Genomic DNA, 55943 nt, shown 5'->3' with positions numbered 1-55943 from the left:
TGTACATGAGCTCGATGGTGCGGGAGCTGCGCAAGAACGCGACGTTCAGCCACCCCAACCGGCTGCGCTCGCTCGCCGAGGAGGCGACGAAGGCGCTGCACGTCGACGAGGGCCTGAACACCGTCAAGAAGCTGTACGACCTGAGCAACGAGCTGAAGAAGCCCAGCCCCGGCCGGATCACGATGACGACGATGCCGTTCGTGTACGTGGGGGCGCGCGTCGCGCCGAAGGAGGGCGCGGCCGAGGCACTGTTCCGGCTGGTCAGGGATGACGTCGCGCTCGACGGCAAGGACAAGAAGAAGAAGGCGGAGGACGAGGTCTCGGACGATCCGGCCGCGGCCGACGCCGAGATCGCGGTGCAGGTACGCAACGGGACGCGGACGGCGACGCTGGCCGCGGTGCCGGGGCGGGCCTCGGCGGTGGCGCAGGTGCTCACGGGCAAGGGCTTCACGCAGACCGTGGCGGACCAGGCGCAGTCGCAGATCGAGGACGAGACGGTGATCCGCTATCCGTCGGCCGATCTGGAGGGCGACGCCCAGGCGGTCGCCAAGTCCCTCGGCATTCCGCTGAGTTCGGTGAAGAAGTCGACGGACGTGACCGGGGTGACGCTCGTCGTGGGCGCCGACTGGCGGACGGGCAACGCCTATCCGAAGAAGTCCGTCGACGAGGACAAGGTGCTGGACAAGGAGCAGACGCAGAACGGCGCGGACGACTCCAAGTGCATGAAGGTCGAGCAGGGCTACAGCTGGTAGCCGGGCCCGGCTGGGCGGCGTGGGCGCGGGAGGTGAACTCCCGCGCCCCGCACGTCAGTTGGAGGCGAGCACCGCGGGCCGACGGGACGCGATGACCTTCTTCGCGAGCGCCTTGGGGCTCGTCAGGAAGCCCCAGCCCCACGACATGTGCATGGTGGCCAGCGCGACGGGGATCCGGACGCGCGCCTTGAGCGGCAGCCCCTTGCCCGCCGGGACGGAGCCCGCGACGATCGCCGCGAGATAGCCGGCGGGGATCACGAAGCCCCACGGGGTGAGGGCGGCACCGACCACGATGCCCGCCGCGATCGCGGCGACGGCGGTCGGCGGGGCGAGGTAGCGCAGGTTGATGGAGCCCGAGTGGTAGCGGGCGACGACGTGCCGCCAGCGGCCGTAGTCCTTGTACTGCTTGGCGAGCGCCTTGATGCTCGGCCGCGGCCGGTAGGAGACCTTCAGCTCGGGCGAGAACCAGATCAGTCCGCCGGCCTCACGGATCCGGAAGTTCAGCTCCCAGTCCTGAGCGCGGATGAACTCCTCGTTGTAGCCGCCCTGTTGCTCCAGCGCCGCGCGCCGGAAGACACCCAGGTAGACCGTCTCGGCCTGCTGCGCCTCGCCGCCCGTGTGGAAGGCGGCGTTGCCGACACCGATCTTGGAGGTCATCGCGGCGGCGACGGCCTTCTCCCAGTCGTTGGTGCCCTCGGCGAACATGATGCCGCCGACGTTCATCGCGCCGGTCTCCTCCAGGAGGCGGACGGCGGTCGCGATGTAGCCGCGCGACAGGGCCGCGTGGCCGTCGACGCGCACGACGATCGGGTGGCGGGAGGCCTTGATCGCGGCGTTCAGGGCGGCGGGGGTGCGGCCGGTCGGGTTCGGCACCGTGTGCACGCGCTTGTCACGGGAGGCGGTCTCGGCGACCAGCTGCGCGGCGATCTCGTCCGTACGGTCGGCGGACGGGCCGAGAGCGAGCACGACCTCCATCTCGCCGTCGTACTCCTGCGCGAGGATCGCCTCGACGGCCTCGCGCAGGTGCCGCTCCTCGTTGAGGATCGGCATGATCACGGATACGGCCGGCAGCTGCCCGGACGTGTTGGCTGTGGCGTTCATCAGGCGTCACGTTACCGCTAATGGGGGACACGGGCGCGCGCCGCCCGCCTCGCTACCGCGGGCAGGAGATCGTATCGGCCTACGGTGCTCACGATCCCACGCCCGCCCGCCTTCGCGGAGGTGTCCCCCGTGCCCACACCGCCCCGCTCCCCCGCCCGCCCGCAGCGTCCCCCACGGCCCGGGCAGGGCCGCCGACCGGCCGCTCCCCTGCGGCGGAAGAAGCCACGCTGGGCGATGCGGGTGGCGACCACGTTCTCCGTGACGGTGCTCGCGGCCGCCGGGATCGGCCACGCGCTCGTCACCGGCCTGGACACGGGCATCGACCGCATCGACCCCTTCAAGGACATGAAGAACCGTCCGGCGGCCGGGCACGGCATGAACGTCCTCCTCGTCGGCACCGACGGCCGCGACAAGATCACCGAGGAGGAGCGCAGGAAGTACCGGCTCGGCGGTGCGCCCTGCCACTGCACGGACACGCTGATGATCGTGCACATCTCGGACGACCACGAGCGCGCGTCCGTCGTCTCCCTCCCCCGCGACTCGTACGCCGAGATGCCCCCGCACACCGACCAGAACAGCGGAGAGAAGCACCACGGGCACCCGGTCAAGATCAACGCCGCGTACGCGGAGGGCGGGCCGCAGCTGACCGTGCGGACCGTCGAGAACATGACGCACGTGAAGATCGACCACTACCTGGAGGTCGACTTCACCAGCTTCATGAAGACGGTCGACGTGCTGGGCGGGGTGGAGGTCTGCACGGCCCGCCCGCTCAAGGACCCCAACACCGGCCTCGACCTGAGCGTCGGCACGCACGAGCTGGACGGCGGGCAGGCCCTGCAGTACGTACGGGCCCGGCACGTCGACGGCGCGGGCGACCTCGGCCGGATGCAGCGCCAGCAGCGCTTCCTGGCCTCCCTCATCGCGAAGACCACGTCGTCCGGGGTGCTGCTCAACCCGGTCAGGTTCCGGGACGTCGCCCGGACGCTGCTCGGTTCGGTACGGGCCGACAAGGGGTTCGGGACGGACGAGATGGTCGACCTGGCCCGTGCCATGCGCGGGTTCACGCCGTCCTCGTCGGAGTTCACGACCGTGCCGATCGGGAACATCAGCTTCCCCGTGAAGGGCATCGGCTCGACGGTGAAGTGGGACGAGAAGAAGTCCGAGAAGCTGTTCCAGGCGCTGCGCGACGACAAGCCGCTCGCGCCGCACCGCAAGAAGCGCAAGGCGACGGTCGTCGGTGTCTCGCCGCAGCAGATCCGCGTCCAGGTGGAGAACGGGACGATGACGGCGGGCCTCGGCAGGAAGGTCGACACGGCGTTGCGGGGGACCGGGTTCCGTACGACGCGGGCGCCGGTCAACGCGGTGGACCGCTCCGTGAAGCGGACCGTGGTGCTGTACGACCCGCGGTGGGACCGCTCGGCGAAGGCACTGGCCACGGCGCTGCCCGGGGCCCTGATGAAGCCGGTGAAGGGCCAGGGCTCCTTGCTCAAGGTCGTCGCCGGGCCCGATTATCAGGGGGTCAGGGCGGTGCGGGCGGAGGATGCGTACCAGGGTGAGTACGGGGCGATCACGGGTGACCAGGTGGTCTGCCCCTGAGCGTCCCCGGCTGCGGGCCGGTGGGGCTTCTCGCGCAGTTCCCCGCGCCCCTGAACAACGACTTCGCCTGCGGGTCCGGTGGGGCTTCTCGCGCCGTTCCCCGCGCCCCTGAACAACGACTTCATCCGCGGGCCGGTGGGGCTTCTCGCGCAGTTCCCCGCGCCCCTGGAGGCCTGCGGCCTCCTGGAGGCGCACGGAGTGTGCCTTTCAGGAGCGCGGGGAACTGCGCGACCAGCCACGACGAGAGTCGCGGACGGCCCCCGCTCCTCAGTCTCCGGAGGGGGCCGACTGGGCCCTCAGTTCCTTGATCGCGCGGCGCCGCGCCAAGCGGTGCTGGCGGCGGATCTGGGCCTCCTGGTAGCGGCGCCGGTCCCGATCGGTCTCCGGAAGAACCGGCGGCACCGACCGCGGCTTGCCGTCCGCGTCGACCGCGGCGAACACCAGGTAGGCGGAGCCCACCTGCTGCGCGGGCGTCGACTCGTTCCACCGCTCCGCGAGGACCCGTACGCCGACCTCCATGGACGTCCGGCCGGTCCAGTTGACCTGGGCCTTCACATGGACGAGGTCACCCACCCTGACCGGCTCCAGGAACGCCATCTCGTCCATGGACGCGGTGACCGCGGGCCCACCGGAGTGCCGGCCGGCCACCGCACCCGCCGCGTCGTCCACCAATTTCATGATCACGCCACCGTGCACCGTGCCGAGGAGGTTGGTGTCGTTGTGCGTCATGATATGCGACAACGTCGTGCGGGAAGCGGAAGTCGGCTTGCCCGGAATATCTGATTCCGCGCCGTGGGCCTGGTCTGTCATGCCACCCACCATATGCGGGGCGCGATTGTGTCAGCTCTGCAACAGCCCTGGTCCGATTCCACACACGCCCTTGTGGGGCACACAGCAGCGCCCTGCACACTGGTGCAATGAATGACTGGCCCGACGGGTGGAGCGACAGGCAGGGCGGCGGCGGCCGCGGCGGCTACGGCCGCGGCAGCGGCAACGCACGCCCTGAAGGTGCGCGGGTGATGCGGCACGTCCAGCGCCCCGTTCCCCAGCAGCAGCCGCCGTCCTCGTACGACGACGGCTACGACGACGGGTACCGCCAGGAGCCGACGTACGACAGCGGCTACAACACGGGCCAGGTCTACGGCCAGCCCCACCAGCGCGGTGGCGGCGGTGACGACTACGGGCCGCCGTCCGGTCCCCCGACGCGCGCCCCGAACTGGGGCAAGCGCATCAAGTGGACGGTCCTGACGCTGGTCGTCGTGTTCGCCGTCACCAGCATCGCCACGTACTTCTGGGCCGACTCCAAGCTCAACCGGGACGTCGACCTGTCCAAGGTGATCGAGCGTCCCGAGGCGGGCGACGGCACCAACTACCTGATCGTCGGCACCGACAGCCGTGAGGGCATGTCCGCCGAGGAGAAGAAGAAGCTGCACACCGGCTCCGCCGAGGGCAAGCGCACGGACACGATGATGATCCTGCACGTCGGCGACAACGGGGACACCCTCGTCTCGCTGCCGCGTGACTCGAACGTCACGATCCCGAGCTTCAAGGGCGCCGAGTCCGGCAAGCTCTACCCGAACACGGGCCGCCAGACGAAGCTGAACGCCGCTTACGCGGAGGACGGCCCCGAGCTGCTCGTGCGCACGGTCGAGTACAACACCGGCCTGCACATCGACCACTACGCGGAGATCGGCTTCGGCGGCTTCGCGAGCATCGTGGACGCGGTCGGCGGCGTCGAGATGAACCTGAAGGACGGCTTCAAGGACAAGTGGTCCGGCGCCGACTTCAAGGCGGGCAAGCAGACCCTGAACGGCCAGCAGGCCCTCGCCTTCGTCCGCACCCGGCACGCCTTCGCGCAGAGCGACCTGCAGCGCACCAAGAACCAGCAGGCGTTCCTCGCGGCGCTGGCCCACAAGGTGGCGTCCCCGTCGACCGTCATCAACCCGTTCAAGCTGTACCCGACGATGGGCGCCGGCCTGGACTCGCTCGTCGTCGACAAGGACATGAGCCTGTGGGACCTCGGGTCGATGTTCCTGGCGATGAAGTCGGTCTCCGGCAAGGACGGTGACGGCACGTCCATGAACATGCCGACCAGCGGCTCCGTCGGCGGCAACCTGGTCTGGGACAAGGCCAAGGTCAAGCAGCTCGTCGAGCAGTTCAACAACGACGAGAAGGTGACCGTGACGAGCGACTAGCGTCGCGCGTCGTCCACGACGCCGATGGGGCCCCGCCGATTCGCTCGGCGGGGCCCCATCGGCGTACGGGCGGGGGTTACGGCAGGTTGCGCGCCATGACGATGCGCTGGACCTGGTTCGTGCCCTCGTAGATCTGGGTGATCTTGGCGTCGCGCATCATGCGCTCGACCGGGTAGTCACGGGTGTAGCCGTAGCCGCCGAGCAGCTGGACGGCGTCCGTGGTGACCTCCATGGCGACGTCCGAGGCGAAGCACTTGGCGGCGGCGCCCTGGAAGGTGAGGTCCTTGTCGCCGCGCTCGGAGGCGGCGGCGGCCGCGTACGTGAGCTGGCGCGCGGCGGCGATCTTCATCGCCATGTCCGCGAGCATGAACTGGATGCCCTGGAAGTCGGCGATCGCCTTGCCGAACTGCTTGCGCTCCTGGACGTAGCCCTTGGCGTAGTCGAGGGCGCCCTGCGCGACACCGAGCGCCTGCGCGGCGATCGTGATGCGGGTGTGGTCGAGGGTCTTCATCGCCGTGGCGAAGCCGGTGCCCTCGGCGCCGATCATGCGGTCGGCGGGGATGCGCACGTTGTCGAGGTAGACCTCGCGGGTCGGCGAGCCCTTGATGCCGAGCTTCTTCTCCGGGGCGCCGAAGGAGACGCCCTCGTCGGACTTCTCGACGACGAAGGCGGAGATGCCCTTCGAGCGCTTCTCGGGGTCGGTGACGGCCATCACCGTGTAGTACTCGGAGACGCCGGCGTTGGTGATCCAGCGCTTCACGCCGTTCAGGACCCAGTCGTCGCCGTCGCGCACCGCGCGGGTCTTCATGCCCGCCGCGTCCGATCCTGCGTCCGGCTCGCTCAGGCAGTACGAGAACATCGCCTCGCCCTTGGCCAGCGGCGTCAGGTACTTCTTCTTCAGCTCCTCGGAGCCGGAGAGGATGACGGGCAGCGAGCCCAGCTTGTTCACGGCCGGGATGAGGGAGGACGAGACGCAGGCGCGGGCGACCTCCTCGATCACGATGACCGTGGCGAGCGCGTCGGCGCCCGCGCCGCCGTACGACTCGGGAACGTGCACCGCCGCCAGGTCGGCCGCGACGAGCGCGTCCAGCGCCTCCTGCGGGAAGCGGGCCTCCTCGTCGACCGCGGCGGCGTACGGGGCGATCTTCGCCTCGGCCAGCGAACGGATCGTGTCGCGGAGCATGTCGTGCTCCTCGGACGGGCGGTACAGGTCGAAGTCAGCCGATCCGGCCAAGGTCTCTCACTCCAAGCGACGCTAATTACCGTTAAGTAACCCGAATTTTAGGTGTCTGCCCACCAGACGGATACGTGAGCTACGCGACAGCGGGAATCGTGCCCGGTGAGAGCCCCCGGCACGCGCTCGGCACGCCCGACTATGCTCGGTCAGCGCTGTCCAAGCCCCCCGACCTCCGGAGCACCGCAATGGCCCTCAAGATCACCGTGATCGGCACCGGCTACCTCGGCGCCACGCACGCCGCCGCCATGGCCGAACTCGGCTTCGAGGTGCTCGGTCTGGACGTCGTGCCGGAGAAGATCGAGATGCTCACGCGGGGCGAGGTCCCGATGTACGAGCCCGGTCTCGAGGAGCTGCTGCGCAAGCACGTCGCCGGGATCGAGGGGTCGAGCGGGCGACTGCGCTTCACCATGGACTTCGCGGAGGTCGCGGACTTCGGCGACGTGCACTTCGTCTGCGTGAACACGCCGCAGAAGCACGGCGAGTACGCCTGCGACATGTCGTACGTGGACGCCGCGTTCGCCTCGCTCGCGCCGCACCTGAAGCCGGGGGCGCTCGTCGTCGGCAAGTCGACCGTGCCGGTCGGCTCGGCCGAGCGGCTGGCCCGGCTGCTGCCCGAGGGCACGGAGCTGGCGTGGAACCCGGAGTTCCTGCGCGAGGGCTTCGCCGTGAACGACACGCTGCACCCGGACCGGATCGTGGTCGGCGTGGGCAGCGAGCGGGCCGAGAAGCTGCTGCGGGACGTGTACGCGACGCCGGTCGGCGAGGGGACGCCGTTCGTGGTGACGGACTTCCCGACGGCCGAGCTCGTGAAGACGTCGGCGAACTCCTTCCTCGCCACGAAGATCTCCTTCATCAACGCCATGGCCGAGGTGTGCGAGGCCGCCGGCGGCGACGTCGCGAAGCTCGCCGAGGCGATCGGCTACGACGAGCGGATCGGGCACAAGTTCCTGCGGGCCGGGATCGGGTTCGGCGGCGGGTGCCTGCCCAAGGACATCCGGGCGTTCATGGCGCGGGCCGGTGAGCTCGGTGCGGACCAGGCGCTGACGTTCCTGCGCGAGATCGACTCCATCAACATGCGGCGGCGCGGGGCGATGGTCGAGATGGCGCGCGAGGCGCTCGGGGGCGGGGCGTTCCTGGGCAAGCGGGTCGCTGTGCTGGGTGCGGCGTTCAAGCCGGACTCGGACGACGTGCGGGACTCGCCCGCGCTGAACGTGGCCGGGCAGATCCACCTCCAGGGCGGTCAGGTGACCGTGTACGACCCCAAGGGCATGGACAACGCCCGTCGTCTCTTCCCCACGCTCGGGTACGCGGAGTCGGCGCTCGAGGCGGTGCGGGGGGCCGATGTGGTGCTGCACCTGACGGAGTGGCGGGAGTTCCGGGAGCTGGATCCTGCGGAGCTGGGGGGTGTCGTGGCGGGGCGGGTCGTGTTGGACGGGCGCAATGCGTTGGACGCTTCGCTGTGGCGGGAGGCCGGGTGGACGTATCGCGCGATGGGGCGGCCTGCCGCGTAGCGGGGTGCGTCGTGCGCGTGGTTGCTCGTGCGCTGCCGGGTGCGGGTCGGTGGGGCTTCTCGCGCCGTTCCCCGCGCCCCTGAGCGGGGCCTCATCTGCCTGGTTGGGCCTTTGTTGCCGGGGGCCGGTTGGTGGGGGTTGCTCGCGCAGTTCCTCGCGCCCCTGAGCGGGGCCTCATCTGCCTGGTTGGGCTTTTGTTGCCGGGGGCCGGTTGGTGGGGGTTCTCGCGCCGTTCCTCGCGCCCCTGACGGGGCGCTACTTGGAGCGGTAGCGGCGCATTTTGGCTCTGGCGCCGCAGGTTTTCATGTCGCACCAGCGGCCCTTTCCCGCGGGGCTGCGGTCGTAGTAGGCCCAGTGGCAGTCAGGGGCCTCGCAGGCCTTGAGGCGGGGCCAGGTGCCGTCCGTGCGGGCCTCGGCGATGGCCGTCGCCACCCGGGCCACCAGTGCGGAGCCGTCCAGCGGCACCAGGGTCGCCGAACCGTCCCGTGCGTCGATCTCCACCCGTAGCGGCGCCTGTGCCAGCAGCTCGCCGAGCGGTGTCACCTCGCGGTGCGGCGGATGGCCCGCGTGGGCCAGGCAGGCCGCTCGCAGCGCCTCGCGCAGTTCCCGGGCCTCCGCGGCCCCGTCCGCCGTGATGCCGAAGGCCGCCCGGCCCTCCGGCGTGTCCAGCGCGTCCTCGCCCGTGGTGATGTCCCGGAGCGTGTTCACCAGCTCCTCGATCAGGGCCAGGCCACCGGGTGCGGGCGCGCGGTCAGTCATGGATGCGACGTTACCTCTTGCGGGGGTCCTTCCGGTAACCCATGCTGGCGCTGTTCGTTGTTACCCGTTGGCGTTGCCTAGAGGTAACGCCGTCGTTCTGGATCCTGGAGGGATCATGGCCATCGCGAAACTCGGCGTCGTCGTGCTCGACTGTCCCGAGCCGCGGGCGCTCGCGGACTTCTACGCGGCCGTCCTCGGCGCCACCGTCACGGGCGACGACGGCGAATGGGTCGACCTGGACGTGCCGGGCGGGCAGCCGCTGGCGTTCCAGAAGGCGCCGGGGTTCGTGGCGCCGGCCTGGCCCGCGCCCGACACCTCGCAGCAGTTCCACCTCGACCTGACCGTCGAGGACCTGGACGTGGCCGAGAAGGAGGTCGTCGCGCTGGGCGCCAAGGTCCTCGACGCGGACGACCGCAAGCGGAGCTGGCGGGTTTACGCGGACCCGGCTGGGCACCCGTTCTGTCTCTGCGCCTGCTGAGACCCCCGAGAGGTGAGTGGTCACCCATGGCTTTCGCGAGGATCTGCACCGTCGCCGTCGACTGCCCGGACCCGGCCTCGCTCGCCGAGTTCTACGCGGCCGTGCTCGGCGGCGAGATCCGCAACTACCAGGGCAAGGGCGACTGGTACGACCTGCACGTGCCGGACGGGCGGCGGATGTCGTTCCAGCGCGTGCCCGGGCACAAGCCGCCGGACTGGCCGGCCGCCGACCACGACTCCCAGCAGCTCCACCTCGACCTCGACGTCGACGACATAGAGGCCGCGCAGGAGCAGGTGCTCGCCCTGGGCGCCACCGCCCTCGACCTGGCGGACGAGGGCGGGGCACGGGACTTCCGGGTGTACGCCGATCCGGCGGGGCACCCGTTCTGCCTGATCCGGCCCGACTCGGCCTAGGCGGTGGCCGGCCCTCGGCGGTGCCGGGTGGCGCGGGCGGTGAACTCGGCGCCGCGCAGCACCCGCTGGACGTTGCCCCAGGTGAGCAGCGCCAGGTCGGCCTCGGACCAGCCCCGGTCGAGGAGCTCGGCGACGAGGGCCGGGTAGTCGGTGACGCTCGTGAGCCCTTCGGGGTGGGCGTCCCCGGTGTCGTACATGCCGGAGAGCCCGACGGACTCCGGGCCCGCGACCCGGTGGACGTGGTCGATGTGGTCGGCGACGTCGCGCAGGGCCGGTCCGGTGCGCGCCGCCGAGCAGGGCACGAGGCACAGGCCCTTGCTCGCGCCGAGCGCGGCGAGCAGTTCGTCGGAGAGGTTGTCCGGGTGGCCGTTCAGGGCGCGGGCGCCGGAGCGGGTGAGCATCGTCGGGGCCTTGGACACGGCGAGGGCGCGGGTGGCCGTCGCCTCGGAGGCGCCGGTGAGGTCGACGAGCATGCCGAGCCGGTTCATCTCCCGGACGACCTCCTCGCCGAACGGGGTCAGCCCGGTGTCGGGCGCCCATGACGTGCCGCTCAGGGTGAGGGCGCGCAGCCCGAGTCCGTGCAGGGCGCGCAGCGTGCCGAGGGAGTCGCCCACCGCGGCGCCCGGGGCCGGGCCGATGAGCACGGCGATCCGGCCGTGCGCGCGGGCGTCCGCGGTCTCGGAGGCGGAGCGGGCCAGCCGCAGGCCCTCCGGATAGCGGGCGACGACGTGGTTGACGAGGTCGATCTGCTCCAGCGCGGAGGTGACCGGCCGGTCGGCGGACACGTCGACGGCCCAGAGCAGGGCCCCGGTGCCGCCGGCCCGCAGCCGCGGCAGATCGGCCTCGACGGAGCTCTCGCCCAGTTCCAGGTCGTAGTAGGGCAGGGTGCGCAGGGCGCCGGGCAGGCCGCAGTAGCCGTCGGCGACGGGGTGCAGGGCCAGCAGGTCACGGGCGGCGGCCGGCTCGGGGGTGTCGGTGGCCGAGGGCGACGACGATGGCGAGGACGCTGGGGACGAGGACGACGGGGACGACGGGGACGGGGGCGACGGGGGTGCGGGGTATTCGGCGAACGAGGCGGGCCGGTCGAGCTCGCCCGCTTCCGTCGGGGCGTTCAGTTGATCCTGCAGGTCTGCCATGGCACTGCTCCGGCCAAAATGTGGGGACAAGCGTTCGGACCACCGTGGCACGGGTGTACGAGGGACACGCGGCGGGCGACTCCGTTCGGGGGACCCCTGGGCCGATCGGGGGACGCCGGAACGGGCGCCGGGCGAACGACTGAGGGGCGCCCCGCGGGGCGCCCCTCAAGCCGTCGTCCGTGCCGGCCGGCCGTCCGAGCCGGTCAGCCGTCCAGCTGCGCCAGCGTCGCGTTCGACGGACCGCGGCTGCCCTGGATGTCGCGGGCGACCGCTTCCGCGTCGCCGAGCACCCGCACCGCGTTGTGCCACGTCAGCTTCGCCACGTCGTCCCGGGACCAGCCCCGGTCGACCAGTTCGGCGATCAGGTTCGGGTAGCCGGAGACGTCGTCGAGGCCGTCCGGCGTGAAGGCCGTGCCGTCGTAGTCGCCGCCGATGCCGATGTGGTCGATGCCCGCGACCTCGCGCATGTGGTCGAGGTGGTCCGCCACCGTGGACGCCGTCGCGACGGGCCGGGGCCGCGCCTCCTCGAAGGCGCGGTGCAGCTTCATCGCCTCCGGGGACGTGTCGAGGTGGTGGAAGCCGTGCGAGCGCAGGTTCTCGTCGGCCGCGGCCGTCCAGTCGACCGCCGCCTGGAGGACGAACTTCGGCACGAAGGTCGCCATCGCCACTCCCCCGTTCGCGGGGAGCCGCTCCAGCACGTCGTCCGGGATGTTGCGCGGGTGGTCGCACACGGCCCGCGACGAGGAGTGCGAGAAGATCACCGGCGCCGTCGACACGTCGAGCGCCGCGCGCATCGTGGTCGCCGCCACGTGCGACAGGTCGACGAGCATGCCCTCGCGGTTCATCTCGCGCACGACCTCGCGGCCGAACGCCGACAGTCCGCCCACGCCCGGCTCGTCCGTCGCCGAGTCCGCCCACGCGATGTTGTCGTTGTGGGTGAGCGTCATGTAGCGCACGCCCAGCGCGTACAGCGCCCGCAGCGTGGCGAGGGAGTTGTTGATCGAGTGGCCGCCCTCGGCGCCCTTCAGCGACGCGATGCGGCCCTCGGCGCGCGCCGCCGCCATGTCGGCCGCCGTCGTCGCGGCGCGCAGATCGCCGGCGTACCGGGCGACCAACTGGTCGACGCAGTCGATCTGTTCGAGCGTGGCGCTGACCGCCGCGTCGCCCGTCAGGTCCGTGCGCACGTAGACGGACCAGAACTGCGCGCCGACCCCGCCGGCCCGCAGCCGCGCGAGGTCGGTGTGCAGGTGGGCGCTCTGGTCGGCGGCGATGTCACGGGCGTCGATGTCGTACGTGACCTGCTCGCGCAGCGCCCACGGAAGGTCGTTGTGCCCGTCGACGACCGGGAACTCGGCGAGGATCGCGCGAGCCTGCTCCAGGGAGTCCGGCACGCCGCTCACTTCCCCGAGCCGAAGCCGAAGCCCGAGCCGGCGCCCTCGACCTTGGTGCGCAGGCGCTTGCCCTTCTCGGTGGCCTGGTCGTTCAGGTCCTGCTGGAACTCCCGCATGCGGACGAGGAGGTCCTCGTCGTGGGCGGCGAGGATGCGGGCCGCGAGCAGGCCCGCGTTGCGCGCGCCGCCGACCGACACCGTGGCGACCGGGACGCCGGCCGGCATCTGCACGATCGACAGCAGCGAGTCCATGCCGTCCAGGTACTTCAGCGGCACCGGCACGCCGATCACCGGCAGCGGCGTCACCGAGGCGAGCATGCCGGGCAGGTGGGCGGCGCCGCCCGCACCCGCGATGATCGCCTTGAGCCCGCGCTCGGCGGCCTGCTCGCCGTAGGTGATCATCTCGCGCGGCATCCGGTGCGCGGAGACGACGTCCACCTCGTAGGGGATCTCGAACTCGTCGAGGGCCTTCGCGGCGCCCTCCATGACGGGCCAGTCGGAGTCGGACCCCATCACAATGCCAATCACAGGGCTCATTCGGTGATCGTGCCTCTCAGGTATCCGGCTGCGTGACGGGCGCGGTCGAGGACCTCGTCCAGATCGTCGCCGTAGGTGTTCACGTGACCGACCTTGCGGCCGGGCTTCACGTCCTTGCCGTACATGTGGATCTTGAGCTGGGGGTCGCGGGCCATGCAGTGCAGGTACGCGCTGTACATGTCCGGGTAGTCGCCGCCCAGGACGTTGCACATGACCGTCCACGTGGCGCGCGGGCGCGGGTCGCCCAGCGGGAGGTCGAGGACCGCGCGCACGTGGTTCGCGAACTGGGACGTGACCGCCCCGTCCTGCGTCCAGTGGCCGGAGTTGTGCGGGCGCATCGCCAGTTCGTTGACCAGAATCCGCCCGTCGCGGGTCTCGAAGAGTTCGACCGCGAGGTGGCCGACGACGCCGAGTTCCTTGGCGACGCGCAGCGCCAGCTCCTGGGCCTCGCCCGCGAGCTGTTCGTCGAGGTCGGGGGCCGGGGCGATCACCGTGTCGCAGACGCCGTCGACCTGCTGGGACTCGACGACGGGGTACGCGACCGCCTGGCCGTGCGGGGAGCGGACCACGTTGGCCGCCAGCTCCCGGACGAAATCGACCTTCTCCTCCGCCAGGACCGCCACGCCCGCCTTGAACGGCTCGGCGGCGTCGGCCTCGGAGCGCACGAACCACACGCCCTTGCCGTCGTAGCCGCCGCGCACCGTCTTGAGGATGACGGGGAAGCCGTCGCCCTCCTCGGCGAAGGCGACCACGTCCGCCACGTCGCGCACGATGCGGTGCCGCGGGCACGGGACGCCGAGCGAGCTGAGCTTCGCGCGCATCTCGCCCTTGTCCTGGGCGTAGAGCAGCGCGTCGGGTCCCGGGCGGACGGGGATGCCGTCCGCCTCCAGGGCCCGCAGGTGCTCGGTCGGCACGTGCTCGTGATCGAAGGTGATCACGTCACAGCCGCGCGCGAACTCGCGCAGCGTGTCCAGGTCGCGGTAGTCGCCGACGACGACATCACCGACGACCTGCGCCGCGGAATCCTGAGGAGTGTCACTGAGGAGCTTGAACCTGATGCCGAGCGGGATGCCTGCCTCGTGTGTCATACGAGCGAGCTGGCCACCGCCGACCATGCCGACTACGGGGAACGTCACACCCTCAGGGTATCGGCCATATGACCGGTACCCGTACGACCCTCTCCTTGTACGAACCTCCATGTGCGCCGTCCACAGGCGACGGAGAGGCCCCGTGGTTAGCATGGCTGGGTCGGTTCTCACGGGAGCCGCACGACCACACCACGGGGACAAACGGGGGCCGAGGCGAGATCATGACAGGGACGACCAGCCGACAGACCGGCTCCGGCCTGGGCGCTTTGCGGCAGCGCTTCGACGCGCTCGCCCGGGAGATCGCCAAGTTCGGAGTCGTCGGAGCGCTGGGCGTGCTCGTGAACTTCGGCGTGTTCAACCTCATGCGGCACGGCACCGACCTGCAGGTCGTGCGCGCCAGCGTGATCGCCACGGTCGTCGCCATCGCCTTCAACTACGTGGGGTTCCGCTACTTCACCTACCGCGACCGCGACAAGACCGGCCGCGCGAAGGAACTCACGCTGTTCCTGCTGTTCAGCGTGGTCGGCCTGGTGATCGAGAACGGCGTCCTGTACGCGGCGACGTACGGCTTCGGCTGGGACAGCTCGCTGCAGAGCAACTTCTTCAAGTTCCTCGGCATGGGCCTCGCGACCCTGTTCCGCTTCTGGTCGTACCGGACGTGGGTGTTCAAGGCGCTGCCCGCGCGGGAGGCCGTCGCCAGTGCGGAATCGTTCCTTGAGGGCCGGCCGGCCGCCGCGCCCCCGGTCCACCGCGTGAAGTGACCGCGTGACCGCTACCTGATCGTCGGCAGCTCCGGGTCGTCGTCCGACTGCTTCTTCATCGGCGTACGGGACAGGAACAGACCGAAGACGGGCGGGCTCGCCTGGAGCATTTCCAGTCGTCCTCCGTCGGCCTCGGCGAGATCCCGGGCGACGGCGAGGCCGATGCCCGTCGAGTTCCGGCCGCTGATGGTGCGCTCGAAGATCCGCGAGCCCAGTTCCGAGGGGACGCCCGGGCCCTCGTCCGTGACCTCGATGACGGCCTGGTTGCCGGTGACACGGGTGCGCAGGGCGACCGTGCCGCCGCCGTGCATGAGCGAGTTCTCGATGAGCGCCGCGAGCACCTGGGCGACCGCGCCCGGCGTGCCGACCGCCGTGAGGTGCCGCTTCCCGGAGGAGACGATGGCCCGCCCGGCGCTGCGGTAGGCCGGCCGCCACTCCTCCAGCTGCTGCTTGATCACCTCGTCCAGGTCGAAGGTGACGGCCGAACCGGTGCGCGGGTCACGGGAGTTGGTGAGCAGCCGCTCCACGACGTCGGTCAGCCGCTCGACCTGCGCGAGGGCGATGGTCGCCTCCTCCTTCACCTCGTCCAGGTCGTCGGTCATGGTGATCTCCTCCAGCCGCATGGAGAGCGCCGTGAGGGGCGTGCGCAGCTGGTGCGAGGCGTCGGCCGCGAGCCGCCGCTCGGCCGTCAGCATCCGGGCGATCCGCTCGGCCGACCCGTCGAGGACGTCGGCGACCCGGTCCAGCTCGGGCACCCCGTACCGCTTGTGCCGCGGCCGCGGGTCGCCCGAGCCGAGGCGCTCCGCGGTGGACGCCAGGTCCGTGAGCGGGGAGGCGAGCCGGTTGGCCTGGCGTACGGCGAGCAGGACGGCGGCGACGATGGCGAGCAGCGCCACCCCGGCGATGAGCAGGAACGTCCGGCCGACCTCGCGGGTCACGGCCGAGCGGGGCTCCTCGACGGTGACCTTCTCGCCCTGCTCCCCCGGCGCGGTGTACCGGATGACGTCGCCCTCGGGCTTGGCGCCGATGTGGATGGGGGCGCGGCCCGGCATCCGGATCACCGCGTACCGGTCGCCCGCCACCTGGTCCCGGAGGATGTCGCCGGTGACCTGTTCCTCGCTGAGGAGGCGGCTGTCCACGATCGAGGCGAGGCGGACGGCCTCGGACTCCACGCGCTCCTGGGCGCTGTTCGTGATGGTGCGGGTCTCCACGATGACGAGGGAGACCCCGAACACGGCGATCACGACCAGGACGACGGCCAGGGTGGAATTGATGAGTCGGCGGCGCATGACTCTCAGTGTCCCGGATCGGTGCGCCGCAGCGGGGTTACGGTCCCGGGGCTCCGCCCCGGTCCCCGCTGCTCAATCGCCGCACGGGCTCGATCGGTCAGCTCTTCTCGAAGCGGAAGCCGACGCCGCGCACGGTCGCGATGTACCGGGGGTTCGCCGCGTCGTCGCCGAGCTTCTTGCGCAGCCACGAGATGTGCATGTCGAGCGTCTTGGTGGACGACCACCAGGTGGTGTCCCACACCTCGCGCATCAGCTGGTCGCGCGTCACGACCCGGCCCGCGTCGCGCACGAGCACTCGCAGCAGGTCGAACTCCTTCGCGGTGAGCTGGAGCTCCTCGTCGCCCATCCAGGCGCGGTGCGACTCGACGTCGATCCGCACGCCGTGGGTGGCCGGGGCCTCCTTGGGCTCGGCGGAGCCGCGCCGCAGCAGGGCCCGGACCCGGGCGAGCAGCTCGGCGAGGCGGAACGGCTTGGTGACGTAGTCGTCGGCACCGGCGTCCAGGCCGACGACCGTGTCGACCTCGTCGGCGCGCGCGGTGAGGATGAGGATCGGCACCGTGTGCCCCTCGGCGCGCAGCCGGCGGGCCACCTCCAGGCCGTCCATCCCTGGCAGGCCCAGGTCGAGTACGACGAGGTCGATGCTTCCCTGCAGTCCGGCGTCGAGGGCGGTGGGTCCGTCCTCGCGGACCTCGACCTCGTAACCCTCCCTGCGCAGGGCGCGGGCCAGCGGCTCCGAGATGGACGCGTCGTCCTCGGCGAGCAGTACACGGGTCATGGAGTGATGGTAGTCCGCGCCGGACGACGGTCGTGGGGTGATCGGCAACAGCGGGCCGCCGGACGGAACGGAACCCCCACCTCCGCGTTCGCGTCCTCCACCTGTGGGATGCGAACCTGGAAAGCGCCTTCGAATCAGCGAGTTGGTTCCATGGTCACCTGTGATCCATCTCTCAAGTCCTTCCATATGCCGCACTGTCGTGTCGTAAGGTGACCCAACGCCTGATGCACTACTGGGGGACTTTCGGAGCGTATTGCCACCGAAAGTCCCTTTTGTGTGTGGCTGACGAACGTCAGCACCGAAGCAATGACCTGCGGCCGGGCCCCGCGCGTAACGAAGCGCGCCGGGGCGTGGATCCCGGGTCCGCCGTACCAACTCCCCGCGGGCGTGGGGAGGACGGCAGGACTCCGGTGCCGGCCGACCCCCACCGGGCGCACGCTTTACCCCCACAAAGGAAGCGGCGGCGTCCCGAGCTAGCAAGGAACCACCATGGCGTCCACCATGACGAAGGCTTCCACCGTGCCTCCGGCCGGTGAGAGGACCTTCCTCGGCCACCCCAGCGGCCTGGCCTTCCTGTTTCTGACGGAGATGTGGGAGCGCTTCAGCTTCTACGGCATGCGCGCGCTGCTCGTGCTCTACCTGTCGGCCGCCGTGGTCGACGGCGGTCTCGGTCTCAACGTCGCCACGGCGACCGCGATCTACTCCGTCTACAACGCCCTGGTGTACCTGCTCGCCCTCCCGGGCGGCTGGCTCGGTGACCGCGTCTGGGGTCCGCGCAAGACCACCGCGGTCGGCGCCGCGATCATCATGGTGGGCCACTTCACACTGGCTCTGCCGTGGTCCGGCACGTTCTACCTCGGCCTCGGCTTCATCGCCGCCGGTTCGGGTCTGCTGAAGGCCAACATCTCGACGATGGTCGGCCACCTGTACCCGGACAAGAACGACCCGCGCCGTGACGGTGGCTTCTCGATCTTCTACATCGCGATCAACGTCGGCGCCTTCTTCGCGCCGCTGGCCATCGGCACCGTCGGCCAGAAGGTCGACTGGCACCTCGGCTTCGCCATGGCCGGTGTCGGCATGGCGATCGGCCTGATGTTCTTCCTCTTCGGCTTCCGCCACCTGTCGCCGGAGTCCAGCGTGACGCCGTCGCCGATGAGCGGCGCCGAGAAGGCCGCGCTCTGGAAGAAGGCCGCCTTCTGGGCCGCCCTGGCCGTCGTCTTCTACGGGATCGTCCTGGTCGGCAGCTGGTTCACCGTGAACTGGGTGCTGTGGCCGCTGACCGTCCTCGGGCTGGTCCTGCCGGTCTGGTACCTGGTCAAGATGAAGCGTGACCGCGACCTGTCCGACACCGAGCAGTCCCGGGTCTCCGCGTACATCTGGTTCTTCGTCGTCGCCGCCATGTTCTGGGGCATCTTCGACCAGTCCGGTTCCACGCTGAACCTGTTCGCCAACGACAACACGGCCAACACGCTCTTCGGCTTCGACTTCCCGTCCAGCTGGTTCCAGTCCCTGAACTCGCTGTACGTCATGGCGTTCGCGCCGGTCTTCGCCTGGCTGTGGCTCGCCCTCAACCGGCGCGGCAAGGAGCCCAGCTCCATCACCAAGTTCGCCAACGGCGTCTTCCTGATCGGCCTGTCCTTCTTCGTGATGATGCTCGCCCAGGCCGCGGCCTCCGGCGACGCCAAGGTGACCCCGCTGTGGCTGTGCGCGGTCTACCTGATCCAGACCATCGGTGAGCTCACCCTCTCCCCGGTCGGCCTCTCCCTCACCACGAAGCTGGCGCCGGAGAAGTACGGCTCGCAGATGATGGGTGTCTGGTTCCTGGCCGTCACCGCCGGTGACTCGGTCATCGCCCTGCTCCAGCTGATCGGCGCGCCGACCGACTCCGAGTACTGGTTCGCCTCGCAGGGCCTGATCGCCGTCCTCGCCGGCGTCGCGGTCTTCATGTTCCGCCGCAAGGTCAAGCCGCTCATGAGTGGCGTGCACTGACCCGCTCCGCGTGACAGGGGCCCCGCGACACCGTCAGGTGTCGCGGGGCCCCTTCGCCGTTCGGCCCGTCGGCCTTCCCGCGTGCGGGACCTACCGCCTGACGACCCGCCGCGCCTTCGGCAGGAACGTGAAGACCGCTCCGCCCAGCAGGATCACCGTGCCGGCCACCAGGCCCAGCGCGCGCAGGGCGCCGTCGTTCGAGGCGCCCGTCTCGGCGAGGCCGCCGCTCGTGGAGTCCGAGCCGCCCGCGGAGCCGCCGGCCGAACCGGAGCCCGAGCCCGAGGCGCCGCCCTCGACGGCCGTCGTGTCGATCTCCAGGGAGACCTCCGTCCTGGTCGGTGTGCAGGTGGTCGTCGTGCCGAGGGCCTTCACCGTCAGGACGCCCGGCGAGAGCGTCGACTTGCCGTCGGCGCCCGGCTTGTAGGTGCCCGTCAGGTCGGGGATGGTCATCGGGTCGCCGGACTTGATGGGCTCCTTGTTGGTCGGGCCCTCGACGTGGACCGTGCCCTTGTCGGCGCCGCCCAGCTTCACCTCCATCGACGGCTTGACCGAGTCGGCCGGGATGTCGGCGGGGCTGTCCATGACGGATTTCTTGAACTGGACGGTGAGCGCGTAGTTCCCGCCGTCCTTCTTCGCGTCGATCTGCACCGGGGACGTGGCGTTCTTGTCGCCGATGGGGGTCTTGCAGGCGTAGGGAATGCTGACTTCCTTGCCCTTGAAGTCGCTCTGGCCGCCACCGCCGCCACCGCTGCCGGTACCGCCGGAGTCGCTGCCGCCCGCGTTGCCGCCCGTCGCGCCGCCGGTGGGCAGGGCCGTCGGCAGGCCCGTGGGCAGACCGGTGGGCGCGGTCGTCGGCAGGCCGCCGATGGCGCCGCCGCTGCCCGAACCGCCGCCCGAGACCTTGATGGTCGCGCCGGGCTTCACGGTCTCCTTGGGCGTGCACTTGGTGTCCGTCGAGATCGGCTTGCTGACGTTGATGTTGTACTTGTCCGGCGTCAGGGTCACGTCCCCGGCCGTCGTCAGCTTCACCTTCCCCTTCATCGTGGACAGCTGCATCGGGCTGTTCTTGGGGATCTTCGGGTTCTCCCGCGGGCCGGACATCGCGATGTCCCCGGTCTGCGCGCCGGCCGCCTTGAGGGTGCCGGTGGGCTGCACGGTGTTCGCGTCGAGGTCGAGGACGTCCGGGTTCTTGGAGGCGGCCTGGACGAACTTCCAGGTGATCTCCACCTCGTCGCCGACCTTCGCCTCCGCCGGCGCCGTGATCTCCACCTTCGTCGTGCCCTCGACGGGCGGCAGGTTGGAGATCGCCGGGGGGACGCACTCGGTCCGGTACGAGACTTCGGCGGCCTGCGCGGGGGATGCGACGAGGAGCAGTCCCGCCCCGCCGAGCATCAGGGCGACGCCGGCCGCGCTCACTCTCCGTTGCGTGCTCACGTGTTTCCTTTCGTCGTCGGACTGTCGGGCGGTGCGGAGAGCTGACCGGCCGCGGGCAGCCCCGGATCGGTGTCCGGGGTGAACCAGGGCAGGGTGGTCGTGGTGTCGGACGCGGGGCCGGTGCCGTTCGCGGGCGGCCCGGCGGGTTTCGGCTCCTGCTGCGGGAGCTTCAGCCTCGGCATCCGTACGGTGAGTTCGGCCAGGCGCTGGGAGCCGCGGTGGCGGCCCGGCGCGTGCCGGTCGCGCGGGCGCAGGCGGTCCACGACCGCCATGCCGATCCGGAAGACGGCGGCCGGCACGACGACGCACAGCAGGATCCAGAAGAGGGTGACGCCCCAGGGACGGCCGACGCCCCAGGGCTGTTCGGCCAGGACCTTGCCGCCGTACTTCAGCGACACCAGGTAGCTGCCGTGGGCGCCCGCCGTCAGTTCGACCGGCAGCTCGATCCGCGCCTTGCGGCCCGGACCGATCGTGCCGCGCCACTGCTGTTCCTCCCACTGCGGCGCGAACACGCCGTGGGAGGTGCCGACCTGGAAGACGGGGTTCTTGACGGGGGCCGAGCCGACGTTGCCCACGGTGAAGGTGAAGGTGCGCGACGGCGGGGCGCCGAACCAGGTCAGCAGGCCACTGGAGCCGTCGAGGCGGGTGTCGGTGACCATGGACAGCTGTCCGTCGCCGGAGGACCGCGGGAGCGGCTTCACGGGGTGGCCCGCCACCTTGAACTCGGCGTCGACCTGCGCCTTCTCCCCGGTCACCGTCGCGACGTGGACGACGCAGGGGCACGCCTTGGGCGGTTCGGCGACGGCGAGCTTCTTGCTGAACGTCCCGTCCGCGCCGGTGGTGACGGCGAGGCCGTCGGCGTTCGCGCAGGAGTTGGTGCCGCCGATCACGCCGCGCGCGGGGCTCGACTGGCCGCAGATCAGCATCATCAGCAGGGCGTTCGGACGCCAGTCCGCGCCCTTGACGGTGATCGAACCGCCCGTTCCCGCCTGGGACTTGGAGAGGGTGACGGTGGGTTTGCCGGCGGCCGCGGCCGGACCTGCCCAGGGGGCGGTGCCCGCGAGGAGCGCGGCCGCCAGAGCCAGGACGGTCAGCAGCCGCGGGGCGCGGGCGCTGCGGCGATTCATGGCGTACTCCTTCGGTTCCCGGGTCGGCGGCGGACGTACCAGAAGGCGGCGCAGGCCGCGCCGGCGAGCACGGCCAGGGCGCCGCCGACCGCGCCCCACGGCACGAACCGGGCGGTGGCCGTCGCCGAGTCCGCCGCGCCGCCGCCCGCCGTGACCGTCACCTTCACGTCGACCGCGTCGAGCGCGGGGGCGTCCCGCCAGGGCTCGGTGAGGGTGACCCGGCGCCCGGGGAGCAGGTCGACGGGGAGGGTGCGGGGGCTCTTGCGCAGGACGGTGCCGAAGACGCCGTCGGCCCGGACCGCGAGGCGGGGCGTGAGCGTCGTGTTGCCGCGGTTCACCACGTCGTACGCGATGGAGTCGCCGTGCTCCACCCGTACGTGCTCGACCGTGAGCGCGGAGAGCGTGGGGCCGCTGATCCGCAGGTGGACGCTGACCCCGGCGTCCCGCCCGGCCGCGCTCGCCACGACCGCGCCCGGGTGGTCGCCCGGTGTCGCGCCGGGCGGCACGGTCACCGTGAACGGGACCTCGGCGCGGGTGCGGGCCGGGACCCGCACCGTCCGCTCGGCGAACGTGATCCAGGCTCCGGTGTCCTTCGCCTTCTCGCGGACGTCCAGGGAGCCGTCGCTGAGGTTGTCCGCGTCGGCGCCGCGGAGGCTGATTCTGATCGGTCGGGTGGTCGGGTTCGTGACGGCCACCTTGTCCTCCAGGACGGTGCCGGGGGCGCCCTCCGCGTAGATGTACGGACGGCCGTCCGACGCGGCGGGCCGGGACCCGCCGCCCGCGGAGGGGGCGATCGTCCAGGCCGGCGGGGCCGCTTGTGCCGGGGTGCCGCCCCACGTCAGGAGGGCGGCACCCAGGAGTGCCGAGGCGGCGCGGGAGCCGCGGATCCGGGTGCGGGCGCGGGGCGTGCGGGGTTGCCCGCGCCACGTGGCGGAGCCACCCCTCGGCACAGGCCCGCGCCCCCTGCGGAGCGCCATCTAGCGCGCCGACTGGTTCCTGCGGGTCAGCCACAGTGCGCCCGCCGCCCCGACCAGCAGCACCGTCCCGCCCAGCGTCCCCAGCGCGATCGCCGAGTCCTCGGGACCCGTCTGCGGGAGGGAGTCGCCGCCGGACGGGGCCGACTGGGAGGAGCCGGACGAGCCGGAGCCCGTCGAGCCGCCACCGCCGCCGGCGCCGCCCGCCGCCTTCACGTCCAGTTCCAGGGACGGCTTCGGGTTGTTGGCCGGGGTGCAGGTGGTCGTCGTGCCGAGCGCCTTGATGGTGAGGACACCGGCCGTGAAGGTGACCTTGCCGCTCTTCTTCGGCGTGTACGTGCCCGACAGGTCACTGATCTTGATGGGCGTGTTGGCGGGGATCGCCTCGGAGTTCGGCGGGCCCGAGACCGGGACCGAGCCGCTGTCGGCGCCGCCGAGCTTGATGACGGCGCTGGGCTTCATCGCGCCCTTGCCGAGCTCGACGGGGCTGGAGGAGACGCCCTTCTGGAAGGACATGGTGATCTTGTAGCCGCTGCCGCTCTTGACGCTCTTCATGTCGATCGGGGAGACGGCGCCCTTGTTCCCGATCGGCGTCTTGCACTGGTAGTTCACGTCCTGGACCGTCGCCTCGGCTGCGGGGGCGGCCATCAGCACCGCCGAGCCTGCCAAGGCCGCGCTGAGCGCGAACGCGGCGGTTCGTTTCGGGTACGTCCGGTACGACACCTCGAGATCCCTTCAGACCGACGGTTACTGACGGTTCATCAGATGCGGGTGGCTCAAGGTACGCCCGGGACCTTGCCGAGGGAAGACAAAGAGCACGCCGGATCGAAGACGATCCGGCGTGCTCTCGACAGTGCCGGGCACCAGGGACGGAGCCCCGTACGGGCGGGTCAGGCGGGGGCGCCCACCTCGGCCCACACGGTCTTGCCCGTCACTCCGGGGGTGCGCACGACCCCCCAGTCCAGACAGAGGCGTTGGACGATGAACATGCCGTGGCCGCCGGGGCGGCCCGCACGGTGCGGGGTGCGCGGGGCGGGCTGGCCGGCGCCGCGGTCCGTGACCTCGATGCGCAGCACCTTGTGGGCCGACGAGTCGCCGAAGAAGAGCGCCAGTTCGTCCGGGCCCTCGGCGTGCAGGCACGCGTTGGTGACCAGTTCGGAGACGACCAGCAGCACGTCCTCCGCGGCGGCACGCCGGTCCGCGCTCGCGGCGGGCAGCCAGCCCCAGGCGTGCAACGCGTCCCGGGTGAAGTCGCGGGCGAGCGGCACGATTCCGCTCGCGCCATGGAGGCTCAGCCTGCGGACCTGGCGGTCCCCGGCGGCCGGCACGTCGCCGGGCTCGGGGCCGTGGTCGCCCGGCGAGTAAGGCCGGGTGGTGCTCATCAGCACTTCACCTCACCGATTCACCAATTCAGCTTCAGGATTCAGGGTTCAGGGTTCGCGGGCGGGGGTCTGGGTCCTGCTGTCTTCGAGTGTCGCTCGTCGTCGGGTCCTGGGCCTTGCTCGGGGTGTCTCCTGCCCGGGCGGACGCCGGGAACACCCACTTGTTCGGGTCAGACCTTGTGACGCTGGTAACGCGGCGATCACGCGAAGACAACTGGAGCGTAACTTCTGCTGGTCGCCACTGTCCGCGATCGGGCGGATCCGGTCAGTCGCCCGACGCTTCGGCCGCCAGGGCCGCCTCCAGGGATTCATGCACCGAAAAAACGGCCTCCGCGCCGGTGATCTCGAAGACTCGGGCCACCACCGGCAGCATCCCGGCCAGATGGACACCGCCCCCCGCCGCCTCGGCCTTGAGGCGGGCCCCGAGGAGCACGTTCAGCCCCGTCGAGTCGCAGAATTCGAGGCGCGAACAGTCGATGACCAGCCGTGACAGCCCCTCATCGAGGCATTGCTCGAGGGGGTCGCGCAGCAGATCGGCGGTGTGGTGATCCAACTCACCCGCCGGGGTCACGACGGCACTCGAGCCCTCTTGTCGCACCTCGACCAGAAGCCGGCCCCGAGCCGCGCTGCCGACTGTCCCGCGGTCCATGACGTCTCTCTCTCGCTGCCTTCGACGTGCCGGTTGACGCCCTCGAACACTACGCCTTCTGTACGCCCCCCGGTACCCGAACAACCCCTAGGAATCGGACATTTCAGCACAGAGCGCACTTGCGGCCCGGTGAGGAAAGCGGGTAGGCCTAGTAAGGACAGAAATCGACACGGCCGGCTTTGGAGGCGCCGCACACCGCAGTGCACGTATTGGCATCGGCAGCCATATGCCGAGAACGATGGAGGACATCATGTCACCCCGGCTCGACGAATCGCGTACTGACCAGGCGACGTCGACACTCCCCCCGGAACCCCGATCCCCCCACACGGAGGTCGAGCAGCCCGCGTCCGACACCCTCGAAGGACTTGAGGGCCTGCCGGAGATCCCCCCGTTCGACGAGGTGGGACCGCTCGACGCACGAGCTCTCTCCAAGACCCTCTTCGAGCGCCTCGAATCGCTCGAGGAAGGCACGCACGAGTATTCCTACGTCCGCAACACGCTGGTCGAACTCAACCTCGCCCTGGTGAAGTTCGCCGCGTCCCGGTTCCGCTCCCGCAGCGAGCCGATGGAGGACATCATCCAGGTCGGCACCATCGGCCTGATCAAGGCGATCGACCGGTTCGAACTGAGCCGGGGCGTCGAGTTCCCGACGTTCGCGATGCCGACCATCGTCGGCGAGATCAAGCGCTTCTTCCGTGACACCTCCTGGTCGGTGCGCGTACCCCGGCGCCTTCAGGAACTCCGCCTCGACCTCGCCAAGGCGGGCGACGAACTCGCCCAGCAGCTCGACCGCGCCCCCACGGTGGGCGAGCTCGCCGAACGCCTGGGCATCTCGAACGAGGAGGTCGTGGAGGGCATGGCGGCGTCCAACGCCTACACCGCCAGCTCCCTCGACGCCCAGCCCGAGGAGGACGACTCCGAGGGCGCGCTCGCGGACCGCATCGGCTACGAGGACCACGGCCTCGAAGGCATCGAGTACGTCGAGTCGCTGAAGCCGCTGATCGCCGAACTGCCGCCGCGGGACCGCAAGATCCTGTCGTTGCGCTTCGTCGCGGGCATGACCCAGTCCGAGATCGGCGACGAGCTGGGAATCTCGCAGATGCACGTGTCGCGGCTGTTGTCGCGCACGCTGGTGCGTCTGCGCAAGGGGCTGACGGTGGAGGAGTGAGCCCGCCCCTCGGCCCCTTACCGTTCCCAGCACGCACGGGCCCGCCTCCCTGATCCCCGGGAGGCGGGCCCGTGCGCGTCGTGACCCAGGTCACCCCCGGCGCCGTGTCACAGGAGCCGGGGCTCGCTCGTCATGGGGGCGAGACGCTGAAGCGATCAGCTCCCAGGGAGGCCGAGATGAAGGTTGTAGTGGTGGGCGCCGGATACGCGGGGACGACCGCGGCGAACCGGCTGGCCAAGAAGGTCGCGGGCGCCGAGATCACCGTGGTCAACCCGCGCGCCGACTTCGTGGAGCGGGTGCGGCTGCACCAGCAGCTGGCCGGCACCGGTGAGGCCGCGACGCCGCTCACCGGGATGCTGCGGGACGGCATCACCGTCCGGGTCGGCTCCGTCGACAAGATCGGCGACGGGACGCTGACCCTCACGGACGGCGACAGCCTGGACTTCGACTACGCCGTCCTCGCCGTGGGCAGCACGGTGCAGCCCCTGCCGGGAACGGTGCCGGTGGGCACCTGGGAGGGCGCTCAGCGGGCCCGCACGGCGCTCGCCGCGCTTCCCGCGGGCGCCACGGTGACCGTGGTCGGGGGCGGGGCGACGGGGACCGAGACGGCGGCCGAGGTGGCCGAGGCCCGGCCCGACCTGCGGGTACGCGTCGTCGGCCCGGACGTCGCGGGCAACCTCTCCGGCACCGCGCGCACCCGGATGCTGACCGGTCTGGCGGGCCTCGGCGTCGACGTCGTGACCGGCGCCGTCGCGGAGGTGGACGAGTCCGACGGCACCGTGCGCCTCGCGTCGGGCACGGAGCTCGCCTCCGACCTCACGCTGTGGGCGATCGTGTCGGGCGTCCCGGACCTCGCGGCCCGCAGCGGCCTCGACGTCGCCGAGGACGGCCGTGCCCTCGTGGACGCCTACCTGCGCAGCGTCAGCGACGAGCGAGTCTTCGTCGTGGGCGACGTCGCCGCCGTGCCCGGCGCCCGCTTCGGCTGCCAGAGCGCGGGCCCGCAGGGCAAGCACGCCGCCGACGTCCTCGCCCGCCTGACCGCCGGCCGCGAGCCCGCCCCGTACCCGCTGCGCTACGTCTCCCGGGCCCTGAGCATCGGCCGCAAGGACGCGGTGATCCAGTTCACCCACTTCGACGACAGCCTCCGCAAGGCGTACGTCACCGGCCGCACCGGCACCCTGATCAAGGAACTGGCCTGCCGCGGCGGCAAGTTCGGGGCGCGCACGGGGATCACGGGGTGACGGGGCGCGGCCCGCTTCAGAGGGTCTGGCAGGATCACGGCCGCCCCCGGAGATCCGAGCCGAGCGAGTCGCGTGTGAGCCGTCCTGATGCCCCACCGTTTCCCCGACGGAAGTGGATCTCCCTCGCCGTCGCGCTGGTGGTCGCCGCTGCGACCGCTGGAGCGGTCCTCGTCGTACGGGCGCACACTGTGGATCCGGCAGCCGGGTCCGGCAGCCCCCGGTGCGCGCAGGTCGTGTCCCGCGCGCCCGAGCACATCCCCGGGCACTCCCGTGACTGGGTGATCGGGGAGGGCGTCGCCACCTGGGGCGGCAGGACCGCCGTACTGCGCTGCGGCGTCGAGGAGCTCGGACCGAACATCAACATCTGTATCACCGCCGACGGAGTCGACTGGGTCCTGGACGAGACGCGGCTGCGGCGCGACGGGGTGAGCGTCCTGCGCACGTACGGCCGCTCCCCCGCCGTGGAAGTGGCCTACACGGGCCCGAGGGAAGACGTGGGCGGAATCCTGAGCTCGTTGGCGTCCGCCGTACGGCGGATACCGCAGACGAGTGCCTGCCTGAGCCTCGAGGACGTCTAGCCGGACCGTGGCTCGATCCCGAGCGCGCTGCTAACGGCCGGTGGTTTTGTACTTCTCGAGGGCCGCATAGGTGGCGGCAACGATTGCAGTGAGATCCCGGTCGGCATCTCTGCGCCGCTCCAGGCGCTCCCTGCGGCCCGCCTTCCCTTCACCCGGCGTAGGCTCCGACTCCGTCAGATAGGTCGACAGGGCCCAGGCCAGCTGGAGCGCGGTGGCCTTGAGCGACTCCGGCAGGCGGGCAGGGGCCACCTTCGCCTTGGGGAGCAGATCGGCCAGGAGCTTCAGATCGCCGCCCGGGGATTCACGGCGACGTACTTTCTCGTGCTCGACCTCGACCTCCGTGACGGTCTGTTCGTACCCCGCCACGCGCGCCAGGCGTTCACTGAGCCGCCTGTGCCTGAGCGGGATCACCACCCCGGCCGCCGCTGCAATACAGATCCCGATCCCCCATGCCCACCAGCTCCCCGACGGAGCCCCGGCAGCCGAAGCAGCGGGGTGCCCCCCGCTGGTTGCCAACAAGGCGATGTGTACGCCCACTTGCTCCCCTGTGGTCAAAAGGAGGCCTCGGGAGCCCTGTGTGCACCCTGAGGTCTGTTAGGCGTTGAGAGTACTGAAGTGCCGCAGCAGATTCAGGAGTTCCCGCATCAAGGAGTGAAGTGGGTTGGTTTATACGTCGCTTGTTACCGGTGTCATAGACGTCATGGGTCGACCAGCATCCACGAAGGGGCGCTTTCGTGCGAACTGCGGGGCCCCGCAGTTCATCTCGCAGGACTACGTGTCCTTGCCGTACCGGATCCACCGGCCCCTGGGGGACGTGGGGTCCTCGAGGGCGCCTGCCGTGCGCGAGCCCGAGTCCTTCACCCCGCCTGCAAGAGAAAAGGCTCCAGTACTGGTGAACTTCCCACACGTGCCGTCCCAGAACTTGGGGTCCTTCTGCCACTGAACGTCCTTGAGTAGCAGCATGAGGTCGTCCAAGGTGCGGTGCTCGCCCGAGGTCCAGGGCATCGACCGATGCGCGACGGCGCCGAGCGCCGCGAAGACCGCCGGTGCGGCGATGACGTTGCGGGTGCGGTCGGCGAAGTGCCCGGCAAACTCGTCGAAGAGCAAGTCGAGGACGTCCGCGATGGCATCCTCCGCCTGCTCGCGTTCGCAGCCGTCGGGCAGTTCGTTGATGGATCCGCTCGTCCGCTCGAAACCCGGCTTTCCGAAGATCGCAGTGACCACGAACGACCGGAGCGTCGACAGGGTCATCCACTCCCGGTCGGTGGACTTCAGCTGCCGCTGTCGTACGGCGACCAGTTCCTCCAGCGCGACGCCCTCTCCGGTATCGGGGTCCGCCACCGTCATCCGCTTCAGCAGGCCGTTCGCGATGCGAGTCGCCTCGTTGAGCTGGTCAGAGGAGAGTGCCACGTTCTTGTTGGGAATGACCCCCAGCAGGTTGCGGTCGTGGAATATCTGCCGGGCCGACTCCAACGGCATGCCGTGATAGATCTCCACCCCCACGATCCGGGCGTTGACCTGCTGCGCCGTCACCCCGTACCGAGCGGGGTCCTCAAGGAGCAGGAAGTGCGCGAGATGCTGGGTCTCCGCATCGACCAGCACGCCGGACATCGAGTAGGGCAAATAGACCAGATGGTCGACGCCGAACGGGCTCCGCGCCTTGACCTGGGTGAGCGTCTCCTCGGTCCACAGCGCAAAGGGCGGCGTGGCCCAGTGCTCGCCGCGCTCACCCCGGATGACGGCCGCGAGATAGCGGGCGTAATCCTTGGCATTGTCCGCCTTCTTGGTGGACTTGATCGCCCGCTGAACCTGTACGCGCGCCTCCGCCTGCCGCTGGGCCTCCGGGGAGAGGAGTCGGCGCATCCGCGTGTTCTCGGAGATCCGGGGATCGGGGACGATCTGCTGCAGCTTTCCCCAGGGCATTCCGGCCAGCAGCCGGGTGGGGCTCAGCCGGAGCACTCGCAGCGGATCACCCAGCTCCGGCCTGATCTCGTCTGCGTACTCGGTGACCTGCTGCACCACGTCCCCGCCCCTCTCCGCTCAACCGGCGCCGTGGCCACGGAGGGCACAGCCGACGCACGAACAGACTTGAGCGTAGTGAACATCCGTCAACTGCGGGGAGCTGTTGGCCAACTGCGGGGATCAGAGGTCATACGCGAGTACCCTTCCGCCACACCTCCCGCACCAGCGGCACCCCCGGCCGGTACGCCAGGTGGACGTGGCTCGGGGCGTCCAGGATCGCCAGGTCCGCGCGGGCGCCCGGTGACAGGTGGCCGACGTCCGTGCGGCGCAGGGCCTGTGCTCCGCCCGCCGTCGCCGACCAGAGGGCCTCGTCCGGGGTCATGCCCATGTCCCGTACGGCGAGGGCGATGCAGAAGGGCACCGAGGACGTGAAGGACGAGCCCGGGTTGCAGTCCGTGGAGAGGGCCACCGTGGCGCCCGCGTCCAGCAGGCGGCGGGCGTCCGCCACGCGGCGCGGGTGGAGAACCCGGCGCCGGGCAGAGGTGGCGACGGTGGAGCGTGCGCGAGGCGTCGACGTCGGCGACCGTGAGGTGGGTGCAGTGGTCGGCGACTGGCCGCGTCGAGCTCCACGGCGAGCTGGACGCCGGGGCCGTAGCGAGAGCTGGTTGGCGTGGATGCGCGGGTGCAGCCCTCGCTGCCCGCCGTGAGGATGGCGCGGCCTGGTCGCCGTCGAAGGCGCCCTTCTCGCAGAACACGTCGATCCAGCGGGCGTGCGGGCGCAGGCGTGCTCAGCATCTCGCCCGTGACGAGAGTCGACGTAGGCGGCCGGGTCGTCGGCGTAGGCTCGGGCGAGACGATGTGTGCGCCGAGGTAGGTGCTCGTCGGTGGCGGGCCGCACGCGATGCGCGAGGCCCGTCCTCGTCGGCCGTCGTCAGGCCGTAGCCGGACTTGGTCTCGAAGGTGGTGGTGCCTCTGGCGAGCTCGCGAGGTAGCGGGCGAGGTTGGCCTCCAGCTCGGCGTCGGTGGCGCGCGCGGTCAGCGGCGACGGTGGTGCGTGGATGCTCGCCCGCGCCTGGTGGCTCTGGCCGACATGCGGGCGTTGAATCCCGGCGGTGCGGTCGCCGGCGAAGACGAGGTGGAGTGGGAGTCGACGAAGCCGGGGATCGCGGCGCGGCCGGCGGCGTCGTACGTGGTGTCCGTCGCGGGCTTGGCCGTGGTCCTGACCCAGGCGATGCTGTCGTCGTCGATGATCACGCGGCGCGTCCGATCAGGCCGAGATCCGTCGGCGAGGGAGGGGCCGTTGCGACCAGGTGGCGATAGTTGGTGATGAGCGTGGTCGTGCCGTGGGTCGTCATGGGCGCGCGTGTGGTCGTCGGTCGGGTAGCTCGGCGGCTGCGGGTCCGGTGGGGCTGCTCGCGCAGTTCCCCGCGCCTGAAATGCCGACTGCGTCATGGCGAGCGTCTCTTCGCGCGGGCTCGGGCCGGTGGGGCGGGGCGCCGGCAGTCCCGGCGCTGAAATGCCGACTGCGTCTGCCGGGCGGGCTCGCGTCGCGACGTGCGGGCCAGTGTTGCGCGCGCAGTTCCCCGCGCCCCTGACGCATGCGCTGCGCGCAGCCTTCACGGGGAGATGCCGCACCGCAGGTGCGCATCTCAGGGGCGCGGGGAACTGCGCGTACCAGCACGTGAGCGCACCCGCCCACGCCACGGCGGGACGTCTAGTGGAGGGACCTGATGGCCTTGGTCAGGGACTGGGCCACGTCGCCGAGCGTCGCGTGGGAGCCGTCGCGACGATGACGCGTCTCGGCCGCCACGACGTGCGTCACGTCGCACGCGCCCGCCGCGAACACCGCCGTCTCCGCGCCCAGGCGTCGGCAACGCGACCGTACGTGACCGAGTCGAGGGTGAGCGTGACCAGGTCGCCGTCGCGCCCGGTTCCAGGACGCCCGCGTCGTGCCAGCCGAGGGCGGCGTGGCCGTCGGCGGACGCGCGCGCAGCAGGCGGCGGCGGTCCAGTGGCCGCGGGTGCGGAGCGGAGCCGCTCGTCAGCTCATCGCGCGCGCCTCCTCGAAGCAGGTCGATGACGGCGTGGCTGTCGGAGCCGAGGAGAGCGCCGAACCCGCCTTCTGCAGAGCGCGCGGCCGGGCCGATGCCGTCGGCGAGGTCGCGCTCGGTCGTCGGGCACATGCAGCGCCGGGCGCCCGCGGCGCCGAGGAGGCGATGTCCTCGTCCGTGAGGTGGGTGGCGTGGACGGCGTGGTGCGGGCGCCCAGCACCCCGCAGTCCGCGAGGCGTTGCGTGGAGCAGCCGTGCCGCGCGGCTGGCGGCGCGGCACGCGCGTGCTCGGCGGCTGCTCGGAGAGGTGGACGTGGAGCGGAGGCGCGGCGGTCCGCGGCCCAGTCCGCGACGGTGGCGTAGCCGTCCGCGTCGGAGACGCCCGCACGGAGTGGAGCGCGCGCCGATCCGCACGCGGCTCGCGCGGGCTTGAGCAGGGCGGGACCACGCTCGGCCCAGGCCTGCTGGCGTGCCGTCGCCGAAGCGCAGCTGGGGCGTCCAGGGCGGTAGCCGTCTGCGAGAGCCGCCGAGAGGTAGGCGTGTCGAGGAGGTGATGCGGATGCCCGCTCGGCGGCCGCCGCGATCAGCGCCTCGCCCATGGCGTTGGGTCGGCGTACGCGTGCCGCCCGGGCGTGGTGGAGGTAGTGGAACTCGACGCGGTGATGCCGGCCAGCGCCATCTCGGCGTGGCCACGGCGCGCGCAGGCGTGGTACGTGTCGGGGTGAGCCGTGCCGCCGCCGCGTACATGCGTCGCGCCAGGTCCAGAACGCGTGCCGGAGCCGACCTGGACGCGGCGCGCGCAGGCGCGGTGGAAGGCGTGCGAGTGGCTGTTGGCGAGACCGGGGAGGGTGAGGCCGCGCAGGACGGCGGCGCCGGGCGGCGGGCGGTCCCGATCCCCTGCGGACGGCGGTGAGGCGCGCCGTCGGCGCTCCACCAGGACGACCCCGCGACGTCGGCCGTCGGCAGCCAGGCGTGCCCGAGCCAGTACCGCGCGGCTGCGTCACGTGCAGGCCAGGCTCCTCCAGGACGTCGGCGAGGGCGTGGACGCCCGCCAGGCAGTCGTCCCCGGCGGCGGTCTCCGCCGGGGAGTGCGAGACGCCCGTGCGCGTGCGTACGAACGCAGCATGGCGGTGGAGGATCGAGCCGACGCCAGGACACCCGCGTCGTGGCCCGCGCCGCGTGCCGAGCACCGGCACCTGCGGCTCCTGGGACGCCGCCCAGGATCGCTGGCCAGCTCGTCGCGCAGGGCGTGCGTCGAACTCCACGACCGGCGTGAACGACTCTTGCGGACGAGCGACGAGGTCCACGCTGCCGTGCGCGGCGGCGTCCGCGCGGGCCGCCTTCGGATGGCGCGGTGACCGTGTCGTCAGGGCGCCTGTCCTGGTCGGCGGCCCGGGAGTCGAGCCAGCCGCGGACGAGGGAGGGGATGGCGTTGACGCCGTTCGGCTCCACCGCGATCTTGCCGAACGTCGCCACGCGCGCGCGGCGAGCCGGCCTCGCGGCGGGCGGCCAGGACCGTCTCCGCGTAGCTGAGCATCGGGTCCCTGCGGTCCACCAGGCGGGTGGTGCCCGCGTGGTTGGCCTCGCCGCGGAAGTCGAAGCGCCAGCGGCCGATGCGGCCAGATGCGGGCTGGCGATGCCGACCGCGTCACCCGACAGGTCGAGCGCGCGGCCCTGCTCCACGTGGAGTTCGATGAACGCGCCGATGCGGGCGAGCCGGTCGTGGTCGGGGCCGATCGTCTCCGGGTCGTACCCGGCCCGCTCCATCGCCTGCGGAAGGCTCGCGTCCGTCGGCGTCCGTCAGTGCGTGCGCCTGCTCGGCGGTGAGGACGCCGGACGTGAGGCGGGAGCCCACGCAGAGCCAGGCCGAAGCGGGCGCCCTCCTCGTCGCCGAAGTTGGTGATCGCGAGCGGTTTGGTGAACTCCACTCCCCTGTGGCGGAGTTCGTCCAGGGCGGCGAACGAGGAGACGACGCCGAGGGGGCCGTCGAAGGCGCCGCCGTCGGGGACGGAGTCCAGGTGGGAGCCGGTCACGACGGCGTCCCCGGCGTCCGGGTCGCCGAGCCAGGCCCACTGGTTGCCGTTGCGGTCCGGTTCGTAGGTCAGGCCGCGGGACTCGGCCTGGGCCTTGAACCAGGCGCGGCAGTCGGCGTCCGCCGCGGTCCAGGCGTAGCGCCGGTAGCCGCCGCTGTGCCGGTTCCGGCCGATGGGGTGCAGTTCGCGCCACATCTCCGTGAAGCCGGGCGGCACCGGCACCGGCACCGGTGTTACGGGCGCGGGGCCCTGCCCCGGACCCGCTCGCTCAATCGCCGGAGGGGCTTGATCGGCCGGAGCCGCTTGAGTGGCCGGGTCGCTTGAGTGGCCGGAGCCGCTTGATCGGTCACTCGCCCTCCCGCATCGGCACCCGCACGCCGCGCTCGGCCGCGACCTCGGCCGCGTGCTCGTAGCCCGCGTCGACGTGGCGGATGACGCCCATCGCCGGGTCGTTGGTGAGGAGGACGCGCTCGATCTTCTGGGCGGCGAGGTCGGTGCCGTCGGCGACGCGGACCTGGCCGGCGTGGATGGAGCGGCCCATGCCGACGCCGCCGCCGTGGTGGAGGGAGACCCACGAGGCGCCCGAAGCCGTGTTGACCAGGGCGTTCAGGAGCGGCCAGTCGGCGATCGCGTCGGAGCCGTCGCTCATGGCCTCGGTCTCGCGGTACGGGAGGCCACCGAGCCCGAGTCGAGGTGGTCGCGGCCACGATGGCGACCGGGGCGGACGGCTCGCCGCTGGCGACCATCTCGTTGAACTGCAGGCCCGCCAGGTGGCGTTCGCCGTAGCCGAGCCAGCAGATGCGCGCCGGGAGGCCCTCGAAGGAGATGCGCTCGGCGGCCATGTCGAGCCAGCGGTGCAGGTGCTTGTTGTCCGGGAACAGCTCCTTGATCGCGGCGTCCGTCTTGCGGATGTCCTCCGGGTCGCCGGACAGGGCCGCCCAGCGGAACGGGCCGAGGCCCTCCTCGAAGAGGGGACGGATGTGCGCCGGGACGAAGCCCGGGAAGTCGAAGCGCGCGCTCGCAGCCGGCCTTGCGGGCCTCGTCGCGGATCGAGTTGCCGTAGTCGAAGACCTCGGCGCCCTTGTCGAGGAAGCCGACCATCGCCTCGACGTGCAGGCGCATCGAGTGCCGGGCCTTGTCGGTGAAGCCGGCCGGGTCGGCCTCGCGCTCCTGTCCCAGTCCTCGACGGAGATGCCGACGGGAGGTAGCGCGAGCGGGTCGTGGGCCGAGGTCTGGTCCGTGACGATGTCGATCGGGGCGTCGCGGCGCAGCAGTTCGGGGAAGACCTCGGCCGCGTTGCCGACGACGCCGATGGACAGAGCCGCGGCGCTCGTCGCGGGCCTGGACCGCCAGCTCCAGGGCGTGGTCGAGGTTGTCGGCCTTGACGTCGAGGTAGCGGGTGCCGATGCGGCGGTCGATGCGGGTCTCGTCGACGTCGACGCAGATCGCGACGCCCTCGTTCATGGTGACCGCGAGGGGCTGGGCGCCACCCATGCCGCCGACGCCGGCGGTGAGGGTGATGGTGCCGGCCAGCGTGCCGTGTGAACTTCTTGCGGGCGACCGCGCCGAAGGTCTCGTAGGTGCCCTGGACGATGCCCTGCGAGCCGATGTAGATCCACGAACCGGCCGTCATCTGGCCGTACATGGTGAGGCCCTCGGCCTCCAGCTTGCGGAACTCCTCCCAGTTGGCCCAGTCGCCGACCAGGTTGGAGTTGGCGAGCAGCACGCGCGGCGCCCACTCGCTGGTGCGCAGCACGCCGACCGGCTTGCCGGACGCTGGACGAGGAGGGTCTCGTCCGACTGCAGCGTCTTCAGCGTGCGCACGATCGCGTCGAACGCCTCCCAGGACGCGGGCCGCCTTGCCGGTGCCGCCGTAGACGACGAGCTTGTCGGGTGCTCGGCGACCTCGGCGTCGAGGTTGTTCATGAGCATCCGCAGCGCACCCTCCTGCTGCCACCCCAGGGTGTTGAGCTCGGTGCCGCGCGCGGGGCGCGTACTGGGGCGGGGTCCTGACATCGGCGGCCTCCTGGGTGCTCCATGTTGATGCGGATATTCACATCCCATGGCTGTCCTGAATAGAGCTAGTCATACAGTTCCCATGACAGCGGTTCGGGTGGTTGTCTCGGACGCACATGGCTGCCACGGGACGCTTCCCCGCACCTCTCCACCCGCCGCGACCAGGCCGTACGGGCCGCCGTCGAGCACAGGACTCGTCGGCCTCGGCCCTCCCGTGGCCGGGCTCCTCGACGTCACCGGCATCCGCGCCTCCGCGGCCGCCCTGCGCGCCGCCTTCGACGCGGTCGCCGCCCCCGGCACCCGGATCCTGCACGCTTCGCGGTGAAGGCGACGCCGCTCGTCCCGGTCCTGCGGCTGCTGCGCGAGGAGGGCATCGGGGTGGAGGTGGCGAGCCCCGGCGAGCTGGCCCTGGCCCGCGCCGCGTGTGGTGCCGCCCACCCACACCGTCCTGGACTCCCCCGCCAAGACCACCGCCGAACTGCGCGAGGCCCTCGCCCTCGGCATCGCCGTGAACGCGGACAACGCGCAGGAGCTGGCCCGCCTCGACGCCCTCTCGTGAGCTCCGCGCCCACCCGCTCCCCGCTCGGCGTCCGCGTGAACCCGCAGATCGGCGCCGGGTCGATCGGCGCCCTGTCGACCGCGACCGCCACCTCCAAGTTCGGCGTCGCCCTGCGCGACGAGGGGGCGCGGGCCTGGCTCGTGCGCGCGTACCTGGACCGGCCGTGGCTGACCCGGCTGCACACGCACTCCGGGTCGCAGGGCGTGCCGCGCTGGAGCTGATGGCCGAGGGCGTGCGCGCACGACGTGCGAGCTCGCCGAGGAGATCAACGCGGCGGCCGGCCGGCAGCAGGTCGACACCCTCGACATCGGCGGCGGCCTGCCCGCGTCAACTTCGCCTCCGACGAGGAGACCACGCACGCGGCGTACGCGCAGCTGCTCGCCGCGACCGTGCCGGGCCTCTTCGACGGGCGGTACGGCATCGTCACCGAGTTCGGCCGGTCACTGCTCGCCAAGCACGGCACGCTGCTCGCCCTCGTCGAGTACGCGAAGGAGAGCGGCGGCCGCCCGATCGCCGTGACCCACGCGGGCGTCCAGGTCGCCACCAGGACCGTGTACGCGCCCGCGTCGTGGCCGCTGCGGATCGCCGCGTACGACGCGAAGGGGCTGCCGAAGACCGGGCCCGCCGTCGCCCAGGACGTGGCGGGTCCGGCCTGCTTCTGCGCGGTGACCTGCTCGCCGAGAACCACGCGCTGCCGCTCCTGGAGGCGGGCGACTACGCCGCCGCGCTCGACACCGGCGCGTACTACTTCGCGCGCAGCACTACTCGTACAACTCGCTGGCCAGGCCGGGCGTCTACGGCTTCGCGGCGGACGCCGACGGCGAGGGTGCGGTTCGCGGCCGCGCGCGAGCCGCAGACGGTCGAGGAGATCGTCGCCGAGTCCGGCGGTGACCTGCGGCGGGGCCTGCGCGACCTCTGAGATTGCTCAACCCGCGCATCCGTGACGTGCGTCACGGGCATGACGTCCCCTTCCAGGCACCCACCTCGGGGAGGCACCCGTGACGACGTCGTCCACGCCCACTTCCACCACACCGCCACCGTCCGGCGACGGCACCCTGCACCGCGCCATCGGCCCCAAGCTGCTGATCCTGTCTCGTGATCGAGCGACATCCTCGGCACCGGGATCTACGCGACCACCGGGAAGGTCGCGGGGAAGGTCGGCGGCGCGCTGTGGCTGCCGTTCGTGATCGGGTTCGTGGTGGCGATCCTGACCGCGGCCTCGTACGTCGAACTCGTCGGCAAGTACCCGAAGGCGGCGGGCGCCGCGCTGTACACGCAGAAGGCGTTCAAGGTCCCCTTCCTGACCTTCATCGTCGCGTTCATGGTGATGTGCTCGGGCCTGTCGTCGGCGAGCGCCGCCGCCCGCGCCTTCAGCGGCGACTACCTCGGCGAGCTGACGAACGACGCGCTGCCGCCGACGCTGATCGCCATCCTGTTCGTCCTCGCGCTCGCCGCCCTCAACCTGCGGGCGTGAGCGAGTCCGTGAGGCGAACGTCGTGCTGACGATGGTCGAGCTGACCGGACTGCTGATCATCCTCACCATCGGCGCGCACGCGAGTGCTGACCGGCGACGGAGAACCGTCGCGGCTCACCGAGTTCGAGGCGAGCGGGAGCGGATTCGCCCTGATGACCGGGGTGTTGGGGGCGACGGCGCTCGGGTTCTTCGCCTTCGTCGGCTTCGAGGACTCGGTCAACATGGCGGAGGAGACCAGGATCCGACGCGCACCTTCCCGCGCGCCATCTTCATCGGCGTCGCGGTGACCGGGACCATCTACGTCCTCGTCGCGATCGTGTCGTCGCTGCTCGTCGACCACAAGACGCTGGAGTCGTCGAGCGGGCCGCTGCTGGAGGTCGTGAAGGCGGGCGGGCTCGACTTCCCGCACAAGCTCTTCGCGCTCATCGCCCTGTTCGCGGTCACCAGCTCGGCGCTCATCAACATCATGATGGCCTCGCGGCTCTGCTACGGCATGGCCAACGAGCGGATCCTGCCGCGCGCCATGGGCCGGTGCTGCCCGCCCGCCGCACCCCCGTCGTCGGCATCGTCTTCGTGTCGCTGCTCGCGATCGGGCTGGTGTCGACCGGCGAGATCGAGGGCTCGGCGACACCACGGCCTTCCTGCTGCTGTGCGTCTTCGCCGTCGTCAACGTCGCGGTGCTCGTGCTGCGCAAGGACCGGGTGGAGCACCGGCACTTCCGTACGCCGACCGTGCTGCCGGTGCTCGGCGCCGTCACCGCGCTGATCCTGGCCAGCCCGCTCGCCGACCGGCCCGCCGAGGTCTACGTCAGGGCCGGGGTGCTCGTCGCCATCGGCATCGCCCTGTGGGCGGTCAACAAGCTGGTGATGAAGGCGCGCACGGAGGACTGAACACCCCGCACAGCACGCGTCGGCCGACCCGAACAGCCGTGACTTTCGGGCCGGTTGGCGGATTCTAGTCCTCGGTACGCATGTTCCATCGGAAAATGCCAGAACCCTCACCAGGTCGCCGAACCGTGCGTAGCGTCGCGCTCACACACACCAGAAATACACCGACGTGGCGACGAAGTGGGGGGTTTCAGGCGTGCCCGGAATCGACGAGTGCCTGCTCGAGGTCATGCGGCTGCCGGGGGCCCGCGGTGCCGCCGTCGTCGACTGGACCAGTGGACTCGCCCTGGGCACCGTCGGCGAGTCGCCGAACAGGGGACCACGAGGCCACCGCCGCCGAGGCCGCGGAGCTCGCCCGGCTCGCCGCCGAGCACCGGGCCTTCGCGCCCGCCGACGGCAGCGACTGGACCGAGGGCTCCGCCGGCGACAAGGCGCCGCCCGTCGAGGACGTCATGGTGACGAACCGGGACGGCTACCACGTCCTGCGGTTCGTCCGGACCAGCTTCGACAGCAGCGTCTTCCTGTACCTGTGGCTGGACCGCGGGGAGGGCAATCTCGCCCTCGCCCGGCTGCGGCTGTCCGATCTGGCGGACCGGCTGATCCTGGGATGACCTCCGCCCCCGCCCCGACGGGCGTCTCGCCGATGCTCAGCCGCCTCGCGGCCGAGCAGTGCGACCGGCGCGCTGATCCGGGAGAGCACGGCACCCTCTACCTGGAGGACGGCCACATCGTGCACGCGGAGTCCCCCGCGACGCCCGGCATCGACGTGCTGCTCACCGCGGGCGGCGCCGTCCAGGCCGAGGGCTGGTGGGAGGCGGTCGACCAGGCGGGGGCCAGGCAGCGCGTCGGGCGGTACCTCGTCGAGCGCGGCCGGCTGACCGACGGGGCGCTCGAACTGTGCCATCTGGGCGCCCTGTTCGACGCGCGCGTACTTCACGCTCGCCCCGACCAGCGGCTCGACCCGCTTCCGGTACGGTCTCGCACCGTTCGGCACCGTGCGCCCGGTGCCGGTGGCCGCCGTCGAGCGGGAGACGCTGCGCCGGCGCGAGCTGCTCCAGCGGATCTGGCCCGAGCCGGACACCGACACGGCGGCGCTCACCCTGGGGCCCGACCCGGACCGGCCGGTGCCCGCGCGCCGGCGCCGCGTCCTCGACCTGGTCGACGGGTCCCGCACCGCGTCCCAGATCGCCACCGCCCTGGGCAGGCCCGCCTTCCACACCCTGGTCGACCTGCGGCGGCTCGCCGCGGGCGGCCTGGTGGCCGCCGTCCCGCCACCCCCGGCGGCGACCACGCCCGTGCCCGAATGGGTCGCGCACAGCAGCGTCGAGGACCCCGACGTGGCCCTGCTGCGCCGGCTGCGCGCCGCGCTGGAGGCTCGTGAAGCGCTCTCCGCCGCACCGGCCGAGCCGGCACCGAAGCTTCCGGAACTCCCGAAAGGAGACCGCCGATGGCCGACGAGGCCGAAGTCCTCGGCGAACTACAGAGGTTGAGAGTCCGGGTGCCCCAGGTCGCGGGGCACTCGCGGCCAGCGTCGACGGACTCGTGCTCGCCCAGGACACCCCCGGCGTCGAACCGGAGGGCGTGGCGGCCCTGACCGCGGCGGCGCTCGGCGTCGCCCAGCGGCTCGCGGACGCCACCGCCCAGGGTGCCTTCCGGGAACTCCTGGTGCGCGGCACGGACGGCTACGTCGCGACGTACGCGGCCGGACACGGCCGTCCTCACGCTGCTCGCGGAGGACCGGGTCACCGTCGGCCGGCTCCATCTGGAGGGCGCGCCGGGCCGGCACCCGGATCGGCGAGCCCGTCGACGCGGCGCCCCCGAACCGCCCGAGCCGGTCGTGCGCACCCGCGGCCGGGCCCTGCGCCCGCACGACCCCGAGACCCGGAGGGCGAACTGCTCCGTCCGCACCCCGGTCCAAGCTCCCGGAGACCAACCTGCAGCCCCGAACGGCCCGTTGACCCGACGGAGCACCACGGAATCACGAACAGAAACAGCAGAAGAAACAGCAACAGCAGCAACTGGAAAGGAAGCCATCATGGCCAACACCGAGACCGCTCTCAAGGACGCCCTCGCCTCCATCGAAGGAGCCTCCGCCGCCGCCCTCGTCGACTACACGAGCGGGATGGCGCTCGGCACGATCGGCGGCTCCAAGAGCTTCGACCTGGAGGTCGCGGCCGCCGGCAACACCGATGTCGTCCGCTCCAAACTGCGCACCATGGAGCACCTCGGCCTGAAGGACGAGATCGAGGACATCCTGATCACGCTCGGCACGCAGTACCACCTGATCCGGCTGCTCAAGGCCGGCGGCAACGGCCTCTTCCTCTACCTGGTGCTGGACAACCAACGCGCCAACCTGGCGATGGCGCGCCATCAGCTGAAGAAGATCGAGGCCGAACTGGAGGTCTGAGCAGACCGGCTGTCCGCGGGCTCAGCGGCGCCGCGCCCCACCGGCGCGGCGTCGCCCGCGAGGGTCCCGGTCCGCCGGCACGCCTTGACCTGCTTAAGCCGACGGGCGCGCCCGCGCGGGTGCCGAGCCAGTCGACGCGCAGCCACAGCAGTGCGTCGTCGTTCCGCTCGCACCGCCCGAGCCACGCGGCCTTCAGCCACAGTCCGGCACCCGCCCCGGCGACCGCCATGCCGCCCGCGGCGGGCACCGCGAAGGCGCTGCCTGAGGGCCGCGCGATGCGCGAGGGCCAGCCACCAGCGTGGTGGCCGCGTGCCGCCAGTTCCGTACGGTGACGGCCCGGTCCTGGAGCACGTCGTGCTTCCCGGCGCGGGCCGCCGAGCCGGTGAGCGCGGTGTGCCGCCCGCGCCTGCCGTACGCCACCGCCGCCGCGACCACGAGGACGGCACGGCGCCCGCCAGACACCGATCCGGCGTCCGGTGAGCCCGCCGGGCAGCAGCCCGATCGTGCCGCCGCGAGCACCGAGCCACCACAGTGCGGCTCCGGCGCGCACCACCACGGCGGTCACTGACCAGGCCCTGCGCACGCGCGTCACCGTCGTCTCCCGCCGTAGGCCGTAGGCCGTAGACCGTCGACTCGGCCGCTTTCGGGCGGCGACTGAGTGCGGGATTCTGAGTGATCGCAGAGGGTCTCGTGAGAGCCGTCTCACTCGGCCGCGGGCACGGTCGCCGCCCAGCGCTCCCGAGGAGCCGCGCAGCCGCTCCTCCGTCACGGACCCGCTCCTGGCGTGTAGACGACGAGGGTCTGGTCGGGTTCGCCGGAGACGGTCAACGTCTCGTACGGCATGGTGAGTTCACCGGCCACGGGTGCGTCATGCGCTTCGCGAACGTCTTCTCCTTGACCTGGTGGTCCGCCCACAGCCGCCGGAAGTCCTCGCTGGCCAGGGACAATCCTCGCCGACCAGTGCGGCCAGTTGGGGTCCTTCTGGATGCAGGCCCGCATCGAGCCTGAGGTAGGCGACGGTCACGGCGGCGACCGCCGGCCACTCGGGGTAGAGGTCGCGGGCCGCGGGGTCGATGGAGACCTGGCGCGGCATGCTGTCCTGCTCCTGGGCGCCATCGTCCGAGAAGCCGAGGACGAGGGCGTCACCGAGCGCGTTCCAGGCGAGGACGTCCATCCGGCGGCCGAGCATCACGAACGCGCGGCGCCTTGTCGATGGTGTCAGCGAGCAGCCTGAGGCCGGGCCGCACCCGCTGTCCGCGGGCGGGCGGGCGCCTGCGCCGGGTCCGCGCCGGCCGGGCCACCGAGCAGCAGGTACGCGGCCTCGAGTCGTCGAGGCGCAGGACGCGGGCGACCGCGTCGAGCACGGCGTCCGAGACGGATCGCCGCGGCCCTGTTCGAGCCGGATGTAGTAGTCGACGCTGACTCCCCGCGAGCGTGCGCCACCTCCTCGCGGCGCAGGCCCGGCACGCGGCGCCGCCCGTGCCCCGGCAGCAGACCGACCTGCGTCCGGCTGATCCGGGCAACCGCTCGCGACCTGAGGAAGTCGCCTGATGCACGCCGATGCGCCGCCGCCGTCCCCGCTGTCCCCGTGCTGCGTCCATAGCGAGCCGATCCCAGGCACCCGCAGCGGAGTCCATCCTGGTACTGCCGACCCAGGAAAGCTCTGCTCCTGGGTGAGCGGCGCGGACCGCCGCAGGCTGGTGCCATGAATCGGACGACGTGGCCAGCACTCTCACCGGCCGCACCGCACTGATCACCGGCGCCGCCAGCGCGCACTTGTAGGCGAGGCCACCGCCCGGCTGCTCGCCGCGAACGGCGCCCGCGTCGCCCTGCTGGCCTCGCCGCGCCGACCGCCTCACGAGCTCGCGGCGAAGATCGGGGCCGATCGGCGGGCGAGGCGCTCAGCGAAAGCCCACGGACATCACCGACCAGAGACGTCGGTAGGACGCGGCGGCCGAGCGGCGTGCGCGCCGCGTACGGCCGGGTCGACCTGGTGGTGAACTCGGCGGGCGTGATGCTCCCTGAACCCGGTCACCGACGGCCGGACGGACGAGTGGCAGCGGATGCTCGACACGAACGTCGCGGGCGCGCTGCGCGTCATCCGCGCCGTCACCCCCGACCTGATCGCGACGGCCGCCGGCGGCGGCACCGCGGACCATGGTCAACATCTCGTCGATCGGCGCGCACGTGCCGCTCCCGAACTACGCGGTGTACGAGCGCGACGAAGGCAGGCCCTGACGTACCTGTCGCAGTCGCTGCGCACGGAACTGGGCCCGCGCGACGTGCGCGTCACGAACATCGAGCCGGGCCTGACCGACACGAGCTGGGCTCCCACGTCGACAACGCGGAGCTCTCCGGCCAGCTGGACGGCATGTTCGAGGCTCTCATCGGCCTCTCGTCGGACTGACGTCGCGGACCTCATCGCCTACACGACGAGCCGCCCCCGGCGACGTGAACCTGCGCCAGGCGATCGTCCTGCCGACCCGGCAGGCGTGACCACTCCTCCCAGGCGGACGACTCGGGGCGCCGGTCGCGCCGCCGGGCCACAGGTGCCCGGCGTGCAGCGCGTTCACGCCCACGATGCCGCGGCGATCAGCAGGCCCGGCAGGTGCGCGCGTTGACCACGGCGAGTCGCGGAGAGCGGGATCGCGAGGACGAGCGGACGATGGCGAAGCCGAAGCGTTCGCAGTTGTCGCCGCCGCCGCGGGGTTCCGGCTGACCCGGGCCACGACCACCTGCTGCTCGGCCAGCTGCCGGCGCACGCGCCGGTCGACGGCGCCGAGTCGAGCCGCTGGTCGACCTTGTCGGGAAGCGAGTCCACGAGCGCGGACTCGTACTCCTCACCGAGACTCCCTGCGGGCATGCAGGGTGGCGTCGAGTTCCTTCTTCAGTTCGGCGTCACGTGCGCGTTCGCCTTGGGCTTCCATACTACTGGTCAACGGTACGGATCGGGGCGCGGACAGTGGGGCTAACCCCCACGCCCGCGAGTGGGCCACGCCCCCGGACACGAGCGGCTCCGCGGACTCCTCCGTACCCAGGATCGTGGCGTCCGGTATAGCAGCGAGGTGTCCCGGCGGGCGAGCAGCCAGTACAGGACGGTGCCGGGACGACCAGGCCCACGATCCACGACTTTACGTCCGCGCCGCCGAGCGGTTCGACGAGCGGCCTCCGATGTAGAAGTGCGCGGCCAGGAACGGGAGTTGGGCGACGAGGAGCCGATGCCGTAGACGGCGAGGGCGTCCCAGCGCCAGGCGCCGTGGCGGCCGTGCGGGTCGGCGAGCGCCGGGATGACGTCAGCGCTCGCGCGAGATCAGGTAGTAGTCGACGAGGTTGATCGCCGACCACGGCGTGAAGAACGTCAGCAGGAAGAGCAGGAAGTCCTTGAAGGAGGCCCGGGAAGGAGTCACTTGCCCAGCAGGGCGACGCCGTGCCGGCGACCATGATGATCGCGATGTAGACGGCCCGGCCGCGCTGCGACAGGGCGCGCTGGCCGCGGAAGCCGCTGATGCCGGTCACCATCGACATGAAGCCGCCGTACGTGTTGAGCACGTTGATGTGAGCTTGCCCAGCGCGATCACGAAGCAGAAGAAGGACGCGACGAGGCCCGCGCCGCCGAGCGAGACGAGCGTACCCGACCTGGTTGTCGAGGAACGCGCCGCCGCTGGACGCCGCGACCAGCACGCCGAACGCGTCATCGACCACTGCGACCCGAGCGCCGACCCGGACAGCGTCCACCAGAACGTCGCCCTGGCGCTGGTGGACCGCGGCAGGTAGCGCGAGTAGTCGGCGACGTACGGCCCGAAGGCGAGCTGCCAGGAGGCGGAGAGCGAGACGGCGAGCAGGAACATCGGCAGCGAGAAGCGGGCGTCGCCCAGCAGGTCGCCGAGGTCGGCGCGGTCGAGCAGCCGTACGCCCAGGTAGACGAAGGCCAGGGCGCAGATCACGCTCGCGACGCGGCCCAGCACGTGGATCACGCGCAGCCGACCGCCGCGACCACGGCGGTGACGAGCGCGAAGACGACGATGCCGGTCGTGTCGTTCGTGTGGGTCAGCTCGGCCGTCGCCTCGCCCGGCGAGCACGCTGCCGCTGGCGAAGAACCCGACGTACATGAGGATGACGAGGAGCAGCGGGACGACGGCGCCCTTCACCCCGAACTGGGCCCGACTGGATCATCTGGGGCGAGTCCGAGCTTGGGGCCTGTGCGGAGTGCAGGCCAGCGACGGCGCCGCCGAGCAGGTTGCCGGCCACGAGGCCGACGAGGGACCAGACCACGTCGCCGCCGAAGACGACGGCGAGCGCGCCGGTGACGACGGCCGTGATCTGAGGTTGGCGCCGAGCCAGAGGGTGAACTGGTTGAACGCGCGCCCGTGCCGTGCGCTGTCGGGGACGACGTCGATGGAGTGCTTCTCCACTACCGCTGCCATGGGACGGCCCTCTCTACTTCTTCTTGCTGAGCCCGTGCCGGCAGGGCGTAGTCGTTCGCGACGTCCCCGGGGTCCTTCTTGTCCTTGTCGACGAGGCGGTTGAGCTCGGTGAGGTGCTCGGTCGTCAGGACGTTGCCGAGGCGGGCCAGCGCCTTGCGGACCGTGGAGTCGGCCTTGCGGTCGGCGATCAGCGGGACGACGTGCTGGCCGGGGACGAGGTTCTGGGGTCGGTGAGGACGACCCAGTGGTTGGCGACGATGTCCGTGTCGGTGGTGAACAGGTTCGCCACGTCGACGTCGCCCTTCTTCAGGGCGCCCTTCACCAACGGCCCCGAGGAGTCGAGCGACTTGAACTCCTTGAACTCGACGCCGTAGACGTCCTTCAGTCCGACCGCCCCGACCTGCCGCTTCTTCACTTCCGGCGCGGCGCCGATGACGAGCTTGCCGTTGTGCTTGGCGAGGTCCGCGAGGGACTTCAGCCCGTACTTCTCGGCGGTCTCGCGGGTGACGGCGAAGGCGTCGGAGTCCTCGGCCGTGCCGTAGGGCAGGATCTGCAGGCCCGCGGGGAGCGCCATGGCGAGGGCGTTCTGCATCTCGCCCTCCCCGGTGGCGGTCGACTTGGCGTCGAGGTAGTGAAGGAGCGCGCCCTGGTACTCGGGCAGCAGGTCGAGGTCGCCGCCCTTGAGCGCGGGGATGAGGATCTCGCGGGTGCCGAGGTTGGCCCGACGGTCGTTCTGACGCCCGCCGCCTCCAGGACGGCCGCGTACAGGTAGCCGAGGACCTGGTTCTCGGTGAAGTTGGCGGTGCCGATGGTGAGGCCGCCCTTGCTGGAGCCGCCGCCGGAGCCGCCTGAGCCCTGCCCGTCGAGCGAGGTGATGCCGCCGGAGCAGGCGGTGACTGCGGTACGGCGGCCGCGGCGAAGAGGCCGCCGAGGAGGGTGCGTCGGTTCATCTGGGGTGCTCTAGGCGGACTTGAGGGTGCTGGGGCGGTGGCGGAAGAGCAGGCGCTGCAGGCCGGACAAGGCCAGATCGAGGACGACGGCGACGAGTGCGACGAGGACGGCGCCGCCGAGCACCTGCACGAGGTCGCGCTGGGCGAGCCCGTCGAAGACGTAGCGGCCGAGCCCGCCGAAGGAGACGTGACGCGGCGATCGTGGCGGTCGCGACGACCTGATGAGGGCGAGCCGCAGTCCGGTCATGATCAGCGGCAGCGCCAGCGGCAGCTCGACCTGGAACAGCACCTGGTGGGCGCGCATCCCCTGGCCGCGCGCCGCGTCCTTCACCTCCGGTCGACGGCGGTCATCCCGGCGTACGTGTTGGTGACGATGGACGGCACCGCGAGCGCGACGAGGGCGACGTAGACGGGCCACATCGACAACCCGCTGGCCAGGAAGACCAGGACGACGAGGCCGACGGTGGGCAGGGCCCGGCCGAAGGAGAGAGGTTGATGGCGAGGAACGCGCCACGGCCGTGTGTGCCCGATGAGCAGTCCCACGGGCAGCGCGATCGCGGCGGCGATGAGGGTGGCGAGCAGCGAGTACTGGAGGTGCTCGGCGAGCCGTCTGTGCGATGCCGTCGACGCCGCCCCACTGGTCGCCGCTGACCAGCCACGCGCCCAGGTCCTTGAAGAGTTCGTACATGGCGGTCAGGCCTTCCGGGTCCGTGCGCGCGCCCACGGCGTCCGCAGCCGCTGGACGCCGACGAGCAGCGCGTCGGCGACGAGCGCGAGCAGGAGGGTGAGGACGACGCCGACGATGACCGGGGTCGGGAAGTTGCGCTGGAACCCGTCGGTGAACAGCTGCCCGAGCCGCCGTCGCCGATGTAGCGTGGCCACGGACACCAGGAGATCGACATGACGGTCGCGATCCGTACGCCGGCCATGATCACCGGCAGCGCGAGCGGCAGTTCGACGGTGAGCAGGGTGCGCGGCGGCCGCGTCCCCATCGCCTTGGCCTGCTTCTTCGTCTTCTGCGGCACGAGTCGAGCCCTTCGACGCGTGTTCCGCAGGAGGACGGCTGAGGAGTGTAGATCGTCACAGGGCCGATCACGGTGGTGGTGCGGTGAGCCCGGAGAGCCGGCGGCGGCAGCACGAACACGGCGATGGACGGGATGGTGAACAGGACGTTCGACAGCCCGAGGAGGAATCCGCGCAGCGGCACGCACGCGGTGCGCGAGGACGGCCAGCGGCAGGAGATCAGCAGCCCGAGGAGGACTGCCGTCAGGGCTGCCTGGAGGTGGGAGACGGTGAGGGTGGCGAGGTCGTCCCGATGCGACCCGACCCATTCCCAGTCAAAACTCATGCGACGCCACGCCCACTCTTGCCGTCGGCGGGGTCGGCAGATCAAGCCTGCGGCGATTGAGCAGCGGGGTCCGGGGCGGAGCCCCGGGGCGTTGCCGCCGTGGGGGCGGGGGCTCTGTTGCCGGTGCGCCGCCGTCAGGGGCTGGTCGCGCCGTTCCCCGCGCCCTGAGGTGGGCGTCTCCCGCCGCCGAATGGATGTCGGACCGGGACGACACCCCGGTCAAGATGCCTTCCGCGTCGACCCGGGCCACAGCCCCGACGGGGACGTCGATCGACTCGTTCAGGGCCGAGAGCAGCGAGTCCGTATCGCGGAGGGGCACGCACGGGCACCTCCGCCCCACCGGCACCGCCCCGCTCCGCCACACGACCGGCCTGCGGGCAGCGTCAGCACCAGCTCCAGCCCGCCGATCGGCGCCGCCCGCCTGCGGCACGTCCGCCAGCCCGGTCAGTGACGGCGGCTGCAGCCCCCGCTCGGCAGGAAGTCCGCGACGAGGTCGTCCGCGGGCCGCGCGAGTTCCGCGGCGACGCGCACTGCACGAGGTGCCGCCGTACGGAACACGGCTATCCGGTCGCCCAGCCGCACCACGCTTCGTCGATGTCGTGCGTGACGGAGACGATGGTCTTGTTCAACTCCCGTTGCAGGCGCAGCAGTTCGTCCTGGAGCTGCGGTACGGACCACCGGGTCGGCCGCACCGAACGGCTCGTCCATGAGCGCACCGGCGGATCGGCGGCGAGCGCGCGGGCGACGCCACGCGCTGCACTGCTGCCCGCCGGAGAGCTGGTGCGGGTGGCGCCTGCCCATCTCTCGGGCGCGAGGCCGACGCGCTCCAGGAGGTCACCGGCGGCGGCCCGGGCCTATCTTGCGGCCCCAGCCGAGGAGCAGCGGCACGGTCGCGATGTTGTATCGAGGACGGTGCGGTGCGGGAAGAGGCCGGCCTGCTGGATGACGTGGCCGATGGAGCGCCGCAGCTCGGCGGCGTCCTGCTCCAGAGACGTCCCGGCCGCCGGCCGGATGGTGCCGGAGGTCGGGTCGAGCCATACGGTTGATCATGCGGAGGCTGGTCGTCTTGCCGCAGCCGGACGGCCCGACGCCGACGGTCACACCCCCTTCGGCATGTCGAGCGAGAGAGATCGTGGACCGCCGTCGTGCCGTTGGGGAATCGCTTGTGGACCGCTTCGAACTGCGAATCATGGAGCGCCTCTGAGTCCTCTTGCCCGTCCTGCATATCGTCATGCAGAGTTCTTGGTGCGTGAATAACTTGTCAATGCCCCCGCGTAAATCACCCGTAAATCCGCGCCTGGCGGACCGGACTGTGAGACGCGGTCGTCCTTTACACGCCTGGTTAGAGGAGGAACGGCGCCTGATGTCCACGACGCCCCGACGACTCCGGTCGTCGTCCTCGACGGTCACGGCCTCCCCGTCTCCGACGTGGTCGCCTCGCCGACGCGACCGCCCGCCCGGTGCCGGGCACCGACGCCATGAAGCGGGTCGAGGAGTCCTGGAACGCGGCCCGCGAGATCGCCGCGTGGGGCCGGGTCTACGGCCGCTCCGCCGGTGTCGGCGCCCAGCGCAGCGAGGACGTGCCCACGGAGGCCGCCGCCGACCACGGCCTGCGCCTGCTGCGCAGCCACGCGGGCGCGATCGGCGCCGAACTGCCCGAGCGCGAGGTGCGCGCGATGCTCGCGGTCCGCGCGCGAACCAGCTGCTCGCGGGCGGCGCGGGCCTGCGCCACCGTCGTGACGGCCTCTGCGAGGCGCTGGAGAACGGCGCGCGACCCGGCGGTCAACGAGCACGGCTCGGTCGGCACCGGCGACATCGCCCCGCTGGCCCAGATGGGCCTGGCGCTCGCGGGCGAACACCCCTGGCGCGGCAAGGGCACCGCCCCCGAGCCGCAGCCCCTCGACAACAACGACGCGCTGGCCTGATCTCGTCGAACGCGCTCACCCTCGGCCAGTCGGCGCTCGCCCTGCACGAACTGCGCACGCTCTGACGGCCACTCAACTGGTCGCCGCACTCAGCCTGTTGGCGGTGGACGGCTCGTACGAGGCGTATGCGCTGCCGGTCCACGAGGCCCGCCGCCACCGGGGCTCGTACGACGTGGCGCGGAGCATGCGCGCCACCCTCGGCGCCCCGGACCGCCCCACCCCGCCGCTCGGCCGCATCCAGGACCCGTACGGCTTCCGCTGCGTGCCGCAGATCCACGGACCGGCGCACGACGCGGCGGACGCCCTGGAGACGTGCTGACGGTCGAGATCAACGCGGCGGCGGAGAACCGCTGATCACACACGCGGACATGGCGGCCTACCACCACGGCGGCTTCTACCTGGCCCAACTGGCCCTGGCCTGGATCACTTCCGCCTCTCGCTCACCCAGGTGGCCCGGCTCTCCACGTCCCGCCTGTCGACGCTGAACGAACCCGCGTACACCCGGCTGCGCCCGTTCCTCGCGGACGGCGAACCGGCGTCGTCGGGCGTGATGATCCTGGAGTACGCGCCGGCGCGCCCTCGGTGACCTCCGCGCCTTCTCCGCCCCCGCGTCCCTCGGCCACGCGGTCCTCTCCCGCACGGCGTCGAGGAGCGGAGCGTCCAGCTTCGCCTCGCTCGCGGCCCGCCAGACGCTGCGCGTCTGCACCGCGGCCGCCGGCAGGTCGTGGGCTGCGAACTGGTGGCGGCCGTCCGGGCGTTGCGCCTGCGCGACCTGCACCCCGACCACTGCCTGCGTTGCCGGTGGGCCGGGCGTTCGCGCTGGCGGCCGCGGAGCTCGATCCGGATCCGGCCAGACCGTCCTGACGGTGGACGTGGCACGGGCGGCCGCGCTGCTCGACCGGCTGGCCGGGTGACGCGGCGGCACCGCCACGGCCTCACGCTTGCCGAACGTGAGTCCCTTCCAGCCCACCCGGACTGCAGCACCGCGTCGCGCACCGGCCGCCGCAGGTCCGAGGCGTCGTAGCGGAACGTCTCCGTGGCCTGGAGACGGCCGCTGTCACCGCGCTCGATGGTCCACTGGCGGGTCACGGTCCGGTCGGGGCCGCGCGAGTACTCAAGTCGTCGACATCTGGAGCCGCGGCGGTTGCCGACCCACTGCAGCTCCACTGCTCTCAGGGCCCGCACTTCGTGGTTCCCGGCGTCGAGCCGCATCCGGATGCGGACGGCGTGGAGTGACCTGCGTGCGGAGAAGGAGACGTCTGCCAGGCCGGCTCCGCGAGCGCCACTCGGCCACCACGATCGGCAAACTCGTCGGCGCCGCCGTCACGGATGACGTAGGGAACGTCGTCCGTGGTGAGAGAGCGAGCAGGGCGGCGCGCACCTCGTCGGGCGAGGCCAGTGCAGGCGCCGGTGCTCGGGCAGCTTGGTCGCGGTCGGCTTGTCGAGGTCCCATGCAGGTCAGCCTATGCGGCGACGTCGGTGTCGGCCGGACGGTGCTCATGAACTCCTGGAAATCGCCCACCCACCGCACGCAGGGAACGCTGGGCGGCGGTGGCCGTCAGCACGAGCCGGGTCACCGCCCGCTTCGACGCGTCGGCCTCGTCCAGCATCGCCAGGTACACCTGCGACTGGACCAGCTCGCGCGACACGCGGCCAGCGCGGAGATCTCAGGGTCTGGGTGAGGCCCCGGGAGCCGGGCGAGCCGACCTCCTGGCGGTCCACGACGTGGACGTCCGTGACGGCGCGCGCAGCCGCTCCGCACCGACTCCTCGGCGATCTGCGCGAGCGTCGCCGTGTCGGGCGGTACTCGCCGTCGATGGTGATGTTCGCCGTGAACCCGCTGTCGGGGTACGGGTGCACCGCGACGAACGCCGCGCCCGGGGCGCCCGCCGCGTCGGTGCCGCGGCCTGCCAGACCCTCCGGCAGCTTGAACGTGATCGGCACGGGAAGGGTCGGCGTGGACATCTCAGGTACTCTCCCTCACTGCGGTGCTGTGACGGCCCGGGTCGGCATCCATCAGAACAGGCCGCCGATCGCATGCCAGCGAGCTCGCGCCGTGCCCGATGCCGCTCACGATGTCGCCCGTGGTGTCGGCGGTCTTCCCGGGTCGACAGGTAGAACTCCGTGCCGAGACCGCCGCCGACGATCGGCGGCACACCGGCCTTGGCCTGAAGTGCCAGGCCCCGTTCTGGTCCTTGCCGAAGTCAGGTTGGCCTCGGCGCCGGGCCGCGTAGCCCTCGGCGGTGACACCGACGCCGATGCCGCCGAGGTCGGCGCCGCCCGCGACCTCGCCCTTGGCACCGGCGAACGCGCCGGCCCCGGCGTGGAAGCCTTCCTGCCGACGTTGATCCCGGCCTCCGCCTCGGCGCCCACCTGCCCTCGGCCCGCCCGTAGACGCCGACCGGGCCGGCGTAGGCGCTGCCCTGGGCCGAGGCCGCGCCGCCGGCGAAGGCACCGGCCTCGGCGTTGAGCCCCTCGTTGGTGATGCCCGCGCCGATGTTGGCCTTGGCCCCGGCGAACGCCTCGGCCTCACCGGCCAGCTTGAACGCCGTTGGTGAGCGAGCCCTCCGCCGACGCCTTGCCGAGGTACGCGTGCGCCTCGGCCTCGCCGAGCTTGCCGCCGCCGACGTCCGAGGCCTTGGCCTCGGCTCCGGCCTCAGGACCGGACGCCTCGGACTCGCCCTCGGAGACCCAAACCGCCGTCACTTCTTCTCGGACTTGGGTTCCGGCTTGCCCGCCGTCTTCAGGTCGCCGTCGGCGTGCGCGTTGAACCCGCCGAAGCCGAGGCCGTCCGTGTTCACGTCGCTGGAGGCGGGACAGGGCGCGCTTCACGCTCTGGTCGCAGTCGTCGCACGGCCTGGACGGCCTTGGTGATGGCGTCGGACCAGTCCTGGCCTCTGGTTGGCGTCGGCGACCAGCTTCGGATAGTCGGGGTCGTGGTGGAGCGCGAACTTCTCGTCCTGCGACATCTTGTCGAAGCCGACGTAGGTCGCCTTGCCGGACCAGAGTCGACCTTGTAGTCTCCCTTCTTCTCCGCGTCCTCGACGAGGTCCTTGACCGCCTTCTGCAGCCGGACCAGATCGGTGTGCGCGTCGGTGAGCAGGCTCGCGACGGCGTGCGCCTCCGCCTTCGCCGCGCCGTACTCGAAGAGCGGTGGCGGAGGCGTTCTGCTGCTGGGCGCCGTAGGCGAGGCCCTGCCAGTTGCCGTTGCCGAGCACGCCCTGGACGTTCTTCTCGTAGTCCGTCTGCAGCTCGCCGAAGCGGTCGCCCATCTTCTTCCACGCCGTGGAGACGTCCACGAAGAAGGAGAGATCGGCCGTCATCACGTCCTGGTACGTCAGTGCCATGGCCGGGCCCCCGTCACATTCCGTCGAAGCTGCTGGGCGGACGGATGCCGTTGACCTGGCTCTGGACGCCGAGGTCGGTGCCCTGGAACAGGTTCTTCGTGCCGTGCAGCGCGTTCAGCTCCGTCTGCAGCCGGCCGAGGAGACGGTTCGCCGACCCCTGCCAGGCCACCAGCGCGTCCGACAGGCCCTGATCGCTGGCCCAGCCGGAGAGGCCATTGAGCCCGGTGTCCTGCTTCATCAGCGGACTGGCCGGCGCCACGGGGCCGATGAAGGGCGGCTTGACGGCCCCGCCGCCCGCCGCCATGTTCCCGGCCGACTTCGTGTGCGGGAGGAGTTCTTCCTCCAGGTACTTGGCGGCCTTCTTCTTGTCGGCGGGCGAACTGGCCAGCGTCTGGCCGTCGCTCCCCGGTCCCCCGTTGCCCACGGGCGCTCCCCTTGCACATCCGTTGCCTGACGGAAAGGCACACTACCGTTGCCCCATCGCGGCGGAACCTGGCGCCGGTCCCCTGCTCTGAATAAGCTCATACACGCTAGCAGCTGCACTGAATGGACCGCAGGGGAACGGGGAGAGATGAACGACCACACGGACCGCGCCGCGCTCGGTCAGGGCCCCGCCGCCCGGCTCCAGCACCTCTTCGAGGGCCACCGGCTCACGCCCACCCAGCGCCGGATCGCGCACTGCATGGTGCGCCGCGCGGCCGACGTGCCGTTCCTGTCCTCGGTGGAGCTGGCGGATCTGGCCGGAGTCAGCCAGCCGTCCGTGACCCGTTCGCGGTCGCCCTCGGCTCTCGACGAGCTATCCGGCGCTGCGCAAGCACCTGCGCGAGGTCGCCCCCGCCAGCGGCGGACGGCGGCCACCGAGGCCAGCGAGTACCAGCAGGCCGTCGAGGCCGAGATCGCCAATCTGCGCCACCTGGCGGAGCTGCTCGCCGACCCGTCGCGGTCGAGCGGGCGGGCCGGCTGCTCGCCGCGTCCCGGCCGCTGCCGGTGCTCGGCCTGCGCGCCGCGGCCTCCCAGGCGTACGGGTTCTCGTACTTCGCGGCGAAGGTCCACCCCGACGTCCGGCTCCTCGACGAGGCGGCACGATGCTCGCCGACCGGATCGACGCGGCCGTGCGCGCGGGCGCGGCGACGCTGCTCTGCTTCGCGCTCCCCCGCCATCCGCGGGAGGTCGTCGAGCGCCCTCGCGTACGCCAAGGAGGCCGGGCTGATGCCGTCGTCACCGTCGCCGACTCCGCCTTCGCGCCGGTCGCCAAGCACTCCGACCTCCTGCTGCCGGCGGCCCTGTCGGCACGGCCTCGCCTTCGAGCACGGCGTGCGCGCCGATGCTGCTGGGCCGGGTGCTCCTGGAGGCGATGTGCGACGGGCTGCCGCAGGCGCAGGCGCGGCTGGAGGAGTTCGACGTGCGGGCGGCCGAGCGCGGCCTCTTCGTGGAGTAGGCCAGCGGAGCAGCCCTTGCTTACGGGAAAGAGAGTTGCGCGGGGACCGCCGCACTGTGACGGGGGCGGGACGACGGCGGTCCCCGCGAGGACGCCCGCCCGGGTCAGGCGGGCGTCACGTCTGGGCGTCGGTGGAGGTCCGGGAGCCGCTCGGAGGTCCTTGACGCCGCTACGGTGCCGGCTGGGAGCGGGAGCCGCTCCCACCCCCTCCGACACCCACCAATCTGCCGGACGCGTGTTAAGCCGGTGCTGCGCGCACGTGTCGCGCTCAGTACCGTTTCGCGAACCGGTGAAGCGGTCATGCGAAACGGACCGGCGCCGGCTGCTTCGTGGCGCCCTTGGCCAGGAACGCCAGCAGGTCCGACGGCTCACCACGCCGGTCGGCTTGCGCCTCGACCAGCACGATCGCGGCGTCGGCCGCGCCCAGCACGCTCATCAGGTCCGCGCACCGGCTCACCGGATCCGACCTGCGGCAGCGGCGCCGAGCATGTGCTTCTCCAACGGGTCGTGCAGCGACGCCCGCTGCGCGAACAGCGCATCGAGCAGCTCCCGCTCGACGACCGAGCCGATGACCTCTGCGGCCATCACGTCGGGTGTCGGCGCCCGGCTTCACGATCGGCATCTGCGAGACGCCGTACTCGCGCAGCACGTCGATGGCCTCGCCGACCGTCTCCTCGGGAGTGCATGTGGACGAGCTCGGGCAGCGCGCCGCCGTCCTTGTCGCTTGAGCACGTCGCCGACGCGGGCGCTCGGCCCGGAGTCGTCGAGGAACCCGTAGTCCGCCATCCACTCGTCGTTGAAGATCTTCGACAGATAGCCGCGGCCGCTGTCCGGCAGCAGCACGACCACCACGTCGTCCGGGCCGAGCCCTCCGCGACGCGCAGCGCGGCGACGACAGCCATCCCGCAGGAGCCGCCGACGAGCAGCCCCTCCTCGCTTGGCGAGCCGCCGCGTCATCTGGAAGGAGTCCTTGTCGGACACGGCGACGATGCCGTCGGCGACGCTCGCGGTCGTACGCCGTCGGCCAGAAGTCCTCACCGACGCCCTCGACGAGGTAGGGCCGCCCGGAGCCGCCGGAGTAGACCGACCCCTCGGGGTCCGCGCCGATGATGACCTGGACCCGGCCCTCACTGGCGTCCTTCAGGTACCGCCCGGTCCCCGAGATCGTGCCGCCGGTCCCGACACCGGCGACGAAATGGGTGATCTTCCCTTCCGTCTGCTCCCACAGCTCGGGGCCGGTCGAGTGGTAGTGGGACAGCGAGGTTGTTCGGGTTGCTGTACTGGTCCGGCTTCCACGCCCCGGGCGTCTCGCGGACCAGCCGGTCGAGACGTTGTAGTACGAGTCCGGGTGCTCGGGATCCACGGCGGTCGGGCAGACCACGACCTCGGCGCAGCCACGCGCGCAGCGCGCTGATCTTGTCGGTGGAGACCTTGTCCGCAGACGAAGATGCGCTTGTAGCCCTTCTGCTGGGCCACGATGGCGAGTCCCACGCCCGTGTGTTGCCGCTGGTGGGCTCCACGATCGTGCCGCCCGGCTCAGCTCCCCGCTCGCTCGGCGGCCTCG

47 protein-coding genes and 19 pseudogenes (2 of these 66 cut by a window edge) are annotated in these 55943 nt (G+C 71.6%); 21 read left to right on the top strand and 45 right to left on the bottom strand.

The annotated features are described in order from the left end of the window. Positions 1-752, top strand: the 3' end of a protein-coding gene (locus RBJ77_RS05220) for an LCP family protein (protein ID WP_372343878.1). 922 nt of this gene lie to the left of the window's left edge; 752 of the gene's 1674 nt are visible here — the last part of the coding sequence; its start codon lies beyond the left edge, outside the window; the stop codon is at positions 750-752. A 54-nt stretch (positions 753-806) separates the two neighbouring features. Here RBJ77_RS05220 and RBJ77_RS05215 read toward each other — a convergent pair whose 3' ends face one another. After that, positions 807-1853, bottom strand: coding sequence for a glycosyltransferase family 2 protein (locus RBJ77_RS05215; RefSeq protein ID WP_372343877.1), 1047 nt, complete (start codon positions 1851-1853; stop codon positions 807-809). Between the two features lie 129 nt (positions 1854-1982). Here RBJ77_RS05215 and RBJ77_RS05210 point away from each other — a divergent pair, with 129 nt between their 5' ends. After that, complete coding sequence (locus tag RBJ77_RS05210) at positions 1983-3449, top strand: LCP family protein (protein ID WP_372343876.1); 1467 nt, start codon at positions 1983-1985, stop codon at positions 3447-3449. A 267-nt stretch (positions 3450-3716) separates the two neighbouring features. On the opposite strand, the gene RBJ77_RS05205 is transcribed toward RBJ77_RS05210, so the two are convergent. Beyond that, a complete protein-coding gene (locus tag RBJ77_RS05205; protein ID WP_372343875.1) occupies positions 3717-4259 on the bottom strand; it encodes an acyl-CoA thioesterase in 543 nt (180 codons plus the stop codon). A 107-nt stretch (positions 4260-4366) separates the two neighbouring features. On the opposite strand from RBJ77_RS05205, the gene RBJ77_RS05200 reads away from it, so the two are divergent. Further along, positions 4367-5644 carry an LCP family protein gene (locus RBJ77_RS05200; protein WP_372343874.1) on the top strand — a complete coding sequence of 426 codons (1278 nt, stop codon included), beginning with the start codon at positions 4367-4369 and terminating at the stop codon, positions 5642-5644. A gap of 76 nt (positions 5645-5720) precedes the next feature. On the opposite strand, the gene RBJ77_RS05195 is transcribed toward RBJ77_RS05200, so the two are convergent. Then, on the bottom strand, positions 5721-6878 hold the full coding sequence (locus RBJ77_RS05195; protein WP_255968537.1) for an acyl-CoA dehydrogenase family protein: 1158 nt from the start codon (positions 6876-6878) through the stop codon (positions 5721-5723). Positions 6879-7066: 188 nt separating this feature from the next. On the opposite strand from RBJ77_RS05195, the gene RBJ77_RS05190 reads away from it, so the two are divergent. Then, complete coding sequence (locus RBJ77_RS05190; RefSeq protein WP_255968535.1) at positions 7067-8392, top strand: UDP-glucose/GDP-mannose dehydrogenase family protein; 1326 nt, start codon at positions 7067-7069, stop codon at positions 8390-8392. Positions 8393-8647: 255 nt separating this feature from the next. Here the strand turns inward: RBJ77_RS05190 and RBJ77_RS05185 are convergent, their stop codons facing one another. Next, the gene (locus RBJ77_RS05185; RefSeq protein ID WP_372343873.1) at positions 8648-9151 is read right to left on the bottom strand and encodes a CGNR zinc finger domain-containing protein; all 504 of its coding nucleotides are present in this window, start codon (positions 9149-9151) and stop codon (positions 8648-8650) included. Between the two features lie 115 nt (positions 9152-9266). Here RBJ77_RS05185 and RBJ77_RS05180 point away from each other — a divergent pair, with 115 nt between their 5' ends. Beyond that, a complete protein-coding gene (locus RBJ77_RS05180) occupies positions 9267-9629 on the top strand; it encodes a VOC family protein (RefSeq protein ID WP_372343872.1) in 363 nt (120 codons plus the stop codon). Positions 9630-9655: 26 nt separating this feature from the next. Continuing rightward, positions 9656-10042, top strand: coding sequence for a VOC family protein (locus tag RBJ77_RS05175; protein ID WP_372343871.1), 387 nt, complete (start codon positions 9656-9658; stop codon positions 10040-10042). Here the strand turns inward: RBJ77_RS05175 and RBJ77_RS05170 are convergent. The 4 genes from RBJ77_RS05170 to RBJ77_RS05155 all read right to left on the bottom strand — a co-directional run bounded on the left by RBJ77_RS05170 (position 10039) and on the right by RBJ77_RS05155 (position 14304). Next, positions 10039-11178, bottom strand: coding sequence for a dipeptidase (locus RBJ77_RS05170; RefSeq protein ID WP_372343870.1), 1140 nt, complete (start codon positions 11176-11178; stop codon positions 10039-10041). The two genes, RBJ77_RS05175 and RBJ77_RS05170, sit on opposite strands and share 4 nt — an antisense overlap. 203 nt (positions 11179-11381) lie before the next feature. Further along, entirely contained in the window at positions 11382-12569 is a 1188-nt protein-coding gene (locus RBJ77_RS05165) for a dipeptidase (RefSeq protein ID WP_372343869.1), read from the bottom strand. Between the two features lie 5 nt (positions 12570-12574). Then, on the bottom strand, positions 12575-13105 hold the full coding sequence (purE, locus tag RBJ77_RS05160; RefSeq protein ID WP_372343868.1) for a 5-(carboxyamino)imidazole ribonucleotide mutase: 531 nt from the start codon (positions 13103-13105) through the stop codon (positions 12575-12577). Beyond that, a complete protein-coding gene (locus RBJ77_RS05155; RefSeq protein ID WP_372343867.1) occupies positions 13102-14304 on the bottom strand; it encodes a 5-(carboxyamino)imidazole ribonucleotide synthase in 1203 nt (400 codons plus the stop codon). Before RBJ77_RS05155 ends, purE begins: the two co-directional genes overlap by 4 nt. Before the next feature lie 110 nt (positions 14305-14414). On the opposite strand from RBJ77_RS05155, the gene RBJ77_RS05150 reads away from it, so the two are divergent. Continuing rightward, positions 14415-14954, top strand: coding sequence for a GtrA family protein (locus RBJ77_RS05150; RefSeq protein WP_372343866.1), 540 nt, complete (start codon positions 14415-14417; stop codon positions 14952-14954). Positions 14955-14965: 11 nt separating this feature from the next. On the opposite strand, the gene RBJ77_RS05145 is transcribed toward RBJ77_RS05150, so the two are convergent. Both RBJ77_RS05145 and RBJ77_RS05140 read right to left on the bottom strand, forming a co-directional pair. Next, positions 14966-16243 carry an ATP-binding protein gene (locus RBJ77_RS05145; RefSeq protein ID WP_372343865.1) on the bottom strand — a complete coding sequence of 426 codons (1278 nt, stop codon included), beginning with the start codon at positions 16241-16243 and terminating at the stop codon, positions 14966-14968. A gap of 97 nt (positions 16244-16340) precedes the next feature. Next, positions 16341-17018, bottom strand: coding sequence for a response regulator transcription factor (locus RBJ77_RS05140; RefSeq protein ID WP_161302504.1), 678 nt, complete (start codon positions 17016-17018; stop codon positions 16341-16343). 489 nt (positions 17019-17507) lie between these two features. Here RBJ77_RS05140 and RBJ77_RS05135 point away from each other — a divergent pair, with 489 nt between their 5' ends. Further along, complete coding sequence (locus RBJ77_RS05135) at positions 17508-19007, top strand: peptide MFS transporter (RefSeq protein ID WP_372343864.1); 1500 nt, start codon at positions 17508-17510, stop codon at positions 19005-19007. Between the two features lie 90 nt (positions 19008-19097). Here RBJ77_RS05135 and RBJ77_RS05130 read toward each other — a convergent pair whose 3' ends face one another. From RBJ77_RS05130 to RBJ77_RS05105, 6 genes are all read right to left on the bottom strand, one after another. Next, positions 19098-20399, bottom strand: coding sequence for a hypothetical protein (locus tag RBJ77_RS05130; protein ID WP_372343906.1), 1302 nt, complete (start codon positions 20397-20399; stop codon positions 19098-19100). 38 nt (positions 20400-20437) lie between these two features. Next, a complete protein-coding gene (locus RBJ77_RS05125) occupies positions 20438-21568 on the bottom strand; it encodes a hypothetical protein (protein WP_372343863.1) in 1131 nt (376 codons plus the stop codon). Beyond that, positions 21565-22518 carry a hypothetical protein gene (locus RBJ77_RS05120; protein ID WP_372343862.1) on the bottom strand — a complete coding sequence of 318 codons (954 nt, stop codon included), beginning with the start codon at positions 22516-22518 and terminating at the stop codon, positions 21565-21567. Before RBJ77_RS05120 ends, RBJ77_RS05125 begins: the two co-directional genes overlap by 4 nt. Before the next feature lie 27 nt (positions 22519-22545). Continuing rightward, positions 22546-23265: an LPXTG cell wall anchor domain-containing protein gene (locus tag RBJ77_RS05115; RefSeq protein WP_372343861.1), complete on the bottom strand. Its 720-nt coding sequence runs from the start codon at positions 23263-23265 to the stop codon at positions 22546-22548. 167 nt (positions 23266-23432) lie between these two features. Continuing rightward, entirely contained in the window at positions 23433-23924 is a 492-nt protein-coding gene (locus RBJ77_RS05110) for an ATP-binding protein (RefSeq protein ID WP_255968507.1), read from the bottom strand. Positions 23925-24189: 265 nt separating this feature from the next. Then, the gene (locus tag RBJ77_RS05105; RefSeq protein ID WP_372343860.1) at positions 24190-24573 is read right to left on the bottom strand and encodes an STAS domain-containing protein; all 384 of its coding nucleotides are present in this window, start codon (positions 24571-24573) and stop codon (positions 24190-24192) included. 238 nt (positions 24574-24811) lie between these two features. Between RBJ77_RS05105 and RBJ77_RS05100 the strand changes: the two genes are divergently transcribed. The 3 genes from RBJ77_RS05100 to RBJ77_RS05090 all read left to right on the top strand — a co-directional run bounded on the left by RBJ77_RS05100 (position 24812) and on the right by RBJ77_RS05090 (position 27560). After that, complete coding sequence (locus RBJ77_RS05100; protein ID WP_372343859.1) at positions 24812-25741, top strand: RNA polymerase sigma factor SigF; 930 nt, start codon at positions 24812-24814, stop codon at positions 25739-25741. 176 nt (positions 25742-25917) lie between these two features. Further along, on the top strand, positions 25918-26982 hold the full coding sequence (locus tag RBJ77_RS05095) for an NAD(P)/FAD-dependent oxidoreductase (protein WP_372343858.1): 1065 nt from the start codon (positions 25918-25920) through the stop codon (positions 26980-26982). Further along, on the top strand, positions 26979-27560 hold the full coding sequence (locus RBJ77_RS05090) for a DUF3515 family protein (RefSeq protein ID WP_372343857.1): 582 nt from the start codon (positions 26979-26981) through the stop codon (positions 27558-27560). Before RBJ77_RS05095 ends, RBJ77_RS05090 begins: the two co-directional genes overlap by 4 nt. 30 nt (positions 27561-27590) lie before the next feature. Here the strand turns inward: RBJ77_RS05090 and RBJ77_RS05085 are convergent, their stop codons facing one another. The 11 genes and pseudogenes from RBJ77_RS05085 to RBJ77_RS05035 form a co-directional block, all read right to left on the bottom strand. Continuing rightward, positions 27591-27974, bottom strand: a complete 384-nt coding sequence (locus tag RBJ77_RS05085) for a hypothetical protein (RefSeq protein ID WP_372343856.1) — start codon at positions 27972-27974, stop codon at positions 27591-27593. Between the two features lie 357 nt (positions 27975-28331). Beyond that, entirely contained in the window at positions 28332-29582 is a 1251-nt protein-coding gene (locus tag RBJ77_RS05080) for a DNA sulfur modification protein DndB (RefSeq protein ID WP_372343855.1), read from the bottom strand. Positions 29583-29709: 127 nt separating this feature from the next. After that, on the bottom strand, positions 29710-30420 hold the full coding sequence (locus tag RBJ77_RS05075) for an amidohydrolase family protein (RefSeq protein WP_372343854.1): 711 nt from the start codon (positions 30418-30420) through the stop codon (positions 29710-29712). Positions 30421-30557: 137 nt separating this feature from the next. Continuing rightward, positions 30558-30776 carry a hypothetical protein gene (locus RBJ77_RS05070; RefSeq protein WP_372343853.1) on the bottom strand — a complete coding sequence of 73 codons (219 nt, stop codon included), beginning with the start codon at positions 30774-30776 and terminating at the stop codon, positions 30558-30560. A 460-nt stretch (positions 30777-31236) separates the two neighbouring features. Continuing rightward, positions 31237-31368 (bottom strand): hypothetical protein, encoded by a 132-nt coding sequence (locus RBJ77_RS05065; RefSeq protein WP_372343852.1) that lies wholly within the window; start codon positions 31366-31368, stop codon positions 31237-31239. A 1222-nt stretch (positions 31369-32590) separates the two neighbouring features. Continuing rightward, positions 32591-33799, bottom strand: a pseudogene (locus RBJ77_RS05060) (allantoate amidohydrolase); the annotation flags it as partial. Between the two features lie 151 nt (positions 33800-33950). Then, entirely contained in the window at positions 33951-34253 is a 303-nt protein-coding gene (locus RBJ77_RS05055; RefSeq protein ID WP_372343905.1) for a hypothetical protein, read from the bottom strand. 118 nt (positions 34254-34371) lie between these two features. Then, a pseudogene (locus RBJ77_RS05050) lies at positions 34372-34536 on the bottom strand (hypothetical protein); the annotation flags it as partial. Positions 34537-34660: 124 nt separating this feature from the next. After that, positions 34661-34875: pseudogene (locus tag RBJ77_RS05045) on the bottom strand (urocanate hydratase); the annotation flags it as partial. Between the two features lie 121 nt (positions 34876-34996). Then, positions 34997-35098 (bottom strand): annotated as a pseudogene (locus RBJ77_RS05040) (hypothetical protein); the annotation flags it as partial. Positions 35099-35276: 178 nt separating this feature from the next. Next, positions 35277-35530, bottom strand: a pseudogene (locus tag RBJ77_RS05035) (urocanate hydratase); the annotation flags it as partial. A gap of 210 nt (positions 35531-35740) precedes the next feature. Between RBJ77_RS05035 and RBJ77_RS05030 the strand changes: the two are divergent. From RBJ77_RS05030 to RBJ77_RS05005, 6 genes and pseudogenes are all read left to right on the top strand, one after another. After that, positions 35741-37098 (top strand): annotated as a pseudogene (locus RBJ77_RS05030) (diaminopimelate decarboxylase). A gap of 79 nt (positions 37099-37177) precedes the next feature. Continuing rightward, a pseudogene (locus tag RBJ77_RS05025) lies at positions 37178-38543 on the top strand (APC family permease). Between the two features lie 193 nt (positions 38544-38736). Further along, positions 38737-39151: pseudogene (locus tag RBJ77_RS05020) on the top strand (hypothetical protein). Continuing rightward, positions 39148-40030 (top strand): annotated as a pseudogene (locus tag RBJ77_RS05015) (DUF4388 domain-containing protein). Before RBJ77_RS05020 ends, RBJ77_RS05015 begins: the two co-directional pseudogenes overlap by 4 nt. After that, positions 39988-40498, top strand: a pseudogene (locus RBJ77_RS05010) (roadblock/LC7 domain-containing protein). Before RBJ77_RS05015 ends, RBJ77_RS05010 begins: the two co-directional pseudogenes overlap by 43 nt. 77 nt (positions 40499-40575) lie before the next feature. Beyond that, positions 40576-40947: a hypothetical protein gene (locus RBJ77_RS05005; protein WP_372343851.1), complete on the top strand. Its 372-nt coding sequence runs from the start codon at positions 40576-40578 to the stop codon at positions 40945-40947. Here the strand turns inward: RBJ77_RS05005 and RBJ77_RS05000 are convergent. Next, a pseudogene (locus RBJ77_RS05000) lies at positions 40911-41539 on the bottom strand (hypothetical protein). The gene RBJ77_RS05005 and the pseudogene RBJ77_RS05000 sit on opposite strands and share 37 nt — an antisense overlap. Positions 41540-41815: 276 nt before the next feature. Beyond that, positions 41816-42136, bottom strand: coding sequence for a hypothetical protein (locus RBJ77_RS04995; RefSeq protein WP_372343904.1), 321 nt, complete (start codon positions 42134-42136; stop codon positions 41816-41818). Between the two features lie 874 nt (positions 42137-43010). Here RBJ77_RS04995 and RBJ77_RS04990 point away from each other — a divergent pair. Then, a pseudogene (locus RBJ77_RS04990) lies at positions 43011-43325 on the top strand (hypothetical protein); the annotation flags it as partial. 159 nt (positions 43326-43484) lie between these two features. On the opposite strand, the pseudogene RBJ77_RS04985 reads toward RBJ77_RS04990, so the two are convergent. From RBJ77_RS04985 to RBJ77_RS04955, 7 genes and pseudogenes are all read right to left on the bottom strand, one after another. Continuing rightward, positions 43485-43874 (bottom strand): annotated as a pseudogene (locus tag RBJ77_RS04985) (hypothetical protein); the annotation flags it as partial. A gap of 585 nt (positions 43875-44459) precedes the next feature. Continuing rightward, positions 44460-44921 carry a cytosine permease gene (locus tag RBJ77_RS04980; protein ID WP_372343850.1) on the bottom strand — a complete coding sequence of 154 codons (462 nt, stop codon included), beginning with the start codon at positions 44919-44921 and terminating at the stop codon, positions 44460-44462. Between the two features lie 463 nt (positions 44922-45384). Further along, positions 45385-46321, bottom strand: a pseudogene (locus RBJ77_RS04975) (ABC transporter substrate-binding protein). A 10-nt stretch (positions 46322-46331) separates the two neighbouring features. After that, positions 46332-46652 carry an ABC transporter permease subunit gene (locus tag RBJ77_RS04970; protein WP_372343849.1) on the bottom strand — a complete coding sequence of 107 codons (321 nt, stop codon included), beginning with the start codon at positions 46650-46652 and terminating at the stop codon, positions 46332-46334. Then, entirely contained in the window at positions 46649-46864 is a 216-nt protein-coding gene (locus RBJ77_RS04965) for a hypothetical protein (protein ID WP_372343848.1), read from the bottom strand. The genes RBJ77_RS04970 and RBJ77_RS04965 overlap by 4 nt, the downstream gene beginning before the upstream one ends. 150 nt (positions 46865-47014) lie before the next feature. Beyond that, positions 47015-47669 (bottom strand): annotated as a pseudogene (locus RBJ77_RS04960) (ABC transporter permease). A 148-nt stretch (positions 47670-47817) separates the two neighbouring features. Next, positions 47818-48894: pseudogene (locus RBJ77_RS04955) on the bottom strand (ABC transporter ATP-binding protein); the annotation flags it as partial. Between the two features lie 235 nt (positions 48895-49129). Here RBJ77_RS04955 and RBJ77_RS04950 point away from each other — a divergent pair. Together RBJ77_RS04950 and RBJ77_RS04945 are read left to right on the top strand one after the other, a co-directional pair. Continuing rightward, positions 49130-49594: an aromatic amino acid lyase gene (locus RBJ77_RS04950; RefSeq protein ID WP_372343847.1), complete on the top strand. Its 465-nt coding sequence runs from the start codon at positions 49130-49132 to the stop codon at positions 49592-49594. A 103-nt stretch (positions 49595-49697) separates the two neighbouring features. Further along, positions 49698-50180 (top strand): annotated as a pseudogene (locus RBJ77_RS04945) (aromatic amino acid lyase). A gap of 877 nt (positions 50181-51057) precedes the next feature. Here RBJ77_RS04945 and RBJ77_RS04940 read toward each other — a convergent pair. The 4 genes from RBJ77_RS04940 to RBJ77_RS04925 all read right to left on the bottom strand — a co-directional run bounded on the left by RBJ77_RS04940 (position 51058) and on the right by RBJ77_RS04925 (position 53365). After that, positions 51058-51243, bottom strand: coding sequence for a hypothetical protein (locus RBJ77_RS04940; RefSeq protein ID WP_372343846.1), 186 nt, complete (start codon positions 51241-51243; stop codon positions 51058-51060). A gap of 880 nt (positions 51244-52123) precedes the next feature. Further along, positions 52124-52300, bottom strand: a complete 177-nt coding sequence (locus tag RBJ77_RS04935; RefSeq protein WP_372343845.1) for a hypothetical protein — start codon at positions 52298-52300, stop codon at positions 52124-52126. 122 nt (positions 52301-52422) lie between these two features. Then, positions 52423-52941 carry a hypothetical protein gene (locus RBJ77_RS04930; RefSeq protein ID WP_372343844.1) on the bottom strand — a complete coding sequence of 173 codons (519 nt, stop codon included), beginning with the start codon at positions 52939-52941 and terminating at the stop codon, positions 52423-52425. A gap of 13 nt (positions 52942-52954) precedes the next feature. Next, positions 52955-53365 (bottom strand): hypothetical protein, encoded by a 411-nt coding sequence (locus RBJ77_RS04925; RefSeq protein WP_372343843.1) that lies wholly within the window; start codon positions 53363-53365, stop codon positions 52955-52957. A gap of 147 nt (positions 53366-53512) precedes the next feature. Here RBJ77_RS04925 and RBJ77_RS04920 point away from each other — a divergent pair. Beyond that, positions 53513-54379, top strand: a pseudogene (locus RBJ77_RS04920) (MurR/RpiR family transcriptional regulator). A gap of 298 nt (positions 54380-54677) precedes the next feature. Here the strand turns inward: RBJ77_RS04920 and RBJ77_RS04915 are convergent. The 5 genes and pseudogenes from RBJ77_RS04915 to RBJ77_RS04895 all read right to left on the bottom strand — a co-directional run. Further along, on the bottom strand, positions 54678-54815 hold the full coding sequence (locus RBJ77_RS04915; protein WP_372343842.1) for a hypothetical protein: 138 nt from the start codon (positions 54813-54815) through the stop codon (positions 54678-54680). Between the two features lie 17 nt (positions 54816-54832). Beyond that, complete coding sequence (locus tag RBJ77_RS04910) at positions 54833-54964, bottom strand: hypothetical protein (RefSeq protein ID WP_372343841.1); 132 nt, start codon at positions 54962-54964, stop codon at positions 54833-54835. A gap of 24 nt (positions 54965-54988) precedes the next feature. Continuing rightward, on the bottom strand, positions 54989-55360 hold the full coding sequence (locus tag RBJ77_RS04905) for a hypothetical protein (RefSeq protein ID WP_372343840.1): 372 nt from the start codon (positions 55358-55360) through the stop codon (positions 54989-54991). 52 nt (positions 55361-55412) lie between these two features. Continuing rightward, positions 55413-55820, bottom strand: a pseudogene (locus RBJ77_RS04900) (pyridoxal-phosphate dependent enzyme); the annotation flags it as partial. 95 nt (positions 55821-55915) lie between these two features. After that, positions 55916-55943: the end of a pyridoxal-phosphate dependent enzyme gene (locus tag RBJ77_RS04895; protein ID WP_372343839.1), read on the bottom strand. It continues 155 nt past the right edge of the window; the window shows 28 of its 183 coding nt (coding positions 156-183); its start codon lies off the right edge, out of view — the gene reads right to left on this strand; it ends in the stop codon at positions 55916-55918.

This window comes from Streptomyces sp. KL116D, assembly GCF_030766975.1.
Taxonomy (GTDB): Bacteria; Actinomycetota; Actinomycetes; order Streptomycetales; family Streptomycetaceae; genus Streptomyces; species Streptomyces longispororuber_A.
This window is presented reverse-complemented; position numbering and strand designations above follow the sequence as displayed.

Excerpts from the sequence above, each read along its gene's own strand:
- RBJ77_RS05215 (WP_372343877.1), bottom strand. The coding sequence starts at position 1,853 with ATGAACGCCACAGCCAACACGTCCGGGCAGCTGCCGGCCGTATCCGTG.
- RBJ77_RS05205 (WP_372343875.1), bottom strand. The coding sequence starts at position 4,259 with ATGACAGACCAGGCCCACGGCGCGGAATCAGATATTCCGGGCAAGCCG.
- RBJ77_RS05200 (WP_372343874.1), top strand. The coding sequence starts at position 4,367 with ATGAATGACTGGCCCGACGGGTGGAGCGACAGGCAGGGCGGCGGCGGC.
- RBJ77_RS05190 (WP_255968535.1), top strand. The coding sequence starts at position 7,067 with ATGGCCCTCAAGATCACCGTGATCGGCACCGGCTACCTCGGCGCCACG.
- RBJ77_RS05185 (WP_372343873.1), bottom strand. The coding sequence starts at position 9,151 with ATGACTGACCGCGCGCCCGCACCCGGTGGCCTGGCCCTGATCGAGGAG.
- RBJ77_RS05180 (WP_372343872.1), top strand. The coding sequence starts at position 9,267 with ATGGCCATCGCGAAACTCGGCGTCGTCGTGCTCGACTGTCCCGAGCCG.
- RBJ77_RS05175 (WP_372343871.1), top strand. The coding sequence starts at position 9,656 with ATGGCTTTCGCGAGGATCTGCACCGTCGCCGTCGACTGCCCGGACCCG.
- RBJ77_RS05170 (WP_372343870.1), bottom strand. The coding sequence starts at position 11,178 with ATGGCAGACCTGCAGGATCAACTGAACGCCCCGACGGAAGCGGGCGAG.
- purE (WP_372343868.1), bottom strand. The coding sequence starts at position 13,105 with ATGAGCCCTGTGATTGGCATTGTGATGGGGTCCGACTCCGACTGGCCC.
- RBJ77_RS05155 (WP_372343867.1), bottom strand. The coding sequence starts at position 14,304 with ATGGAGGTTCGTACAAGGAGAGGGTCGTACGGGTACCGGTCATATGGC.
- RBJ77_RS05150 (WP_372343866.1), top strand. The coding sequence starts at position 14,415 with ATGACAGGGACGACCAGCCGACAGACCGGCTCCGGCCTGGGCGCTTTG.
- RBJ77_RS05145 (WP_372343865.1), bottom strand. The coding sequence starts at position 16,243 with ATGCGCCGCCGACTCATCAATTCCACCCTGGCCGTCGTCCTGGTCGTG.
- RBJ77_RS05140 (WP_161302504.1), bottom strand. The coding sequence starts at position 17,018 with ATGACCCGTGTACTGCTCGCCGAGGACGACGCGTCCATCTCGGAGCCG.
- RBJ77_RS05135 (WP_372343864.1), top strand. The coding sequence starts at position 17,508 with ATGGCGTCCACCATGACGAAGGCTTCCACCGTGCCTCCGGCCGGTGAG.
- RBJ77_RS05130 (WP_372343906.1), bottom strand. The coding sequence starts at position 20,399 with ATGCTCGGCGGGGCGGGACTGCTCCTCGTCGCATCCCCCGCGCAGGCC.
- RBJ77_RS05125 (WP_372343863.1), bottom strand. The coding sequence starts at position 21,568 with ATGAATCGCCGCAGCGCCCGCGCCCCGCGGCTGCTGACCGTCCTGGCT.
- RBJ77_RS05110 (WP_255968507.1), bottom strand. The coding sequence starts at position 23,924 with ATGAGCACCACCCGGCCTTACTCGCCGGGCGACCACGGCCCCGAGCCC.
- RBJ77_RS05105 (WP_372343860.1), bottom strand. The coding sequence starts at position 24,573 with ATGGACCGCGGGACAGTCGGCAGCGCGGCTCGGGGCCGGCTTCTGGTC.
- RBJ77_RS05100 (WP_372343859.1), top strand. The coding sequence starts at position 24,812 with ATGGAGGACATCATGTCACCCCGGCTCGACGAATCGCGTACTGACCAG.
- RBJ77_RS05095 (WP_372343858.1), top strand. The coding sequence starts at position 25,918 with ATGAAGGTTGTAGTGGTGGGCGCCGGATACGCGGGGACGACCGCGGCG.
- RBJ77_RS05055 (WP_372343905.1), bottom strand. The coding sequence starts at position 34,253 with ATGAGCGACGGCTCCGACGCGATCGCCGACTGGCCGCTCCTGAACGCC.
- RBJ77_RS05005 (WP_372343851.1), top strand. The coding sequence starts at position 40,576 with ATGGCCAACACCGAGACCGCTCTCAAGGACGCCCTCGCCTCCATCGAA.
- RBJ77_RS04995 (WP_372343904.1), bottom strand. The coding sequence starts at position 42,136 with ATGCTCGGCCGCCGGATGGACGTCCTCGCCTGGAACGCGCTCGGTGAC.
- RBJ77_RS04930 (WP_372343844.1), bottom strand. The coding sequence starts at position 52,941 with ATGGCACTGACGTACCAGGACGTGATGACGGCCGATCTCTCCTTCTTC.
- RBJ77_RS04915 (WP_372343842.1), bottom strand. The coding sequence starts at position 54,815 with ATGAGCGTGCTGGGCGCGGCCGACGCCGCGATCGTGCTGGTCGAGGCG.
- RBJ77_RS04910 (WP_372343841.1), bottom strand. The coding sequence starts at position 54,964 with ATGGCCGCAGAGGTCATCGGCTCGGTCGTCGAGCGGGAGCTGCTCGAT.